50 protein-coding genes and 1 pseudogene (2 of these 51 running past the window's edge) are annotated in these 56,990 nt (G+C 68.1%); 27 read left to right on the top strand and 24 right to left on the bottom strand.

What is annotated here, in order from left to right; all coding sequences use genetic code 11:
- The 8 genes from WS75_RS11500 to WS75_RS11460 form a co-directional block, all read right to left on the bottom strand.
- Nucleotides 1-521, bottom strand: partial view of a DUF4118 domain-containing protein gene (locus tag WS75_RS11500; RefSeq protein ID WP_059680575.1) — the start only. Its footprint begins 2,323 nt before the window's first position; 521 of the gene's 2,844 nt are visible here — the first part of the coding sequence; it begins with the start codon at nt 519-521; its stop codon lies off the left edge, out of view.
- A gap of 147 nt (nt 522-668) precedes the next feature.
- Nucleotides 669-1,250 carry a potassium-transporting ATPase subunit KdpC gene (gene kdpC, locus WS75_RS11495; RefSeq protein ID WP_059680574.1) on the bottom strand — a complete coding sequence of 194 codons (582 nt, stop codon included), beginning with the start codon at nt 1,248-1,250 and terminating at the stop codon, nt 669-671.
- 25 nt (nt 1,251-1,275) lie between these two features.
- Complete coding sequence (kdpB, locus tag WS75_RS11490; protein WP_059680573.1) at nt 1,276-3,360, bottom strand: potassium-transporting ATPase subunit KdpB; 2,085 nt, start codon at nt 3,358-3,360, stop codon at nt 1,276-1,278.
- A 54-nt stretch (nt 3,361-3,414) separates the two neighbouring features.
- Nucleotides 3,415-5,220: a potassium-transporting ATPase subunit KdpA gene (gene kdpA / locus WS75_RS11485; protein ID WP_059680572.1), complete on the bottom strand. Its 1,806-nt coding sequence runs from the start codon at nt 5,218-5,220 to the stop codon at nt 3,415-3,417.
- Nucleotides 5,217-5,309 (bottom strand): K(+)-transporting ATPase subunit F, encoded by a 93-nt coding sequence (gene kdpF, locus WS75_RS11480; protein WP_006752209.1) that lies wholly within the window; start codon nt 5,307-5,309, stop codon nt 5,217-5,219. The genes kdpA and kdpF overlap by 4 nt, the downstream gene beginning before the upstream one ends.
- 308 nt (nt 5,310-5,617) lie before the next feature.
- Entirely contained in the window at nt 5,618-6,592 is a 975-nt protein-coding gene (locus WS75_RS11470; RefSeq protein ID WP_059680571.1) for a quinone oxidoreductase family protein, read from the bottom strand.
- A gap of 172 nt (nt 6,593-6,764) precedes the next feature.
- Entirely contained in the window at nt 6,765-7,157 is a 393-nt protein-coding gene (locus tag WS75_RS11465; RefSeq protein WP_059533273.1) for a methylglyoxal synthase, read from the bottom strand.
- Between the two features lie 55 nt (nt 7,158-7,212).
- A complete protein-coding gene (locus WS75_RS11460) occupies nt 7,213-7,992 on the bottom strand; it encodes an SDR family oxidoreductase (protein ID WP_059680570.1) in 780 nt (259 codons plus the stop codon).
- A gap of 216 nt (nt 7,993-8,208) precedes the next feature.
- Between WS75_RS11460 and upp the strand changes: the two genes are divergently transcribed.
- The 9 genes from upp (at nt 8,209) to rng (ending at nt 16,082) form a co-directional block, all read left to right on the top strand.
- The gene (gene upp, locus WS75_RS11455) at nt 8,209-8,859 is read left to right on the top strand and encodes a uracil phosphoribosyltransferase (RefSeq protein WP_006478229.1); all 651 of its coding nucleotides are present in this window, start codon (nt 8,209-8,211) and stop codon (nt 8,857-8,859) included.
- Nucleotides 8,860-9,076: 217 nt separating this feature from the next.
- Complete coding sequence (locus WS75_RS11450; RefSeq protein ID WP_059680569.1) at nt 9,077-9,802, top strand: YebC/PmpR family DNA-binding transcriptional regulator; 726 nt, start codon at nt 9,077-9,079, stop codon at nt 9,800-9,802.
- 108 nt (nt 9,803-9,910) lie between these two features.
- Nucleotides 9,911-11,191 carry a phosphoribosylamine--glycine ligase gene (purD, locus tag WS75_RS11445; RefSeq protein WP_059680568.1) on the top strand — a complete coding sequence of 427 codons (1,281 nt, stop codon included), beginning with the start codon at nt 9,911-9,913 and terminating at the stop codon, nt 11,189-11,191.
- 118 nt (nt 11,192-11,309) lie between these two features.
- Nucleotides 11,310-12,230: an oxygen-dependent coproporphyrinogen oxidase gene (gene hemF / locus WS75_RS11440; RefSeq protein ID WP_059680567.1), complete on the top strand. Its 921-nt coding sequence runs from the start codon at nt 11,310-11,312 to the stop codon at nt 12,228-12,230.
- Nucleotides 12,227-12,985 (top strand): nicotinate-nucleotide adenylyltransferase, encoded by a 759-nt coding sequence (locus WS75_RS11435; RefSeq protein WP_373558502.1) that lies wholly within the window; start codon nt 12,227-12,229, stop codon nt 12,983-12,985. Before hemF ends, WS75_RS11435 begins: the two co-directional genes overlap by 4 nt.
- A gap of 4 nt (nt 12,986-12,989) precedes the next feature.
- The gene (gene rsfS / locus WS75_RS11430) at nt 12,990-13,430 is read left to right on the top strand and encodes a ribosome silencing factor (RefSeq protein ID WP_006752218.1); all 441 of its coding nucleotides are present in this window, start codon (nt 12,990-12,992) and stop codon (nt 13,428-13,430) included.
- Nucleotides 13,431-13,449: 19 nt separating this feature from the next.
- The gene (gene rlmH / locus WS75_RS11425; protein ID WP_059468149.1) at nt 13,450-13,920 is read left to right on the top strand and encodes a 23S rRNA (pseudouridine(1915)-N(3))-methyltransferase RlmH; all 471 of its coding nucleotides are present in this window, start codon (nt 13,450-13,452) and stop codon (nt 13,918-13,920) included.
- Nucleotides 13,921-13,971: 51 nt separating this feature from the next.
- Entirely contained in the window at nt 13,972-14,604 is a 633-nt protein-coding gene (locus WS75_RS11420) for a Maf family protein (protein WP_059680565.1), read from the top strand.
- Nucleotides 14,605-14,612: 8 nt separating this feature from the next.
- The gene (gene rng / locus WS75_RS11415; RefSeq protein ID WP_059600392.1) at nt 14,613-16,082 is read left to right on the top strand and encodes a ribonuclease G; all 1,470 of its coding nucleotides are present in this window, start codon (nt 14,613-14,615) and stop codon (nt 16,080-16,082) included.
- 50 nt (nt 16,083-16,132) lie between these two features.
- Here the strand turns inward: rng and WS75_RS31945 are convergent, their stop codons facing one another.
- Together WS75_RS31945 and WS75_RS31940 are read right to left on the bottom strand one after the other, a co-directional pair.
- Entirely contained in the window at nt 16,133-17,158 is a 1,026-nt protein-coding gene (locus WS75_RS31945) for a pentapeptide repeat-containing protein (protein ID WP_082729566.1), read from the bottom strand.
- Nucleotides 17,159-17,196: 38 nt separating this feature from the next.
- Nucleotides 17,197-17,471 (bottom strand): annotated as a pseudogene (locus tag WS75_RS31940) (contractile injection system protein, VgrG/Pvc8 family); the annotation flags it as partial.
- 249 nt (nt 17,472-17,720) lie between these two features.
- Here WS75_RS31940 and WS75_RS11405 point away from each other — a divergent pair.
- The 4 genes from WS75_RS11405 to WS75_RS11390 all read left to right on the top strand — a co-directional run bounded on the left by WS75_RS11405 (nt 17,721) and on the right by WS75_RS11390 (nt 21,279).
- The gene (locus tag WS75_RS11405) at nt 17,721-18,056 is read left to right on the top strand and encodes a YggL family protein (protein WP_059680564.1); all 336 of its coding nucleotides are present in this window, start codon (nt 17,721-17,723) and stop codon (nt 18,054-18,056) included.
- A gap of 391 nt (nt 18,057-18,447) precedes the next feature.
- The gene (locus WS75_RS11400; protein ID WP_059680563.1) at nt 18,448-19,413 is read left to right on the top strand and encodes a PRC-barrel domain-containing protein; all 966 of its coding nucleotides are present in this window, start codon (nt 18,448-18,450) and stop codon (nt 19,411-19,413) included.
- On the top strand, nt 19,410-20,669 hold the full coding sequence (locus tag WS75_RS11395) for an MFS transporter (protein ID WP_059680562.1): 1,260 nt from the start codon (nt 19,410-19,412) through the stop codon (nt 20,667-20,669). Before WS75_RS11400 ends, WS75_RS11395 begins: the two co-directional genes overlap by 4 nt.
- 31 nt (nt 20,670-20,700) lie before the next feature.
- On the top strand, nt 20,701-21,279 hold the full coding sequence (locus tag WS75_RS11390; RefSeq protein WP_059680561.1) for an FUSC family protein: 579 nt from the start codon (nt 20,701-20,703) through the stop codon (nt 21,277-21,279).
- Between the two features lie 58 nt (nt 21,280-21,337).
- On the opposite strand, the gene WS75_RS11385 is transcribed toward WS75_RS11390, so the two are convergent.
- Together WS75_RS11385 and msbA are read right to left on the bottom strand one after the other, a co-directional pair.
- A complete protein-coding gene (locus tag WS75_RS11385) occupies nt 21,338-21,739 on the bottom strand; it encodes an RcnB family protein (protein WP_059680560.1) in 402 nt (133 codons plus the stop codon).
- A gap of 88 nt (nt 21,740-21,827) precedes the next feature.
- Entirely contained in the window at nt 21,828-23,579 is a 1,752-nt protein-coding gene (gene msbA / locus WS75_RS11380; protein ID WP_059680559.1) for a lipid A export permease/ATP-binding protein MsbA, read from the bottom strand.
- 223 nt (nt 23,580-23,802) lie between these two features.
- Here msbA and WS75_RS11375 point away from each other — a divergent pair, with 223 nt between their 5' ends.
- The 3 genes from WS75_RS11375 to WS75_RS11365 all read left to right on the top strand — a co-directional run bounded on the left by WS75_RS11375 (nt 23,803) and on the right by WS75_RS11365 (nt 26,956).
- The gene (locus WS75_RS11375; protein ID WP_059680558.1) at nt 23,803-24,555 is read left to right on the top strand and encodes a glycosyltransferase family 2 protein; all 753 of its coding nucleotides are present in this window, start codon (nt 23,803-23,805) and stop codon (nt 24,553-24,555) included.
- Nucleotides 24,556-24,698: 143 nt separating this feature from the next.
- Entirely contained in the window at nt 24,699-25,541 is an 843-nt protein-coding gene (locus WS75_RS11370; RefSeq protein ID WP_059527283.1) for a glycosyltransferase family 2 protein, read from the top strand.
- Between the two features lie 134 nt (nt 25,542-25,675).
- Nucleotides 25,676-26,956, top strand: a complete 1,281-nt coding sequence (locus tag WS75_RS11365; RefSeq protein ID WP_059680557.1) for an O-antigen ligase family protein — start codon at nt 25,676-25,678, stop codon at nt 26,954-26,956.
- A gap of 169 nt (nt 26,957-27,125) precedes the next feature.
- Here WS75_RS11365 and WS75_RS11360 read toward each other — a convergent pair whose 3' ends face one another.
- The 3 genes from WS75_RS11360 to dnaE all read right to left on the bottom strand — a co-directional run bounded on the left by WS75_RS11360 (nt 27,126) and on the right by dnaE (nt 33,477).
- Nucleotides 27,126-28,304: a glycosyltransferase family 9 protein gene (locus WS75_RS11360; protein WP_059680556.1), complete on the bottom strand. Its 1,179-nt coding sequence runs from the start codon at nt 28,302-28,304 to the stop codon at nt 27,126-27,128.
- A gap of 227 nt (nt 28,305-28,531) precedes the next feature.
- On the bottom strand, nt 28,532-29,620 hold the full coding sequence (locus WS75_RS11355; RefSeq protein ID WP_059680555.1) for a glycosyltransferase family 9 protein: 1,089 nt from the start codon (nt 29,618-29,620) through the stop codon (nt 28,532-28,534).
- Between the two features lie 323 nt (nt 29,621-29,943).
- Nucleotides 29,944-33,477, bottom strand: coding sequence for a DNA polymerase III subunit alpha (gene dnaE / locus WS75_RS11350; protein WP_059680554.1), 3,534 nt, complete (start codon nt 33,475-33,477; stop codon nt 29,944-29,946).
- 223 nt (nt 33,478-33,700) lie between these two features.
- Here dnaE and WS75_RS11345 point away from each other — a divergent pair, with 223 nt between their 5' ends.
- Together WS75_RS11345 and gluQRS are read left to right on the top strand one after the other, a co-directional pair.
- A complete protein-coding gene (locus tag WS75_RS11345; RefSeq protein WP_059680553.1) occupies nt 33,701-34,555 on the top strand; it encodes a sulfurtransferase in 855 nt (284 codons plus the stop codon).
- 22 nt (nt 34,556-34,577) lie between these two features.
- The gene (gene gluQRS, locus WS75_RS11340; protein WP_059680552.1) at nt 34,578-35,471 is read left to right on the top strand and encodes a tRNA glutamyl-Q(34) synthetase GluQRS; all 894 of its coding nucleotides are present in this window, start codon (nt 34,578-34,580) and stop codon (nt 35,469-35,471) included.
- Nucleotides 35,472-35,717: 246 nt separating this feature from the next.
- Here gluQRS and WS75_RS11335 read toward each other — a convergent pair whose 3' ends face one another.
- From WS75_RS11335 to purT, 4 genes are all read right to left on the bottom strand, one after another.
- A complete protein-coding gene (locus WS75_RS11335) occupies nt 35,718-37,265 on the bottom strand; it encodes a DEAD/DEAH box helicase (protein WP_059680634.1) in 1,548 nt (515 codons plus the stop codon).
- Nucleotides 37,266-37,696: 431 nt separating this feature from the next.
- Nucleotides 37,697-38,080: an MliC family protein gene (locus tag WS75_RS11330; protein ID WP_059680551.1), complete on the bottom strand. Its 384-nt coding sequence runs from the start codon at nt 38,078-38,080 to the stop codon at nt 37,697-37,699.
- 81 nt (nt 38,081-38,161) lie between these two features.
- A complete protein-coding gene (locus WS75_RS11325; RefSeq protein ID WP_059680550.1) occupies nt 38,162-38,356 on the bottom strand; it encodes a DUF6726 family protein in 195 nt (64 codons plus the stop codon).
- Nucleotides 38,357-38,374: 18 nt separating this feature from the next.
- A complete protein-coding gene (purT, locus tag WS75_RS11320; protein WP_059680549.1) occupies nt 38,375-39,589 on the bottom strand; it encodes a formate-dependent phosphoribosylglycinamide formyltransferase in 1,215 nt (404 codons plus the stop codon).
- Nucleotides 39,590-39,805: 216 nt separating this feature from the next.
- Between purT and WS75_RS11315 the strand changes: the two genes are divergently transcribed.
- Both WS75_RS11315 and WS75_RS11310 read left to right on the top strand, forming a co-directional pair.
- Nucleotides 39,806-40,351: an META domain-containing protein gene (locus WS75_RS11315; RefSeq protein WP_059680548.1), complete on the top strand. Its 546-nt coding sequence runs from the start codon at nt 39,806-39,808 to the stop codon at nt 40,349-40,351.
- Between the two features lie 180 nt (nt 40,352-40,531).
- Complete coding sequence (locus WS75_RS11310; protein WP_059680547.1) at nt 40,532-45,409, top strand: DNA translocase FtsK; 4,878 nt, start codon at nt 40,532-40,534, stop codon at nt 45,407-45,409.
- Nucleotides 45,410-45,509: 100 nt separating this feature from the next.
- Here WS75_RS11310 and WS75_RS11305 read toward each other — a convergent pair whose 3' ends face one another.
- Complete coding sequence (locus WS75_RS11305) at nt 45,510-46,757, bottom strand: lactonase family protein (RefSeq protein WP_156429763.1); 1,248 nt, start codon at nt 46,755-46,757, stop codon at nt 45,510-45,512.
- Nucleotides 46,758-46,922: 165 nt separating this feature from the next.
- Between WS75_RS11305 and WS75_RS11300 the strand changes: the two genes are divergently transcribed.
- Nucleotides 46,923-48,752, top strand: a complete 1,830-nt coding sequence (locus WS75_RS11300) for a glycoside hydrolase family 15 protein (RefSeq protein ID WP_059680545.1) — start codon at nt 46,923-46,925, stop codon at nt 48,750-48,752.
- Nucleotides 48,753-48,963: 211 nt separating this feature from the next.
- Entirely contained in the window at nt 48,964-50,451 is a 1,488-nt protein-coding gene (locus tag WS75_RS11295) for a polyhydroxyalkanoate depolymerase (RefSeq protein WP_059680544.1), read from the top strand.
- 97 nt (nt 50,452-50,548) lie between these two features.
- Here WS75_RS11295 and WS75_RS11290 read toward each other — a convergent pair whose 3' ends face one another.
- Nucleotides 50,549-51,181, bottom strand: a complete 633-nt coding sequence (locus WS75_RS11290; RefSeq protein ID WP_041490613.1) for a TetR family transcriptional regulator — start codon at nt 51,179-51,181, stop codon at nt 50,549-50,551.
- 156 nt (nt 51,182-51,337) lie between these two features.
- Here WS75_RS11290 and rsxB point away from each other — a divergent pair, with 156 nt between their 5' ends.
- Together rsxB and nth are read left to right on the top strand one after the other, a co-directional pair.
- A complete protein-coding gene (gene rsxB, locus WS75_RS11285) occupies nt 51,338-52,342 on the top strand; it encodes an electron transport complex subunit RsxB (protein ID WP_059680543.1) in 1,005 nt (334 codons plus the stop codon).
- Complete coding sequence (nth, locus tag WS75_RS11280) at nt 52,339-52,983, top strand: endonuclease III (RefSeq protein WP_059680542.1); 645 nt, start codon at nt 52,339-52,341, stop codon at nt 52,981-52,983. The genes rsxB and nth overlap by 4 nt, the downstream gene beginning before the upstream one ends.
- 82 nt (nt 52,984-53,065) lie before the next feature.
- Here the strand turns inward: nth and WS75_RS11275 are convergent, their stop codons facing one another.
- Nucleotides 53,066-53,995, bottom strand: a complete 930-nt coding sequence (locus tag WS75_RS11275; protein ID WP_059680541.1) for a DMT family transporter — start codon at nt 53,993-53,995, stop codon at nt 53,066-53,068.
- A gap of 209 nt (nt 53,996-54,204) precedes the next feature.
- On the opposite strand from WS75_RS11275, the gene WS75_RS11270 reads away from it, so the two are divergent.
- Nucleotides 54,205-54,672, top strand: a complete 468-nt coding sequence (locus tag WS75_RS11270; RefSeq protein WP_373558501.1) for a DUF1841 family protein — start codon at nt 54,205-54,207, stop codon at nt 54,670-54,672.
- A gap of 72 nt (nt 54,673-54,744) precedes the next feature.
- On the opposite strand, the gene WS75_RS11265 is transcribed toward WS75_RS11270, so the two are convergent.
- Together WS75_RS11265 and WS75_RS11260 are read right to left on the bottom strand one after the other, a co-directional pair.
- A complete protein-coding gene (locus tag WS75_RS11265) occupies nt 54,745-55,104 on the bottom strand; it encodes a c-type cytochrome (protein WP_011885615.1) in 360 nt (119 codons plus the stop codon).
- A gap of 40 nt (nt 55,105-55,144) precedes the next feature.
- Nucleotides 55,145-55,504 (bottom strand): c-type cytochrome, encoded by a 360-nt coding sequence (locus tag WS75_RS11260; protein WP_011885616.1) that lies wholly within the window; start codon nt 55,502-55,504, stop codon nt 55,145-55,147.
- 246 nt (nt 55,505-55,750) lie between these two features.
- Here WS75_RS11260 and WS75_RS11255 point away from each other — a divergent pair, with 246 nt between their 5' ends.
- Together WS75_RS11255 and WS75_RS11250 are read left to right on the top strand one after the other, a co-directional pair.
- A complete protein-coding gene (locus WS75_RS11255; protein WP_059680540.1) occupies nt 55,751-56,593 on the top strand; it encodes an AAA family ATPase in 843 nt (280 codons plus the stop codon).
- Between the two features lie 21 nt (nt 56,594-56,614).
- A protein-coding gene (locus WS75_RS11250) for a vWA domain-containing protein (protein WP_059680539.1) crosses the window boundary here: on the top strand, nt 56,615-56,990 show its beginning. 800 nt of this gene lie beyond the right edge of the window; the window shows 376 of its 1,176 coding nt (coding positions 1-376); its start codon is at nt 56,615-56,617; its stop codon lies beyond the right edge, outside the window.

The raw sequence follows: 56,990 nt of genomic DNA, 5'->3' as shown, positions 1-56,990 counted from the left end.
GCCGCGTCGAACACGCGGTCTGGCACGGTTTCCCACACGCGGATGCCGGTGATCGCGCCGACCACGTCGTTCAGGCTTTCGAGATGCTGGACGTTGACGGTGGTGTACACGTCGATGCCCGCGTCGAGCAGTTCGTAGACGTCCTGCCAGCGCTTCAGGTGACGCGCGCCCTGCACGTTCGAATGCGCGAGTTCGTCGACGAGGATCAGTTGCGGCGCACGCGCGAGCGCGCCGTCGAGATCGAATTCGGCGAGCGTGCGGCCGCGATATTCGATGCGCGCGAGCGGCAGCACGTCGAGGCCGTCGAGCAGCGCGGCGGTCTCGCTGCGGCCGTGGGTCTCGACGATGCCGACGACGACGTCGACACCATCCTGCAGCCGCTGGCGCGCGGCCTGCAGCATCGCGTAGGTCTTGCCGACGCCGGCGGACGCACCGAAGAAGATCTTGAGCTGGCCGCGCCGCTGCTTTTCTTCGTCTCGCTGCAGCTTGTCGAGGAGTTGGTCGGGATCGGGGCGGTTCATGCGTCAGGGAGGCGGAGCGCGGAATAGCGAACGAGTACCGTCATTGTTGTTCCAAATCGCCGCAAAAGGCAAAGACGGCGCATGCGCCGTCGGAAAAGCGCGTCCGGCGCGGATCGGGCCGCACCGGACGCAGGCCGTCGCATACGCTCAGTGCGCGGCCTGGGCCGCGTCGAGCGCGAGATTCAGCTTCAGCACGTTCACGCGCGGCTCGCCGAGCACGCCGAACTGGCGGCCCGTCGTGTTCGCGGCGACGAGTTGCGCAACCGCATCGGCCGTCAGGTTGCGCGCCTTCGCGACGCGCTCGACCTGGTACGCGGCGGCGGCCGGCGTGATCTCCGGATCGAGGCCGCTCGCCGACGCCGTCACGAGGTCGACGGGCACGGGCTTCGACATGTCGGTGCCCGCGTCGCGCAGCGCGGCGATGCGCGCCTTCACCTGATCGGCGAGCGACGGGTTCAGCGGGCCGAGGTTCGAGCCGCCGGAGCCGGTCGCGTTGTACGGCATCGGCGACGTGGCCGACAGCCGGCCCCAGAAGTACTTCGGTGCATCGAACTGCTGGCCGATCAGCGCGGAGCCGACTGCCTTGCCGTCCTTCTCGATCAGGCTGCCGTTCGCCTGCGACGGGAACACGGCCTGGCCGAACACGGTCATCACGGCCGGATAGGCGAGACCCGTCACCGCAGCCAGCACGACAAAGATCACGACGAGCGGACGAATCAACGTTTTCATGATGTTTCCTTCAAATATGGCCGGCTCAGGCCCAGCCCAGTGCCGCGAGCGTCATGTCGATCAGCTTGATGAACGGGAACGGCAGCAGCACGCCGCCGAGGCCGTACACCAGCAGGTTGCGGCGCAGGAGCGATGCCGCACCGAGCGGACGGTACGTCACGCCCTTCAGCGCCAGCGGGATCAGCGCGACGATGATCAGCGCGTTGAAGATCACCGCCGACAGGATCGCCGACGCCGGCGACGTCAGGTGCATGATGTCGAGCACGCGCAGTTGCGGGTACGTCGTCACGAACGCGGCCGGGATGATCGCGAAATACTTCGCGATGTCGTTCGCGATCGAGAACGTGGTCAGCGAGCCGCGCGTCATCAGCATCTGCTTGCCGATCTCGACGATCTCGATCAGCTTCGTCGGGTTCGAGTCGAGGTCGACCATGTTGCCGGCTTCCTTCGCCGCCTGCGTGCCGGTGTTCATCGCGACCGCCACGTCGGCCTGCGCGAGCGCCGGTGCGTCGTTGGTGCCGTCGCCCGTCATCGCGACGAGGCGCCCCGCCGCCTGGTGCTCGCGGATCGTCGCGAGCTTGGTTTCCGGCGTCGCTTCCGCGAGGAAGTCGTCGACGCCCGCTTCCGCCGCGATCGCCGCGGCGGTGAGCCGGTTGTCGCCCGTCACCATCACGGTCTTGATGCCCATCTTGCGCAGTTCCGCGAAGCGCTCCTTGATGCCGCCCTTCACGATGTCCTTCAGCTCGATCACGCCGAGCACACGCGCCACGCCGTCGTGCAGGTCGGCCACGACGAGCGGCGTGCTGCCGCGGCGCGCGACGTCGTCGACCGCGCGGCGCACTTCTTCCGGAAAGCGGCTGCCGTGCGTTTCGACGTAGCGGCGAATCGCATCGGCCGCGCCCTTGCGGATCTCACGACCGGGCAGATCGACGCCGCTCATCCGCGTCTGCGCGGAGAAGCCGAGGAACGTCGCATGCAGTTGCACCATGTCGCGCTGGCGGATGTTGAAGCGTTCCTTCGCGAGCACGACGATGCTGCGGCCCTCCGGCGTTTCGTCGGCGAGCGACGACAGCTGCGCGGCGTCGGCCAGCGCTTCCTCGGTCACGCCCGGCGCGGGCACGAACATCGACGCCTGGCGGTTGCCGAGCGTGATCGTGCCGGTCTTGTCGAGCAGCAGCACGTCGACGTCGCCGGCCGCTTCGACCGCGCGGCCCGACGTCGCGATCACGTTCGCCTGCATCATCCGGCTCATCCCGGCCACGCCGATCGCCGACAGCAGCCCGCCGATCGTCGTCGGGATCAGACACACGAGCAGCGCGACGAGCGCGGTGATCGTCACGACGTGGCCGGCCTTCATCGCGTCGACCGAGAACATCGAGAACGGCAGCAGCGTCGCGGTCGCGAGCAGCATCACGATCGTCAGCGCGACGAGCAGGATCGTCAGCGCGACCTCGTTCGGCGTCTTCTTGCGCTTCGCGCCTTCGACCATCGCGATCATCCGGTCGAGGAACGCCTCGCCGGGGTTCGCGGTGACCTTCACGACGATCCAGTCGGACAGCACGCGCGTGCCGCCCGTCACCGACGAGAAGTCGCCGCCCGATTCGCGGATCACCGGCGCGGATTCGCCGGTGATCGCCGATTCGTCGACCGATGCGACGCCCTCGACGACTTCGCCGTCGGCCGGGATCACGTCGCCGGCCTCGACCAGCACGACGTCGCCACGACGCAGGTCGGACGCGGTCGTGATGCGGATCGGCGACTTCGGATGCGGCTCGTTGAGCTTCTTCGCCATCACGTCCTTCTTCGCGCTGCGCAGCGATGCGGCCTGCGCCTTCGAGCGCCCTTCTGCGAGCGCTTCGGCGAAGTTTGCGAACAGCACCGTGAACCACAGCCACAGCGCGATCGCGAGGATGAAGCCCGCCGGCGCCTCGGCCTGGCCGGCGAGCGCCGCGATCCACAGGATCGTGGTCAGGATGCTGCCGACGTACACGCAGAACATCACCGGGTTGCGGAACTGCGTGCGCGGCGTGAGTTTCTTGAACGAATCCACGATCGCCGGGCGCAGCAGCGCCGGATCGAACATGGACCGTGTTGCGGAATGTTGAGTCATTGCGATCTCTTCAATCTCTTCAGTCTTTGCAAGGTGTCGCCATGCGCGCGCGCATCACGCGCCCAGCCACATCATCAGATGCTCGACGCCCGGGCCGAGCGCGAGCGCCGGCACGTAGGTCAGCGCGCCCACCAGCATCACGGTGCCGAGCAGCAGCACGACGAACAGCGGGCCGTGCGTCGGCAGCGTGCCGCTCGTCACCGCGATGCGCTTCTTCGCGGCCAGCGAGCCGGCGATCGCCAGCACCGGCACGATCGTGCCGAAGCGGCCGAACCACATCGCGATCGCGGTCGTCCAGTTGTAGAAGGGCGTGCCGACCGTCAGGCCCGCGAACGCGCTGCCGTTGTTGTTCGCGGCCGAGCTGAACGCGTACAGGATTTCCGAGAAGCCGTGCGGGCCCGGGTTCGCGATGCCGGCCTTGCCCGCATCGGCGAGCACGGCGATCGACGTGCCGACCAGCACCAGCAGCGGTGTGAGCAACACGACGATCGACACCATCTTCATCTCGTACGACTCGATCTTCTTGCCGACGTATTCCGGCGTGCGGCCGATCATCAGGCCGGCGACGAACACCGCGAGCAGCGCGAACACGAGCATCCCGTAGAGGCCGGAACCGACACCGCCGTAGATCACCTCGCCGAGCTGCATCAGCAGCATCGGCACGAGACCGCCGAGCGGCGTCAGCGAATCGTGCATCGTGTCGACCGCGCCGCACGACGCGGCCGTCGTCGCGACCGTGAAAATGCCGGTCTGCGCGATGCCGAAGCGCGTTTCCTTGCCTTCCATGTTGCCGCCCGGCTGGAGCGCGCTCGTCGACTGGTCGACGTGCAGCGCGGCGAGCGTCGGGTTGCCGGCCTGCTCGGCGCTCACCTCGACGCCGATCGCGATCGCGAACGCGACCGTCATCGCCGCGAGCACCGCGATGCCCTGCCGGCGGTCGCCGATCATCCGGCCGAACACCAGGGCCAGCGCGGCCGGGATGATCAGGATCGAGAAGATCTGCAGGAAGTTCGCGAACGGCGTCGGGTTCTCGTACGGGTGCGCGGAGTTCGCGTTGAAGAAGCCGCCACCATTGGTGCCGAGCATCTTGATCGCTTCCTGCGACGCGACCGGGCCCATCGCGAGCGTCTGTTTCGTGAGCGGGGTCGGCACCGTCACCGGGTTGCCCTTGTCGTCCTTCACCGGGTTGCCCTGCGCGTCGAGCTTCGGCGCCGCGTAGGTGCTCGCCTGCAGCACCGGCACGTCCTGGTAAGCCTTCATGTTCTGGATCACGCCCTGACTCATCAGCAGCGCGGCGACGATCATCGACATCGGCACGAGCACGTACATCGTCACGCGCGTGAGGTCGACCCAGAAGTTGCCGATCGTCTGTGCGGTATGACGTGCGAAGCCGCGGATCAGCGCGATCACGACGACGATGCCCGTTGCCGCCGACAGGAAGTTCTGCACGGTGAAGCCGAGCATCTGCGCCAGATAGCTGACGGTCTGCTCGGGCGTGTAGTCCTGCCAGTTGGTGTTGGTGACGAAGCTGATGGCCGTGTTGAACGCGCCGTCGACCGTCATCGCGCCGAATTGCTGCGGGTTGCCGGGCAGGAAGCCCTGCAGGCGCAGCAGGCCGTACAGGAACAGCGCGCCGAGCGCGTTGAATGCGATCGTGGCGACCGCGTACTGCTTCCAGTTCATTTCGGTGCCGGCGTCGACGCCGGCGATGCGGTACAGCACGCGTTCGAGCGGCCCGAACACGCGCACGACGCGCGAACTGCCATCCATCACCGCCGTCAGGTAGCGGGAGACCGGAACGGCCGCCGCCAGCAGCACGACGATGTACAGCAGCGATTGCAACAGGTTGTTCGCGTTCATTCGATGTCCTCCGCGCGCAGCAGCGCAAAGACGAGATACGCGAACAGCAGGGCCGTCGAGGCGCCCGCCAGCCAAAGCATCCAGGTCATGCTCGCCCCCCGCGACCGTATTGCACGAGCTTCTCGCAACCGGCAATCAAACCGAGGATCAGCGCAGTGAAAAGCACCAGGGCGCCGATAAATACCCCATCCATTTTTGTGTTCTCCGTCGTCGAAGTCAGACGACTAGAACCTTATGGGAACGCACGTAAAGGGCGGGTCAAAGGTCATCGGGCCGGTATAAAAAACGCGTAAACGCGTGCGGTGGGAAACCGCGGCCGGGATGAGGACGGGACGGGCGGCGGCCAGCGCCGCCCGTCAGGATGCGTGCCGGCGTGGTGTCGGCACGAAGGGATGCGTCAGGGAACGAGGATCGTCGAGCCGGTGGTCTTGCGCGCTTCGAGATCTTCATGCGCGCGGCCGACTTCCGCGAGCGGATAGCGCTGGTTGATGCTCGTCTTCACCTTGCCCGACAGGATCACGTCAAACAGCTCGGCGGCCGCGGATTCGAGATCCGCACGCTTCGCGATGTACGAGAACAGCGTCGGCCGCGTGAAGAACAGCGAGCCGCGCGACGCGAACTCCTTCGAGTCGATCGGCGGCAGCGGGCCCGACGCATTGCCGAAGCTGACGAACAGCCCGAGCGGCGCGAGGCAGTCGAGCGAGCCGATGTAGGTGTCCTTGCCGATCGAGTCGTAGACGACCGGCACGCCCGCGCCGTTCGTGATCTCCTTCACGCGTTGCGTGAAGTTCTCGCGCGTATAGACGATCGGATGATCGCAACCGTGCGCCTTCGCGAGCGCGGCCTTCTCGTCGGAGCCGACCGTTCCGATCACGGTCGCGCCGAGCGCCTTCGCCCACTGGCACGCAAGCAGGCCGACACCGCCGGCCGCCGCGTGGATCAGGATCGTGTCACCGGCCTTCACCGGGTACGTGCGGCGCAGCAGGTAGTGCGCGGTCAGCCCCTGCAGCATCACCGATGCCGCGTCGTCATAGCTGATCCCGTCGGGCAGCTTCACGAGCCGCTCGGCCGGCATCACGCGCTCCTGCGCATACGCGCCCGGCGGCTGCCCGACGTAGGCGACGCGGTCGCCCGCCTTGAGCGCGGTCACGCCGTCGCCGACGGCCGTCACCTCGCCCGCCGCCTCCATCCCGAGGCCGCCGGGCAGCGGCTGCGGGTAAAGGCCGGTGCGGAAATACACGTCGATGTAGTTGAGCCCGACCGCATGCTGGCGGATGCGGACTTCGCCCGCCTTCGGTTCGCCGACCTCGACATCGACCCACTTCATCACGTCCGGGCCGCCCGGCTGGTCGTATCGGATTGCTTTCGGCATCGTTTCGCTCCTCGTTTCTGAATCGGTCAGGGGATATTCGGGCCGCCGACGCCAGCCGGTGCCGATCGGTACAGGACCGGCGGCGGTGCGCGTCGCGACGCCCGATTCTCGCGCGTCACCGCCGGGCGTGCATGGCCCTGCCGCCAGCAAGGGCAATCAGGCCGGCGGGCGCCTAGCAGACGTCCTGCATGTTCCGCGCCAGGTCGTCGAGCAGCATCCGCGCGGTCGCCACGTTCGTCGCGACCGGCACGTCGTGCACGTCGCACGCACGCACCAGCGCGGTGATGTCCGGATCGTGCGGCTGCGCGGTCATCGGGTCACGCAGGAACACGACGATGTCGACGCGGCCTTCGGCCAGTTCCGCACCGATCTGCAGGTCGCCGCCGAGCGGCCCCGACAGCTTGCGCTCGACCTCGAGCCCGTGCGCGGCGGCGATGCGGCCGCCCGTCGTGCCCGTTCCGACCAGCCTGCATTGCGCGAGCGTCTCGCGGTACTGGCCCGCGAGCGCGACGATCTCGTCCTTCTTCGCGTCGTGTGCGATCAATGCGATGCGGGGTTTGCTCATCTCCGTTTCCTTCGTGGGTCGATTGTTGTCGTATGCGTGAATGGCGGTGCGCGCGTCAGAACGTACCCGGATACGCGCCGCCGTCGAGCAGCCAGTTCTGCCCGGTGATGTAGCCGGCGTGGACGCTGCAGAGGAACGCGCACGCCGCGCCGAATTCGGCACGCGTGCCGAGGCGCCCGGCCGGGATTTCCTTCGCGCGCCGCGCGCGCATCTCGTCGACCGTCACGCCCTGCGCCTTCGCCGACGCGGCGAGCGTCGTCGCGATCCGGTCGGTGTCGAACAGCCCGGGCAGCAGATTGTTGATCGTCACGCCCTGCCCCGCGACCTTGCGCGACAGCCCCGCGACGAAGCCGGTCAGCCCCGAGCGCGCGCCGTTCGACAGCGCGAGCACGTCGATCGGCGCCTTCACGGCCGAACTCGTGATGTTGACGATCCGGCCGAAACCGCGCCCGATCATCCCGTCCACGGTCGCGCGGATCAGCTCGATCGGCGTCAGCATGTTCGACTCCAGCGCGCGGATCCAGTCGTCGTGCGAGAAATCACGGAAGTCACCGGGCGGCGGGCCGCCGGCATTCGTCACAAGAATGTCCGGCTGCGGGCAGGCGGCGAGCGCGGCCGCGCGGCCGTCGGGCGTCGTGATGTCGCAGGCGACGGCGGTGACCGACACGTTCGACTCGGCGCGGATCTCCTCCGCGGTTTCCTCCAGCGTGTCGCGCGTGCGCGCGACGATCACGAGATTCACGCCCTCGGCGGCCAGCGCTTCCGCGCAGCCGCGCCCGAGCCCCTTGCTCGCCGCGCACACGAGCGCGGTCTTTCCTGCGATGCCGAGATCCATCGTCGATTCCCTTATGGCGACGCGCGCCGGCTCAGCCGCCCGCATCGCCGGACGGGCGAGCGGTCGGAAACGGGCGAACACGGCGCGCGGATTGTCGTGAGACGTCGATAATATCCGGATCACGTGGCGCGCCTTGGTAAAATTGCGGCCATAAGCGGCGGCCGGCCTCGCGCCATCGCCGCCCCCGATCCCCTTTTGCCGCCAAGGCGCCCCGTCATGAAACAGGACAGCCGTTTCCCGAATCTCTTCATCACTGATCACCCGCTGATCCAGCACAAGCTGACCCACATGCGCGACAAGGACACGTCGACGCGCACGTTCCGCGAACTGCTGCGCGAGATCACGCTGCTGATGGGCTACGAGATCACCCGTAACCTCCCGATCACGACCAAGCGGGTCGAAACCCCGCTCGTGGCGGTCGACGCGCCGGTGATCGCGGGCAAGAAGCTCGCGATCGTGCCCGTGCTGCGCGCCGGCATCGGGATGTCGGACGGCCTGCTCGACCTGGTACCGTCCGCGCGCGTCGGCCACATCGGCGTCTACCGCGCCGAGGATCACCGCCCGGTCGAATACCTGGTGCGCCTGCCCGACCTCGAGGATCGCATCTTCATCCTGTGCGACCCGATGGTCGCGACCGGCTATTCGGCCGTGCACGCGGTCGACGTGCTCAAGCGCCGCAACGTGCCGGCCGCGAACATCATGTTCGTCGCACTGGTCGCCGCGCCCGAGGGCGTGCAGGTGTTCCAGGACGCGCACCCGGACGTGAAGCTGTTCGTCGCGTCGCTCGACTCGCACCTGAACGAGCACGCATACATCGTGCCGGGCCTGGGCGACGCGGGCGACCGCCTGTTCGGCACCAAGAACTGACGCACGGCGGCGCCGGGGCGCGCGGCACGGCGCGCCGAGCGGTCCTCCCGGCCGTTCGGCCATGCACGGCGGCCCCGAAGCGACGGTCGCCGCGTGATAAAATCACGTTCCACTCGACACGCGCGGCCCCGCGGCACCATGCCCGCCCAGACGGCCGCCGATTCAACGACACATTGGCACAATCGCCCGCGCAGCGCGCCCGGGCACGGAGAAAGGTATGGCTGGTCATTCGAAATGGGCCAACATCAAGCATAAGAAGGCAGCGGCCGACGCGAAGCGCGGCAAGATCTGGACCCGCCTGATCAAGGAAATCCAGGTCGCGGCCCGCCTCGGCGGCGGCGACGCCAGCTCGAACCCGCGTCTGCGTCTCGCCGTCGACAAGGCAGCCGACGCGAACATGCCGAAAGACAACGTCAAGCGCGCGATCGACCGCGGCGTCGGCGGCGCGGACGGCGCGAACTACGAAGAAATCCGTTACGAAGGCTACGGCATCAGCGGCGCGGCGATCATCGTCGACACGCTGACCGACAACCGCACCCGCACGGTCGCGGAAGTCCGTCACGCATTCTCGAAATTCGGCGGCAACATGGGCACCGACGGTTCGGTCGCGTTCATGTTCGATCACGTCGGCCAGTTCCTGTTCGCGCCCGGCACGTCGGAAGACGCGCTGATGGAAGCGGCGCTCGAAGCCGGCGCGGACGACGTCAGCACGAACGACGACGGCTCGATCGAAGTGCTGTGCGACTGGCAGGCCTTCTCGGCGGTGAAGGACGCGCTCGAAGCCGCGGGCTTCAAGGCCGAACTCGCCGAAGTGACGATGAAGCCGCAGAACGAAGTCGAATTCACCGGCGACGATGCGGCGAAGATGCAGAAGCTCCTGGACGCGCTCGAGAACCTCGACGACGTGCAGGAGGTGTATACGAACGCCGTCATCGTCGAGTAATGAGATGCCGGCCGCCGTGCGCATCGTTGCGGCGGCGGCCCGACCGATTTCGCGGCCGGCGCGCCTGAGCGTGCCGGCCGCCCTGTTTTCTAGTCTGCGGGGAATCCCATGAAACTACTCGTCGTCGGTTCCGGCGGCCGCGAACATGCGCTGGCGTGGAAGCTCGCGCAGTCGCCGCGTGTCCAGATGGTCTACGTCGCGCCCGGCAATGGCGGCACGGCGCAGGACGAGCGTCTGAAGAACGTCGACATCACGGCGCTCGACGAACTCGCCGATTTCGCGGAACGCGAAGGCGTCGCGTTCACGCTCGTCGGGCCGGAAGCGCCGCTCGCGGCCGGCATCGTCAACCTGTTCCGCGCGCGCGGCCTGAAGGTGTTCGGCCCGACCCGCGAAGCCGCGCAGCTCGAAAGCTCGAAGGATTTCGCGAAGGCGTTCATGAAGCGCCACGGCATCCCGACCGCCGACTACGAAACCTTCTCCGACGCCGCCGCCGCGCACGCGTACATCGACGCGAAGGGTGCGCCGATCGTCGTGAAGGCCGACGGCCTGGCGGCCGGCAAGGGTGTCGTCGTCGCGATGTCGCTGGAAGAAGCACACGAAGCCGTCGACATGATGCTGTCGGGCAACAAGCTCGGCGACGCCGGCGCGCGCGTCGTGATCGAGGAATTCCTCGACGGCGAGGAAGCAAGCTTCATCGTGATGGTCGACGGCAAGCACGCGCTGGCGCTGGCCTCGAGCCAGGACCACAAGCGCCTGCTCGACGAGGACCGCGGCCCGAACACGGGCGGCATGGGCGCCTACTCGCCCGCGCCGATCGTCACGCCCCAGATGCACGCACGCGTGATGCGCGAAATCATCATGCCGACGGTGCGCGGGATGGAGAAGGACGGCATCCGCTTCACGGGCTTCCTGTATGCGGGCCTGATGATCGACAAGGAAGGTAATCCGCGCACGCTCGAGTTCAACTGCCGGATGGGCGACCCCGAGACGCAGCCGATCATGGCGCGCCTGAAGAGCGATTTCTCGAAGGTCGTCGAACAGGCGATCGCAGGCACGCTCGACACGGTCGAGCTCGACTGGGACCGCCGCACCGCGCTCGGCGTCGTGCTGGCCGCGCACGGTTATCCGGACGCGCCGCGCAAGGGCGACCGCATCAACGGGATCCCGGCCGAGACCGAACAGGCCGTGACGTTCCATGCGGGCACGACGCTCGCCGAAGGCGACAAGCTCGTCACGTCGGGCGGCCGCGTGCTGTGCGTGGTCGGTCTCGCCGATTCGGTGCGCGAAGCCCAGCAGCATGCGTACGACACGATCAATCAGATCAATTTCGAAGGCATGCAGTACCGCCGCGACATCGGCTTCCGCGCGCTGAACCGCAAGAACGCGTGACGCCCTGACCGCCGCCTTGCCGTCACAAGCGGCGGCCTCCTCTGCCGGGGTTCGATAGAATGCCCGGCAGATGCCTTTTTTACGGCCCCCGCTTCGCGCGGAGGCACCCAGTTCAGACATGACCGATTCGACCTACGACGTGACGCGCGTGCGCACGTACCTCCAGGGCCTGCAGACACGCATCGCCGACGCGCTCGGCGCGCTCGACGGCACGCCGCTCGCGACCGATGCGTGGCAGCGCGGGCCGGAAGAGCGCCTGCGCGGCGGCGGCTGCACGCGGATTCTCGAGGGCGGCCGCGTGTTCGAGCGCGCGGGGATCGGTTTTTCCGACGTCGCGGGCGACGCGCTGCCGCCGTCGGCGAGCGCCGCGCGCCCGCAGCTGGCCGGCCGCGGCTTCGAGGCGCTCGGCGTGTCGCTCGTGCTGCACCCGCGCAACCCGTACTGCCCGACGGTGCACATGAACGTGCGGATGCTGATCGCGACGAAGCCCGGCGAGGCGCCGATCTTCTGGTTCGGCGGCGGGATGGATCTGACACCGGTTTATCCGTTCGAGGACGACGCGCGGCATTTCCACCAGACCTGCAAGGACGCGCTCGACCCGTTCGGTGCCGAGCTCTATCCGCGTTTCAAGGCGTGGTGCGACGAGTATTTCTTCCTGAAGCACCGCAACGAGACGCGCGGCATCGGCGGGATCTTCTTCGACGACTTCTCCGAACCCGGATTCGAACGCTCGTTCGAGATGATGCAGCGCGTCGGCGACGCGTTTCTGAACGCGTACCTGCCGATCGTCGAACGCCGGGTCGCGCTGCCGTACGGCGAGCGTGAACGCGACTTCCAGGCTTACCGGCGCGGCCGCTACGTGGAATTCAACCTGGTGTTCGACCGCGGCACGCTGTTCGGCCTGCAAAGCGGCGGCCGGACCGAATCGATCCTGATGTCGATGCCGCCGGTCGCGAACTGGCGCTACAACTGGCAGCCCGAGCCGGGCTCGCCTGAAGCACGCCTGAGCGAGTTCCTCGTGCCGCGCGACTGGGTCTGAGCCCGCCGCGCCCCGCCGCCCCAAGAACAGGACACGTTTTTCTGGACACCACCACCCGCCCCGCCCCGCAGCCGCGCCCGCCGTTACGTCGCATCGGCCTGCTGGGCGGCACGTTCGATCCGATCCACGACGGCCACCTCGCGCTCGCGCGCCGGTTCGCCGACGTGCTCGGCCTGACCGACCTCGTGCTGCTGCCCGCCGGGCAGCCTTACCAGAAGCGCGACGTGTCGGCCGCCGAGCATCGGCTCGCGATGACGCGCGCCGCTGCCGGCTCGCTGTCCCTGCCCGGCGTGACGATCACCGTCGCGACCGACGAGATCGAGCACGCGGGGCCGACCTATACGGTCGAGACGCTCGCGCGCTGGCGCGAGCGGATCGGCCCCGACGCTTCGCTGTCGCTGCTGATCGGCGCCGACCAGCTGGTGCGGCTCGACACGTGGCGCGACTGGCGCAAACTGTTCGACTACGCGCACGTGTGCGCGTCGACGCGCCCGGGCTTCGACCTCGGCACGGCGCCACCGGCCGTCGCACGGGAAATCGCGCGGCGGCAGGCCGGCGCCGATGTGCTGAAAGCGACACCGGCCGGCCACCTGCTGATCGACACGGCACTGGCGTTCGATATCGCCGCAACCGACATCCGTGCGCACCTGCGCGAATGCATCGCGCGTCATGCGCAGATGCCCGACGCGTCGGCCGAGCATGTACCGGCCGCCGTCTGGGCCTATATTCTTCAACATCGTCTCTACCATTCCTGATTCCATGGATATCCGCAAACTGCAGCGCGTGATCGTCGACGCTCTCGAAGACATCAAGGCGCAAGACATCAAGGTGTTCAACACCAGCCATCTGACCGAACTGTTCGACCGCGTGATCGTCGCGTCGGGCACGTCGAACCGCCAGACCAAGGCGCTCGCGTCGAGCGTGCGCGACAAGGTCAAGGAAGCCGGCGGCGACATCGTCAGCTCCGAGGGCGAAGACACGGGCGAATGGGTGCTGGTCGACTGCGGCGACGCCGTCGTGCACATCCTGCAACCGGCGCTGCGCCAGTACTACAACCTCGAGGAAATCTGGGGCGACAAGCCCGTGCGGATGAAGCTCGGCGGCGGCAAGGACGGTTTCGCGACGGCCAGCGAAGGCGAGGACGACGAGGAAGAAGCGCCCGCACGCCCGGCGCGCAAGACGGCGGCCCGCCGCCGCTGAGCCGCAGCGAGTCGTCCCGATGAAGCTTTTCATCCTCGCGGTCGGCCACAAGATGCCCGGCTGGATCGCGTCCGGCTTCGACGAGTACACGAAGCGCATGCCGCCCGAGCTGCGCATCGAGCTGCGCGAGATCAAGCCCGAACTGCGTTCGGGCGGCCGCAGCGCGGAAAGCGTGATGGCGGCCGAGCGGCAGAAGATCGAGGCCGCGCTGCCGAAGGGCGCGCGCATCGTCGCGCTCGACGAGCGCGGCCGCGACTGGACCACCATGCAGCTCGCGCAGGCGCTGCCCGGCTGGCAGCAGGACGGCCGTGACGTCGCGTTCGTGATCGGCGGCGCCGACGGGCTCGATCCGGAACTCAAGGCGCGCGCCGACGTGCTGCTGCGCATTTCGAGCATGACGCTGCCGCACGGTATGGTGCGCGTGCTGCTTGCCGAACAGCTTTACCGGGCGTGGAGCATCACGCAGAATCACCCCTATCACCGCGCATGACGCGTCGTCTTCTGGACGCGCGACGCGCGCGCACAACGAGATAACGACACCATGCCGTCCAGCACGTCCCCCGCCCTTTTCCCGACGCTCTACCTCGCTTCGCAAAGCCCGCGCCGCCAGGAGCTGCTGCTGCAGATCGGCGTGCGCTTCGAATTGCTGCTGCCGCGCCCCGACGAGGACGCCGAGGCGCTCGAAGCCGAACTGCCCGGCGAAGCCGCCGACGTGTACGTCCGGCGCGTGACCGTCGCGAAGGCCGAGGCCGCACGTGCGCGCCTCGTCGCGAGCGGCAAGCCGGCCGCGCCGGTGCTGGTTGCGGACACCACCGTGACGATCGACGGCGCGATCCTCGGCAAGCCGGCCGATGCCGCCGACGCGCTCGCGATGCTGACCCGCCTGGCGGGCCGCGAACACGAGGTGCTGACCGCGGTCGCGGTGATCGGCGCCGACGGCGAACTGCTGCCGCCCGCGCTGTCGCGCTCGTCGGTGCGCTTCGCGGCCACGTCGCGCGACGCGTTCGAACGTTACGTCGACAGCCGTGAACCGTTCGGCAAGGCCGGCGCCTACGCGATCCAGGGGCGTGCGGCCGAATTCATCGAGCGAATCGAGGGCTCCCATTCGGGTATCATGGGTCTGCCCCTCTTTGAGACTGCGGCACTGCTGCGCGCCGCGCGCGTCGACTTCTGAATCCCACCATGAACGAAGAAATCCTGATCAACCTCACGCCGCAGGAAACGCGGGTCGCACTCGTGCAGCAAGGCGCGGTGCAGGAGCTTCACGTCGAGCGCACGCTGTCGCGCGGGCGGGTCGGCAACATCTACCTCGGCAAGGTCGTGCGCGTGCTGCCCGGCATGCAGTCGGCGTTCATCGACATCGGCCTCGAGCGCGCGGCGTTCCTGCACGTCGCCGACATCTGGCATCCGCGCCTCGCGGGCGAGCCGCAGTCGGGCGCACCGCACCAGCCGATCGAGAAAACCGTCTTCGAGGGCCAGACGCTGATGGTCCAGGTGATCAAGGATCCGATCGGCACGAAGGGCGCGCGACTGTCGACGCAGGTCAGCATCGCGGGCCGCACGCTCGTGTACCTGCCGCAGGAGCCGCACATCGGCATCTCGCAGAAGATCGAGAGCGAGGCCGAACGCGAGGCCGTGCGCGCACGGCTGACCGCCGTGATCCCGCCGGACGAGAAAGGCGGCTACATCGTGCGCACGATCGCCGAGGACGCGACTTCCGACGAACTGGCGGGCGACGTCACGTATCTGCGCAAGACCTGGGCGACGATCGTCGCGCAAGCGCAGCGGCTGCCGGCGACGAGCCTGCTGTACCAGGATCTCGATCTCGCGCAGCGCGTGTTGCGCGATTTCGCGAACGACGACACGACGCGCATCCAGGTCGATTCGCGCGAGACCTACCAGCGCCTCGCGGAATTCGCGGGCGAGTTCACGCCGGCGGTGAGCCCGAAGCTGCATCACTACACCGGCGAGCGGCCGCTGTTCGACCTGTACAACATCGAGACGGAGATCCAGCGCGCACTGTCGCGCCGCGTCGACCTCAAGTCGGGCGGCTACCTGATGATCGACCAGACCGAGGCGATGACGACGATCGACGTGAACACCGGCGGCTACGTCGGTGCGCGCAACTTCGACGACACGATCTTCAAGACCAACCTCGAGGCCGCGCATACGATCGCGCGGCAGCTGCGTCTGCGCAACCTCGGCGGGATCATCATCATCGACTTCATCGACATGGAGAACGCCGAGCATCGCGACGCGGTGCTGTCCGAGCTGAAGAAGGCGCTGTCGCGCGATCGCACGCGCGTGACGGTCAACAGCTTCTCGCAGCTCGGGCTCGTCGAGATGACGCGCAAGCGCACGCGCGAATCGCTCGCGCACGTGCTGTGCGAGCCATGCCCGACCTGCCAGGGCAAGGGCCAGGTGAAGACGTCGCGCACCGTTTGCTACGACATCCTGCGCGAGATCCTGCGCGAGTCACGCCAGTTCAACCCGCGCGAATTCCGCGTGATCGCCGCGCAGCAGGTGATCGACCTGTTCCTCGACGAGGAGTCGCAGCATCTCGCGATGCTGATCGACTTCATCGGCAAGCCGGTATCGCTTCAGGTCGAGTCGAACCTGAGCCAGGAGCAGTACGATATCGTGCTGATGTGACGGCTGTCGGGCGCGTGAATATCGAATATCGGTTGCGGCTGGCGCGCATTTCAACCTTGATCGTCGGCGTGATAACTCCAGATCACAAGCCCCCAGTTCGTCGACTTGATGTCCGGAAATCGCTCTCCCGCGTTGAAGTAGCGCCGGCCCTGCTCGCTGCCGAGGGCCGGGCTCACCCACCAGCCGCTCTGCGGTACGACGTCACCGGGCCTGCCCTTCAGTCTCAGTGATGCGGTTGGCCGAATCGGTTCGCTCGAATCGGGCGTGACAGGACACCATTCGATTGCGTGCCGATTCTCCGTACCGCCTGCGGCAACCGCTCGGCGCGCTTCCTGCGTATCGTCGAACCGCGTACGGTATGTCGTCTCGCCCTGCTGCACGTCGCCGAATGTGCCACCGAGAAAGCGCACGCTCGTCAAATCGGCACCACGAAAGTCCACCCCGCTCAGATCGCAATTCTCGAACGCTGCGTCGATCAGCCTGGCGCCGTCGAATCGGGTCGCCGTCAGTCGGCACTCGACGAAACGTGCTGCCACAAAATCGCAGCACGTCATCGTATTCCATCGCCAGTCGTTTCGTTCGGTCAGCAGGCCGGAAAAATTGCACGTCGTCGTCTGCGACGAATTCAGGCTTCCGTCGCACAATGTCGCACCGGAAAAGTCGGCATTGGTGAACTTGGCAGATTCAATGAACGATTTCCGGAATCGTGCATGACGAAAATCGGTGCCATCGCCGTAGACGGGAAGCATCTGTGCGAGGCGGAATTCGCATCCCCTGAAGGATGCGCCATCGAGAATGGCGTACTGAAACCCGACCTCGTCGAACTGCGTGGCATCGAACTCCGCAAAGCCTAGATGGCTGCCACCGAGTTCCAGGTTTTTCAGCTTGCCGTCCAGTAGCGCGGCGCCGCGCAGGTCGAGCGCCGGCGAGCCGTCCGCAAAATTCGGCACGGTATCGCACAAAGGCACCCATGCGTCGTCCGGCAACGCGTTCTTGATTGCGTCGAGCAAATCCTTGTACTTCCCTGATTTCCATCGATCGCGCAATTCCCGCACGTCGGCGTCGTTCATCTGCATGCAATTTCTCCGGGCATATACGTATTCACTTTGGCAGGGCGGCGCGCGGTGTGGACGTATCCGTTAATCGGCCGGTAGCTGCGATCGCCCTGCTGGATCCACAACGTGACGGGCTGCGCGATCAGCCTTTTAAGTTCCAGATCGCTACCGGTCGACAGCACGTCGAGCGTGAACTCGTACGCACGCCCGATGCGGGAACGACCGCCCACTGCACGGTCAGCACATTCGGGCCCAGCGGCGTATCGAGCTTCAGCAACCGGTCCTGCTGAAGCAACCCGCCGCGTAAAGCGGTAATCAAATTCCGCTCGCCCATCGTTATTCCCTTCTTTTTGTTACAGCGCCTCGGATAGCGTCTGACCAATCTCGTCGCGCGATTGCGCTCCGCCCGCCGCATCGAACCTTCATCCGATACATTGTGTGCATACATTGCGCAACCGACCACTCAAAGCGAAATCTGGTCGCGCATCTGCTTCGTGCGCTCGACTCGAAACCGAGACCGCCGGTCGGCCATGCGCTACACTGCCCGACCATTCTCCCTGCAACCATTCACGTACCACACACCATGAGCCAACGCCACAACCGCCGCCAGCGCAAGAAACTCCACATCGCCGAGTTCCAGGAACTCGCGTTCAACGCGACCGCGCAATACCGCAACGAATTGTCCGACCTCGAACGCGGCCAGCTGATCGATTCGTTCATCGATTTCGTCGAAGCAAACGGGCTGCTGACCGTCGCGTCCGCCGACGAAGGGATCGGCGCGTACGTGATCTCCGGCGCGCCGCGCGGCACGACGACCGATGCCGACCGCGAAAACGTCCGTGCATGGCTGGCCGCACGTCCGGAGCTGACCGACGTCAAGGTCAGCGAATTCACCGACGCGTGGTATCCGGACGCCTGACCTTGCGGTTTCTCCCTGCATCGGGCAGCGCCCGCGCCGGCCCGCCATGACGGCGGGCCAGGCCAGCGCCTCGATGTCCCGCCTTCTCCTCCGCCTCCGTTACCCGTCTCCCGACACCCGCGCAACCGGCACCGGCCCGCACGTTTCACGCCGTGTCGACCGCCCCCCCTGATCAGGCGCCGCGGCCGCATCCTCGACCATCATTCGGCATCCCTCGCCCCACCGCCGATCCCTTCCTTTTCCCGACAGTCCGCCCCCAATCGGCCATCGAAATCGGTCCTGAAAGCAAGACACGTTAAACTCTCACCTCGCGTGGTGCGCCGCCCGCACCCGCCATCCATCGCCAGCCGCGAGCCTCCGGGCCCGCCCCCGACCCTTGGAGTGAGTGTCAATGAGCGGCGGACTCCCGTTTCCCGCATCCCGCATGTCGTTCCCGTCCTCGACGGTCTTCCTCGTTCTCGCGGCCGCCGCGCTGCTGTCCGGCTGCGGGCTGCTGCCGACCCAGAATCCGCCCGCGCCGATCAGCGAGGCGCTCGTCGAGCCCGTCGAGGAAACTGCCGGCGAACCGCTGACGATGCCGCCCGTGCCGCCGCTCGTCCAGCCGGAGGAACCGGAAGCGCCGAAGAAGCCGCACCGTGAAGTGACGAAGCCGAAGCCGGTGCAGCACCCCGAATCGCCGACGCCGCCTCCGCCGCCCCCGCCGCCACTCGTCGCGACACGCCCGCTCGACCGCACCCAGATCCATGCGCTGCTCGACAGCGAGGTCGCGCGCCGCAACGGCAAGGTGATCGGCCGCGCGGTCGACATGGTGACCGACGCAAGCGGCAAACCGCGCGAGATGATCGTCAACCTGCAGGGGTTCATGGGTGTCGGCGACCGCAAGGTCGTCTTCCCGTGGAACGTGTTCCGCTTCACGCCGGGCGGCAAACAGGAGCCGATCGTGCTCGACGTGCCGTCGGGCGACCTGCCGCCGGCCGCCCGCCCCAAGGCCGTGCCGCTGTCGGGCTCGGCGGCGGCGTCGCCCGCGACGCGTCTGCCGCTGCTCGACAGCGACGTCGAACGCCCGAACGGCACGAAGATCGGCCGGGTCGTCGACGTGCTGATCGACCGCGGCGCGCAACCGCAGGCCGTCGTGCTCGACCTTGGCGGGATCGTCAATACCGACCGCCGCTCGATCGCCGCGAGCTGGGGCGCGTTGCGCTTCGTCGTGCGCGACAAGGCGCTGCGTCCGCAACTCGACCTGAACGACGCGCAGATCAAGGCGTCGCCGCCCTACGCGGCCGACAAGCCGATCGTCGTGGTCTCGCCGCCGGTTACTGCCGCCGCGCCGGCTTCGCCTGCGAGTGCCGCCCGATGACGATCAAGCATTCCGTCAGCGTTCGCAGTCTCCGGGCCCTCGACTGGCTCAACTTTTTCGTTGCAAACGTTCAAACCGGGTTCGGTCCGTTCATCGCGTCCTACCTCGCGTCGCACAAGTGGACGCAGGGCGAGATCGGCATGGTGCTGTCGATCGGCACGATCAGCGCGATGGTCAGCCAGGTGCCGGGCGGTGCCGCCGTCGACGCGCTGAAGAACAAGAAGGGCGCGGCGGCGTGGGCGATCGCGGCCATCATCCTGTCAGCGGTGCTGCTCGCGTCGAGCCCGACGATCGTGCCGGTGATCGCGGCCGAAGTGTTCCACGGCTTCGCAAGCTGCATGCTCGTGCCCGCGATGGCCGCGATCTCGTTCTCGTTGGTCGGCCGCGCCGACCTCGGCGACCGGCTCGGCCGCAACGCGCGCTGGGCATCGATCGGCAGCGCGGTCGCCGCGGGCCTGATGGGGCTCACCGGCGAGTATTTCTCCGCGCGCGCGGTGTTCTGGCTGACCGCCGTGCTGGCGTTGCCCGCGCTGTTCGCGCTCGCGATGATCCAGCCGACACACGAAGTGATTCCGCATGCGCCGAAACCCGACGACCACGACGAAGGCGAGGCACGCGAGACGCTGACCGAGCTGCTGCGCGATCGCCGGATGCTGACCTTCGCGGCATGCGTCGTGCTGTTCCACCTGTCGAACGCGGCGATGCTCAACCTCGCGGCCGGCGAAGTGACGGCCGGCATGGGCGAGAACGTGCAGCTCGTGATCGCCGCGTGCATCATCGTGCCGCAGGCGATCGTCGCGATGCTGTCTCCGTGGGTCGGCCGCTCCGCGCAACGCTGGGGACGCCGGCCGATCCTGCTGCTCGGCTTCTCGGCGCTGCCGGTGCGCGCGCTGCTATTCGCCGGCGTGAGCAGCCCCTATCTGCTGGTGCCGGTGCAGATGCTCGATGGCATCAGCGCGGCCGTGTTCGGTGTGATGCTGCCGCTGATCGCGGCCGATGTCGCAGGCGGCAAGGGCCGCTACAATCTGTGCATCGGGCTGTTCGGGCTTGCGGCCGGAATCGGCGCGACGCTCAGCACGGCCGTGGCCGGCTTTGTCGCCGATCACTTCGGCAATGCGGTCAGCTTCTTCGGGCTCGCCGCCGCCGGCGCGCTCGCCGTGCTGCTAGTCTGGCTCGCGATGCCGGAAACGCGCGTCGACAACGGCGATGCGGCCGCCGGAGAGCCGGCCGCCGCGCCGTCGGAACAGGCGCACTGACGCGCCCGCACCCGCTTCCCGGCCCGACACGATGGATACGATCAGGACACTCAACGAAGCCCGCCAGCAGATCCAGCAGTCGATCTTCGATCTGTTCAAGGGGCTGACTTTCGGCGAGCGGCTCACGCAAGGCGCGCTGATGGCGTTGCAAGCGGTCTGCGGCGCGTGCCTCGCGTACACGATCGGTCGCGCGCTGCACACCGAGCAGGCCGTGTGGGCGGCGGTCACCGCGATCGCCGTCACGCAGCACAACTATTCGGACACGATGTCGCTGTCGCGCGACCAGTTCATCGGCGCGATGATCGGCGGCCTGGTCGGCTTCGCGGGTGCCGCGCTCGGCGGCGACCGCCTCGTCGCCTATGCGATCGCGGTCGCGGTCACGATCATCAGCTGCTGGTGCCTGAACGTCGGCAGCGCGGCTCGGCTCGGCGGCGTGACCGCGACGATCGTGCTGCTGTTTCCGGGCAACGGCCCGCTATGGGACATTCCGCTGATGCGGCTCGGGGAAGTGGCGCTCGGCACCGTCTGCGCGCTGACCGTGTGCTGGGCGATGTCGCGGATCGAGCGGCGCTGGCTCCGCCGGGCGGCGGACAAGGATAACAACAAGTGACGCGGCTGCCGGAACGCACGCTCCGGCATCCTGATGCATCGATGATCGGCGACAGGTGTTACGGACCGACCCGCAGCACGATGCCCGAGCCGATCTGCACGAGCAGGTAGTCGCCGCCGACGCCCACCCAGTGATAGCCGCGCGGCGGCGGGCTCAGGCGGTAGCCGCGCCAGTCGTCGACCACGTACTGGCGGTCACGGAATTCGGGCGGCAGGCGATCGCCCTTGTGCCAGTCGCGGCGCGGCTGGTCGGCCCAGCGCGGCGGCACGTCGTCTTCGCGATGCATCGCCTGCCCCGGCGGCATGTGCTTCGGGCCGTGGCCGTGCCGCATACCCGGGCCGCCGTGGTCTCCGTGATCGCCGTGGTTGTCGTAGTTGCCGTGATCCTGCGCCATCGCGACCGGCGCGGCGAAACCCGCCGCGACGAGCGCGGCCAGCATCATCCCGTGCATCTTCTTCATTGCCCTTCCCTCCGTGTTGTAACGTCGAACCGGAAACAACGAACCCGGACCTGCCGGATCAAGACTAGCACACGGGTGCGATGCGACGTCACGCCGCCTGCTGCTGGTACTGGATCCGGTGGAGGTGCGCGTACAGCCCGCCATGGCGCAGCAGCTCGTCGTGGCTGCCCGTTTCGACGATCTTGCCGGCTTCGAGAACGAGGATCCGGTCCGCACGCTCGATCGTGGACAGCCGGTGCGCGATCACGAGCGTCGTACGCCCTTCCATCAGCCGCTCGAGCGCGGCCTGCACGTGGCGCTCGGATTCCGAATCGAGCGCCGAGGTCGCCTCGTCGAGGATCAGGATCGGCGCGTCCTTGTAGATCGCGCGCGCGATCGCGAGCCGCTGCCGTTGGCCGCCCGACAGACGCATCCCGTTGCCGCCGACCAGCGTGTCGAGCCCGTCGGGCATCGCGGCGACCGCGTCGGCGAGGTTCGCGGCCTCGAGCGCCGCCTGCACGCGTGCGCGGTCGGGCGTCTGCCCGTACGCGACGTTCGCGGCGATCGTGTCGTTGAACAGCACGACGTCCTGGCTGACCATCGCCATCTGGCTGCGCAGCGCGTGGATGTCGTAGTCGGCCACCGGTACGCCGTCAACCAGGATCGCGCCGCCCGTCGGATCGAAGAAGCGAGGCAACAGGTTGACGAGGGTCGTCTTGCCGCTGCCCGACGGCCCCGCGAGCGCGATCATCTCGCCCGGCGCGACCTTGAACGAAATGCGGTCGAGCGTCGGCCGCTCGGAGGCGCCGTAGTCGAACGACACGTCGCGGAATTCGATCTCGCCACGAGCGTTCGGCAGCGCACGGCCGCCGCCCTGCGGCTCGGCCGGCTCGTCGATCAGCCCGAAGATCAGCTCTGCGGCCGTCATCCCGCGCTGCAGCGGCTGGTTGACGTCGATCAGGTGCTTGAGCGGCGAGATCACGAGCAGCATCGACGTGACGAACGCGACGAAGCCGCCGACCGTCGTCTGGTCGTTGGTCGACTGCACGACCGCGATCGTGATCACGACCGCGAGCGCGATCGACGCGAGGAACTGCGTCAGCGGCTGCGCGAGCCCGCCCGAGATCGTCATGCGCATCGCGTAGCCGCGCAGGCGCTTGCTCATCGTCGTGAAGCGGTCCGTCTCGTACGCTTCGCCGTTGTGCACCTTCACGACCTTATAGCCGCCGACCGTCTCCTCGACGATGTAGGACAGCTCGTTGGTCAGCGTCTGGTGCTCGCGGTTCAGGCGGCGCAGGCGACGGTTGATCTTGCTGACGAGCCAGCCGATGCCCGGCAGGATCACCGCGACGATCAGCGTGAGCCGCCAGTTCAGGTAGAACAGGTAGCCGAGCAGGAACACCACGGTCAGCGAGTCGCGCACGAGCGTGACCATCACGCCGGTCAGCACCGACAGGATCTGGTTGACCTCGAACACGATCGCGTTGATCACGGTGCTCGCGGTCTCGCGCTGGAAGAACGATGCGCCCGTGTGGATCATCCGCTGGAACATCTCGAGCCGCAGTTGCAGCAGGATGCGGTTCGACACGTAGTTGAGCAGGTAGTTGGACGCGTACTGCGACACGCCGCGCACGAGCGCGAGGCCGATCACCGCGATCGGCACGTACCATTTCGCGCGGTCGCTCCCGTGCGAGCCGAAGCCGTGATCGAGCAGCGGCTTGAGCAGTGCCGGGATACCGGCTTCCGTGGCCGCGACGACGCCCATCGTCATCACGGCGAGAAACACGATGCCGATGAGCGGCCGGATGTACGGCCACAGGCGCTTGAGGACCGTGACCGGCGACGTACCGGTGCCGTCCATCGGTTTGCGAAGAGTGTTCTGGGTTTCCAAGGCAATCCTTCTTGAGCCGCGACGCGGCGCCCGGGGCGTGACTGCCCGGAATTCACCCTGTCCGGCGGGTGCCGAAAAAGGCCCAACATTATAGCTGCACCGCCCTCGCCAGCATGGCCGTCGCCGAAGCGGCCGCCGGCCGGCGCGCGGGTATACTGCCGCTCACCGTTTTCTCCGCCTTTTCGACGATTTCATGGCAGAACCCACCCTCGGCGTCGCCCTCATCGCCCTCAACGCGGCCGCGCGGCTCGCGCAGTGCCTCGACGCGCTGACCTTCGCCGACGACGTCGTCGTGATCGACGGCGGCAGCACCGACGATACCGTGGCGATCGCCCGCGCGCATGGCGCCCGCGTGATCGTCGAGCGCGACTGGCCGGGTTTCGGCCCGCAGAAGAACCGCGCGCTCGACGCCCTCGACACCGACTGGATCCTGTCGCTCGACACCGACGAGGTGGTCAGCCCGGAACTCGCGCAGTCGATCCGCGCGGCCATTCGCGCGCCGGCCGCGCAGGTCTATGCGCTCGACCGGCTGTCGAGCTTCTGCGGCCAATGGATCCGCCACAGCGGCTGGTATCCGGACTGGGTGCCGCGCCTGTTCCGGCGCGGCACCGCGCGTTTCTCCGACGACCTGGTGCACGAACGGCTCGTGTTCGACACGCCCGCGCAGCGGCTGACGGGCAAGCTGATGCACTATTCTTACGAGGATTTCGAAACCGTCGTGCGCAAGCTCGATGCGTATTCGACGGCCGGCGCGCGCCAGCGCCGCGCGGCCGGCCAGCGCGGCGGCTTCGGCAAGGCGCTCGCGCGCGGCGCATGGGCGTTCGTGCGGACCTACGTGCTGCGGCGCGGGTTTCTCGACGGCCGCGCGGGCTTCATGATCGCCGTGTTCAACGCGGAAACGGTGTACTACCGGTTCCTGAAGCTCGGCCACGAGCCGACCCGCTGAGCGCGCCGCCCTGCCCCGATCCTGACGCCGCCGGCATGCGGCCAGCCCGGCGTTACAATGCCGGGCTGCCCGCGCGCCATGCGCGCCCGAGCGCGGCGCCGCGCCACGCGCCGCCGACACGACGACCACCGAATCCGACCGCCATGTTCTCCATCATCATCCCGACCTGGAACAACCTGCCGTACCTCAAGCTCGTCGTCGACAGCCTGCGCCGCCATTCGGCGTATGACCACCAGATCATCGTGCACGTGAACGACGGCTCGGACGGCACGCTCGACTGGGTGCGCAGCGAAGGCATCGAGCACACCGCGTCGCCGGCCAACATCGGCATCTGCCACGCGGTGAACCTGGCCGCCGCGCGCGCCACGCGCGACTACGTCGTCTACATGAACGACGACATGTACTGCTGCCCCGGCTGGGACGCGGCGCTCGTGCGGCGCATCGAGCAGATGCCGACCGACCTGTTCATGCTGTCCGGCACGATGGTCGAGCCGGTCGACACGCGCAACCCGTGCGTTGTCGTCAGCAATTTCGGCCGCGACGCCGAACAGTTCGACGCGGCCGGCCTCGTCGCGGCCACGCCGCGCCTCGCGCGCGCGGACTGGCTCGGCTCGACCTGGCCGCCGACGCTCGTGCACCGCGACTGGTGGAACCGCATCGGCGGCTACAGCAGCGAGCTGTCGCCGGGGATGAGCAGCGACAACGACTTCTCGATGAAATTCTGGGACGCCGGCTGCCGGATCTTCCTCGGCGTCGGCGACAGCCTCGTCTATCACTTCCAGCAGAAGAGCACAGGCAAGATCGTCAAGAACGATGGCCGCCGCCAGTTCCTCAACAAATGGGGCATGACGCAGGCCACGTTCGACCGCTATTACCTGCATCGCGGCGAGCCGGCCGGCTCGCGACTCGCGCTCGATACGCCGGCCGTCGAGGGGCGCCTGAAGCGCGCACTGCTGCGCTCGCGGATCAAGCGCGCATTCAGCTGATCAGACCCCGGAAACGGTAAAGAAACGCCCGCCGCTTCGCGTATACTGCGCGCTTCGTCCCGCGCGGTGCCGCCGGGACGCGCGGCGCGCAGCACGGTGCCCGCATGCCGCATTCGCCCATTCGACAGGTTCCGATGCTTTCGTTTTCCGCTCCCGCCACGCGGCGCCTGACCGCCGCCCGCGCCTTCGCCGTCATCGCGCTGTGCATGGTGCCCGTCTCGACCGCGCTGACCAACGTCTTCTGCGGGCTGTTCGCGGCCGCGCTCGTCATCTCCCCCGAATTCTGGCGCGACCTGCGCACGTTCATCACCGAACCGGCGTCGCTCGCGGCGCTCCTGATCCTCGCGGCGCTGACCGTGAGCGTCACCTATACGGTCGCGCCGCACCCGAAGGCGTGGAGCTGGGTCGCCAAGTACGACAAGCTGCTGCTGCTGCCGTTTGCCGTGCTCGCCTTCCGCCACTCGAACTGGGCGCCGATCGTGCGACGCGCGTGGTTCGGGACGCTGTGCGTGATCCTGCTGCTGTCGACCACCAACTATCTCGGGGTGACCGCGATCGGGCCCGCGCATGCGACCGAACTGCCGCTCTCGCGTGCCTGGGTGTTCAAGAACCACATTGCGGCCGGCATGTTCGGCGCGCTGCTGTTCTACCAGGCCGCCGACCTCGCGCTATCGGCCCGCACCGCGCTGTCGCGAGCCGCGTATGCCGCCGTCGCCGCATGGTCGCTGATCAATGTGTTCGTGATGCTGCAGGGGCGCACCGGGCAGGTCATCGCGCTGCTGCTGATCCTCGTCGTCGCGGTGCGTTTCGTGCTGTTGATGCGCCGCCAGTCGGCGCTGCGCGCGGGCCTCGCCGCCGGTGCGCTGGTCCTGGCGGGCGTCGCACTGGTCGTCGCTGCGTGCACGGTGCACAACGGCCGGCTTGTGAAGGTGGTGTCGGAAGTGCAGCAGTATCGGCAGACCGATGCGGTCACATCGACCGGGCTGCGTCTCGAGTGGTACAAGAAGGGGCTCGAGCTGTATCGCATGCGTCCCGTGATCGGCTACGGTGCGGGTGGCCTCGAGTTCGAGTTCGAGAAGCTCACGGCCGGCAAGACGGCCGCCGAAGGGCAGCTCACGTCGAATCCGCATAACGAATACCTGCTGATGGCCGTGCAGCTCGGCACGCTCGGCGTATTGCTGTTCGTGAACCTGATCGTGCAGATCGCGCGCGGCAGCCGCGCGCTCGATCCGGGCTCGCGGCAGCTGCTGCTCGCGTGGCTCGCGATCTTCGCGATCGGCAGCCTCGCGAATTCGCTGCTGCTCGATTTCGCCGAAGGCCACCTGTTGGTGCTGCTCGCCGGGATCCTGCTCGGCTGCGGCGCGCGCAGCGAAGCCCTGCCCCGCGAGACCTCGGCGATCCGGCGCAGCGCGTAACGCATCATGCGGCGCGCGGCGCTCGATCCGCGTTGCCGCCTGCCGCAGGTTCGGCCTCTCGGGATTCAATGGCGGCGCACGCGCGCCGCTGCCGGAAGCACGGCCGCGCGCCGTCGACGCGTCACCACTCCCCCGCTTTTCAAATCAGGAAACGTAAAGCCTTCACGCGTCAGTCGGAACGCGCGCGATGCAATCGCGACGTGTCGATGACCGCGTCGGCGGCGCCCGGCGGATTCAGCCCGAGCATCTCGGCCGCCGCCGCCTTCACGCGCTGCGTGCCGAGATTGACGAGGCAGTCGCTGCGGCTGTCGACATGGCGCTCGCAGCCTTCGTGCCGGCACGGCACGCAATCGCCCTCGCCCTGCAACAGCCAAACGTTGCCGTGCCGTGCGGAGCCGCGCAGCGCCCAAGGGTTCTCGGTCGCGGGCCAGTGCTGCGGCCACGGCCCCCAGCGCACCGGATCGGACGGACCGAACAGCGCGATCGTGTCGGTGCCCGTCGCAGCGGCAACGTGCGTCGCGCCCGTATCGGGCCCGATGAAGAGCCGCGCACGCCGCACCAGTTCCGCGCTTTCGCCGAACGTCAGGCGACCGACCAGATTCAGCACGTCGCCGCCCGCCTCGGCCGCGACCTGCTCCGCATACTCGCGCTCGCGATCGGCCGGACCGCCCGACAGCGCGATCGCGAACCCCTGCGCGCGCAGCCATTCGATCATCTCGACCCAACCTTCGAGCCGCCATTGCTTGTAGCGGAACATCGGATACGGATGCAGCACCACGAGCGGCTTGCCGTCGCGGATCGCCGGCGATTCCGCGAGCCACGCGTCGAATCGCGCGCGCCGCTCGGGATCGTCGCCGATGCCCGGCGCGACGACTTCGGATACCGGCTCGATGCCGATCACCGGTGCGAGCGCGAGCGTGCTGACGACCGTATGCGCGGATTCGTGATGATTGATCGCGATGCCGTTCAGCATCATTCGCGTCAGCCAGGTGACGCGGTTCGGATCGACGAGGCCGACGCGCTTGCGGCCGGCGAACCAGCTGTAGAAACGCGGCCGGTCTGAGCTCAGCGCCGCGCATGCGAGATCGTAGCGGCGCCACATCGACAGCGCGTCGCGCAGACGCTCCCGGAACCCCGCACGCTGCGCGACGACGATCACGCGCCGCACGTCGGGGTTGTGCTCCAGCACACCCTCGGTGCCACGAAATACCAGCATGTCGATCTGCGCGTCGGGCCAGCGCGCCTTCAGCGAACGCACGAGCGGCGTCGTCAGCAGCACGTCGCCGATACGGCGCGGGGCTGCGACGAGGATGGTTCTGGGCGGGCGGGCGGAAGAAAACAGGGCCACGGCGATCGTTCCGTCTAGCTGGCTGGACAAGGCTCGCAATGTACAGGATTTTGCGGCCGGCGGCGCGGCGGCGGGTGCAGGCGTCGGTAACGCGCCGCGGTCGGCCGTTGGGGGCACCCGCCCGGCATCGCGGCAGGCAACGACGCGCCGCGCACGGCGGGGCCGGGTGCCCATTTGCCCGTTCAACGGCAGCGCCGGCAATGCCGTCGCCGCCTGGCTTCCCGGGGCTACGAAACGAATGCGTCGACTGCGGGTACCGCGAACATGGCGGCCGGGAGCGGCACCGCTGCCCCCATTGCGTCGTCGGGCTGTCCGGCCGGCATCAACAGATGAAGCACCGCGCGCTCGAGCGCGTCGACGCCGATCGCGTCGACCGTCGCGCCGGCCCGCAGGATCACATGCGGCACGCCGAGCGGATGCCAGCGCCGGTATTTCTCGGGGCGGTCCTCGAACAGCGCGGCGACCGGCACGCCGAGCGCCGACGCGAGATGAACGGGCGCGCTGTCGGCCGACACGATCGCGTCGAGCAGGCTCGCGGCGGCCACCAGTTCGGCGACCGACGACGGCGCGACATGGCGGGCGCTTACGTCCCGCCACGTGTCGTGATCGGCCGCCGCCGACACGGCGGGATCGCGGAACACGATCACGTCGGAGAGCGGTGCGAGCCGCCGGCCGAGATCGCGCCATCGATCGGCCGGCCAGCGCCGCTCGGCCGCCTTGTTCGACACGAAGAGCCCGACGCGCGGCTTCGTGCGCGGCCCGAGCAGCCGAGACCACGTTTCCTGCAGCGCGCGATCCGGGTGGACGGACAGCTTGAGACCCTCGAGCTCGGTGCGGCCGAGCTCGGGCACGAGCCGGAATCCCGACAGCGCCTCATGGCACATCGGCCGCGACGCGACGTGTTCGGGCTTGCGATCGTCGAATTCCGAATCGGCATCGTGCCAGCGGCAATCCTTCACGCCGAGCTGCCGCGCGAACTGGATGCTGCTGCGATGCATGCCGCCGTTCGGCACGACCACCAGGTCGAACCGCAAGCGGCGCAGCCTGCGCACGAGGCGCAGCCGGTCGAAGAACGCGCGCATCCGTCCCGGGCGGTCGTTGCGCTCGCACTGACGGCTGTACACGTACGTATGGACCGTGTGCACGTCCGGGTTGCCGGCCAGCGCGGCCGCGTTGTAGCGGTTCGCGACCACGTGCAGTTCCGCATCGGGCCAGCGCTGTTTCAGCGCGCCGAGAAAAGCGGTCGTGCACAGCATGTCGCCCAGAAAATCAATCCGGATCACGAGGATCCGCCCCGTCGGTTTCCCGTTGGCCATTGTTGTGGTCGTGCAGTCGTTTTTTTATCGTCGCGTACCGAACGGCATCCTGGTGTACTTCCCCGTGCCGGCCTCGTCGCGCGGTCGCTCGCGGCATCGCGCCACATCACGTGCCGCGCTGAACCGCCTCCGTTTTCAAGCGCGCGATATCGCCTCCGGCCGGCGGACGTGCCGCAGCCGGCGCCGCCTCTGCGTCGCGCGCGAGGGATTGTATAGCGTCCGGATGACGGCCCCAAGCACCCGCCGAAATGAAAACGGCCCGCCGCACCGCACGATGGCGATGCGACGGGCCATGCAGGCGACGGTCGTCCGGGGTGGAGCGCTCAGTACGTGATTTCGACGCTGCTGCCGTCGAACGTCGCACGCAACTCCGCGAGCAGCGTGTCGCTGGGTTTGACGCGCCACGAGTCGCCGAGGCGCATTTCACCCTGCGCGCGCGCGTTGCTGTAGTGAATCTGGACCGCGAGCCCGTTCGGCAGCGGCGCCTGCGGGCGACGGCCGCCATCGCGTCCGCCGCCGCGTGGCGCGGGCGCCTCGACCGCCTGCGCGGCCGCCGGATCGTCCTTCGACACGTGCGGCTCGAGCACGCGGCGCAGCGCCGCCGCATCCGCATTGCCGTTCATCGTGAGACGCACCGCCTGCGCGTAGCGGCTGCGCGCGCGCTCGAGATCCATCACCGTGTCGGCCGTGAAACGGATGCCGCCGGTGAACGCATCGTTGCGCGCCTGCCCCTGCACGATCAGCAGTTCGTCCTCCTTGAACAGCGCCTTGTTCGCCTCGAACTGCTCGTTGAAGATCGTGATCTCGCACTGGCCCGAACCATCGTCGAGCAACGCGATCAGCATCTTGCCGCGCTGGGTCATCTGCGTGCGCAGCGATGCGATGATGCCCGCGACGAGCTTGTCGCGCCCTTCCTTCAGGTCGCCGACCTTCTGCCGCACGAACCGGCGCACTTCGTCGCGATACGCATCGAACAGGTGCCCGGACAGGTAGAAGCCGAGCGCGCCCTTCTCTTCCTGCAGACGGCGCTTGTCGTCCCACGCGGGTTCGTCGACGAGCGCATGCGCGTGCGGCGACTCGGCCCCCATGTCGAACAGGCCGGCCTGCATCGCGTTCGCCGCGGCCTGGTCGGCCGCTTCCATCGCGAGCGGCACCGACGCGAGCATCTGCGCGCGATTCGCGTTCAGCGAATCGAACGCGCCGGCACGGATCAGCGCCTCGATCGTGCGGCGGTTGACGACCCGCCGGTCGATCCGCTCGCAGAAATCGAACAGGTCGGTGAACGGCTTTTCCTCGCGCGCGCGCAGGATCTCCTCGATCGCGTTCTGGCCGCTGCCCTTCACCGCGCCGAGACCGTAGCGGATCGTGCGCGAGCGCTTGCCGTCGGCTTCCGCGACGGGTTCGAACCGGTAATGCGACTGGTTGATGTCCGGCGGCAGCACGGTGAGGTTGTTCACGACGCAGTCGTCGAACAGGATCTTCACCTTGTCGGTGTCGTCCATCGCGAGCGTCATGTTGGCCGCCATGAATTCGGCCGGATGGTGCGCCTTCAGCCACGCGGTGTAATACGCGAGCAGCGCGTAGGCCGCCGCGTGCGACTTGTTGAAGCCGTAGCCCGCGAACTTCTCCATCAGGTCGAAGATCTCGTCGGACTTCTCGCGCGTGAGGCCGTTCTTCGCCGCACCCTCGGCGAAGATCTCGCGGTGCTTGACCATCTCCTCGGGCTTCTTCTTGCCCATCGCGCGGCGCAGCAAGTCGGCGCCACCGAGCGAGTAGCCGCCGATGATCTGCGCCATCTGCATCACCTGCTCCTGATAGACCATGATGCCGTAGGTCTCTTTCAGGACGGGTTCGACGCGCGGATCCGGATAGTCGACCTTCTCGCGGCCGTGCTTCCGTGCGCAGAAGCTCGGGATCAGGTCCATCGGGCCCGGACGGTACAACGACACGAGCGCGATGATGTCCTCGAAGCGGTCGGGCTGCGCGTCCTTCAGCATGCCCTGCATCCCGCGGCTTTCCAGCTGGAACACGGCGACCGTGTTGGCCTTCTTCAGGATCTGGAATGATGCAGGATCGTCGAGCGGCACCTGAGCGAGCGACCAGTCGGCCTTCGACGCATCGAGACGGCGGATGTAGCGCTCGGCCCAGTCGAGGATCGTCAGCGTCGTGAGGCCCAGAAAGTCGAACTTCACGAGGCCGACGGCTTCGACGTCGTCCTTGTCGTACTGGCTGACGACACCGCCGTCGTCGCCCTGCGTGTACAGCGGGCAGAAGTCGGTCAGCTTGCCCGGCGCGATCAGCACGCCGCCCGCGTGCATCCCGACGTTACGCGTCAGGCCCTCGACGCGCTGCGCGAGGTCGAGCAGCTGGTGCACTTCGTCCTCGTGGTCGTAGCGCTCCTGCAGTTGCGGCTCTTCCTTCATCGCGTCGGCGATGGTCACGTGCTTGCCCGGCTTGAACGGGATCAGCTTCGCGACGCCGTCGGTGAACATGTAGCCGAGGTCGAGCACGCGGCCGATGTCGCGCACGGCAGCCTTCGCGGCCATCGTGCCGAAGGTGGCGATCTGCGACACGGCGTCCGCGCCGTATTTTTCCTTCACGTACTGGATCACGCGATCGCGGCCGTGCTGGCAGAAGTCGATGTCGAAGTCGGGCATCGACACGCGCTCCGGATTCAGGAAGCGCTCGAACAGCAGGTTGTAACGCAGCGGGTCCAGATCGGTAATGCCGAGCGCGTACGCGACCAGCGAACCGGCGCCCGAGCCGCGGCCCGGGCCGACCGGCACACCGTTGTTCTTCGCCCAGTTGATGAAGTCCGCAACGATCAGGAAGTAGCCCGGGAAGCCCATCTTCGTGATGGTCCCGCACTCGAACTCGAGCCGCTTGTAGTACGTCTCGCGCTGCGCTTCGCGCTCCGCCGCATCCGGATACAGCTGTTCGAGGCGCTTCTCGAGCCCTTCCTTCGACAGCTGGACCAGGTAGTCGTCGAGCGACATGCCGTCCGGCGTCGGAAACAGCGGCAGCTTCGGTTTGCCGAGCTCGAGCTTCAGGTTGCAGCGCTTCGCGATCTCGACCGTGTTGGCGACCGCCGACGGCAAGTCGGCGAACAACGCGACCATCTCGTCCTGCGTGCGGAAATACTGATCGGTCGTGAAGCGCTTCTGGCGTCGCGGATTCGCGAGCATGTCGCCTTCCGAGATGCACACGCGCGCTTCGTGCGCGGTGAAGTCGTCACTGGTCATGAACTGCGTCGGATGCGTCGCGACGACCGGCAGCTTCAGCGACGCGGCGAGCGTCGCAGCCTGCTGGATGTACGCCTCGGCGCCCGGCTGGCCGTAACGCTGCAGTTCGATGTAGAAGCCGCCCGGGAACACCTTCGCCCAGCGCTCGGCATGCCGGCGCGCGGCTTCCTCGTTACCGGCCGCGAACGCGAGCCCGATATCGCCCTGCTGCGCACCCGACAGCGCGAGCAGCCCTTGCGAGAGCTCGCCGTCGAGCCAGCTCGCATCGAGCTCCGCGCGGCCGCGATACTGGTTCGTGAGCCACGCCTTCGACAGCAGCTCGCACAGGTTCAGGTAGCCGACCTTGTCCTTCACCAGCAGCAACAGGCGCGACGGTTTGTCGCGATCGTCCGGATTGGTGATCCAGACGTCGCAGCCGGCGATCGGCTTGATGCCCTTGCCGCGGGCTTCCTGGTAGAAACGGACGAGGCCGAATGCGTTGCCGAGATCGGTGAGGGCGAGCGCGCCCTGACCGTCCGCGGCTGCCGCCTTGACGATGTCGTCGAGACGCACGATGCCGTCGGCAATCGAGAATTCGGAGTGAACGCGAAGATGGACGAAGCGGGGATCTGACATGGGCGTTATTGTAGCCGCGTCGTCGCACCGGCTGCCCAAAAAATCCCCACGCCCGGCCGTTCGGCCGATGCGCGCGACGTCGGCCGAATGGTCAGGTGCCGGCGCATGCGCAGTTTGCGGGATAATACGGGTTTTCGAATCATCGCCCCGGCTTCGCACCCTTTTTTTGCGGGGCCGCCGTGCGCCCGCCGCACGGCCGCGGCCGTTTTCCCGTCGGACCATCATGACCATCGTCAACCTTGCCGCCTACCACTTCGTGTCGCTCGACGCGACCGAGCAATGGCGCCCGCTCGTCACCGCCCGCTGCAACGAACTCGGCCTGCGCGGTACGATCCTGCTCGCGCCGGAAGGCATCAACCTGTTCATCGCCGGCCCGCACGAAGCGACCGACGCGTTCATCGACTACATCCGCCACGATCCGCTGTTCGAAGGCAAGTTTGCGACGCTGCAGTTCAAGGAGAGCCTGTCCGACTCGCAGCCGTTCCGCCGGATGCTCGTGCGCCTGAAGCGCGAGATCATCACGATGAAGAAGCCCGCGATCAAGCCGGAGCTCGGCCGCGCGCCGTCGGTCGACGCGCGCACGCTGAAAGCGTGGCTCGACCGCGGCCACGACGATGCCGGCCGCCCGGTCGTGATGCTCGACACGCGCAACGCGTTTGAGGTCGACGTCGGCACGTTCGACGACGCGCTCGACTACCGGATCGACAAGTTCAGCGAGTTCCCGGAAGTGATCGACGCGAACCGCGCCGATCTCGAGGGCAAGACGGTCGTGTCGTTCTGCACGGGCGGCATCCGCTGCGAGAAGGCGGCGATCCACATGAAGGAAATCGGCATCGAGAACGTGTACCAGCTCGAGGGCGGGATCCTGAAGTATTTCGAGGAAGTCGGCGGCGCGCACTATCACGGCGACTGCTTCGTGTTCGACTACCGCACCGCGCTGAACCCGCAACTGCAGCCGACCGAAAACGTCACGTGCTTCGCGTGCCGCGCGGTCGTCACGCCGGAAGCCCAGCAATCGCCGAGCTACGTGGCAGGCCAGTCGTGCCCGGCCTGCGCGCAGGCAGCCAGCGCCGCGTAAGCGCGCGTCGCTCCGCGCCCCGATGAACGGCTACCGCGGCCGCTTCGCGCCGTCGCCCACCGGCCCGCTGCATTTCGGCTCGCTGGTCGGTGCGCTCGCGAGCTGGCTCGACGCGCGCGCACACGGCGGCGCGTGGCTCGTGCGCATCGAGGACATCGACGGCCCGCGCACGGTGCCCGGCGCCGCGGACGACATCCTCGCAACGCTCGCGCATTTCGGCATGACCCCCGACGAGCCGCCCGTGTGGCAAAGCACGCGCGATGCCGATTATGCGGCCGCGCTCGAACGGCTCGTCGCGGCGGGTCTCGTCTATCCGTGCGGCTGCACACGCAAGGAAATCGCCGATTCGCTGCGTGCCGCGCACGAGCGCCACACGACCCTCGCGTATCCAGGCACCTGCCGCACCGGCCTGCACGGCAAGCCCGCGCGTGCATGGCGGCTGCGCGTGCCGGACGGCGACGATGCGATCGTCACGTTCGACGACCGCTGGCAGCACACGCAAGCGCAGAACCTCGCGACCGAAGTCGGCGATTTCGTGCTGAAGCGCGCGGACGGCCAATGGGCGTATCAGCTCGCGGTCGTGGTCGACGATGCCGACGCGGGCATCACCCACGTCGTGCGCGGCGCCGACCTGCTCGATTCGACCGCGCGCCAGATCTACCTGCAGCGCTGTCTCGGCGTGCCGACGCCGGCCTACCTGCACGTCCCCGTCGTCGTCGATGCGAACGGCGAAAAGCTCAGCAAGCAGACGGGCGCGATCGCGCTCGAGCGCGACGATCCGCTGCCGGCGCTGCGGGCCGCCGCTGCGCATCTCGGCCTTGCCGCCGATGGCGATCCGTTGGGCGATACGCTCGATGCGTTCTACGCGGCCGCGACCGATGCGTGGGCGCGTCGCTTCGGGCCACGCGCCGGCTGAGCCGCTCGCGGGATTCCGGTTCGCATCGACCAGGTTCCGGAATTGGTCGGCGCTGAATCGACCGGAGACGGCACGCGCGCTGACGACACTGCACCGAAGCCCCGCTGCCCGCGCGGCAAGTCATCCCTCCTCGCGACGGCCTCGTCACGAATCGTCTCGCCCAATGAAAAACGGGCACATGCTCATCGCATGCACCCGTTTCCGCGGCAGCGCTCGCGCGCCGCACCGACCGCCTGAACCGCCCGCTTACGCCGACGGCTTGCGCGGCATTCCGAAGCCGCCGAGCAGCGCGGCGACCTGACGCTTCGGCCCCTTCTTCTCGGGCTGCTGCGCGGAATTCGCCTCTTCCGGCTGTTTCGCCGGCGCCGACGGTTCGTACGGCTTCAGGAAGAAATCGTCGACCGGCGCCTCGTGACGACGGTGATGGCCGCCACGCTCGGAACCGGCCGAACGACGCCCCGACGCACCGCGATGCTCGTCGCGCTCGCGGCGGCCGCCGCGTTCACCGCCGCGCTCCCCCCCGCGATCGCCGACACGCTCGTCGTGACGATGGCGCGCCGGCTTGTCGATCACGAGCGTCTGCACGTCGAGCGGACGCTTGATCAGCTTCTCGATATCGGCGAGCTGCTTGCGCTCGTTCGGGCTGCACAGCGACAGCGCATCGCCCGTCGCGCCCGCGCGGCCCGTGCGGCCGATCCGGTGCACGTAGTCTTCCGCGTTGAACGGCAGGTCGAAGTTGATCACGGCCGGCAGTTCGGCGATGTCGAGACCGCGCGCGGCCACGTCGGTCGCGACCAGCGCCTCGATTTCGCCGCGCTTGAACGCGTCGAGGGCCTGCATCCGCTCGATCTGTGTCTTGTCGCCGTGGATCGCCGACGCAACCACGCCGTCGCGCTCGAGGTTGCGGGCCAGCCGGCTTGCGCCAATCTTGCTGTTGCAGAACACGATCACCTGCTTGAGCCCGCGATCGCGCAGCAGTTGCACGACGGCGGCCTGCTTGTCGCCTTCGGCGACGTCGTAGACGATCTGCGTGACGTTCGCGTTGGTCGAGTTGCTGCGCGCGACCTCGATCGTCTGCGGGTTGCGCAGGTAGGTCGATGCGAGCTTCTTGATTTCCGGCGAGAACGTGGCCGAGAACAGCAGCGTCTGACGCTCCTTCGGCAGCAGGTTCAGGATGCGCTGCAAGTCCGGCAGGAAGCCCATGTCGAGCATCCGGTCGGCCTCGTCGAGCACGAGCATCTGCACCTGCCCGAGGTTCGCCGTCTTCTGCTGCACGTGGTCGAGCAGGCGGCCGGGCGTCGCGATCAGGATCTCGACGCCGCGGCGCAGCTCGGCCATCTGCGGGTTCATGTCGACGCCGCCGAACACGACCGCGCTGCGCAGCGCCGTGTGTTTCCCGTACGCATGCACGTTCGCGGCGACCTGGTCGGCGAGCTCGCGGGTCGGCGTGAGGATCAGCGCGCGCACCGGGTGGCGCGCGGGCGATGCGCTCGTGTTGGCCTGCGGCAGCAGCCGCTGGAGGATCGGCAGCGAGAAGCTCGCGGTCTTGCCGGTGCCCGTTTGCGCGGCGCCCATGACGTCGCGGCCGGCGAGCACGACCGGAATGGCCTGCGCCTGGATCGGCGTCGGCGTCGTATAGCCCTGCTCCGCAATGGCTTTCAGGATATCGGCGGCAAGGCCGAATTGATCGAAGGTTGCGTCGGCTGGCTTAGCGACAGAATCGGACATGGTGGCGTTTCGCTCAAAAGGCGCGGCGGGGGCATCGTGCGTCAGGCCGGCCGGGCCTGCGCTCATCACATTTCGGAAGTAGACGGAGCCGCGGCGCGCCGCGCGGCGCCGCTCTGGCGCTTGGGACCGGTTCATTTCGAACATCGGGCGCCACAGGCCGTGCGGACTCCGTTCGGCGCGAATGCCGGCGGAAAGGGCCGTATTGTAGCACTGCGCGGGAATCTGTCCGTGACAACGCCGCGAACGTCCACGGTGGCGGTTCGCGGCGAGCTCCGGCAGGCCGGGCGCGGGCGGATGCGTCGAGCGACCGGGCTATCCCGATCGGCCGATGGGGCAAAAATAAGGGTCGAATTCAGGGCGTGTGGTTCGGGAAATTGGCAAGCGGTCGACGAACCCGCGCGCCGCCAGCCCCGCGGTCCGGCTCGAGGCCGAACCCGGCTGCCCGCATCGATCGCGGCAATCGGCACGCCCGCACGGCGTATCCGATCGCGCGGCGCTCAGCCCTTCTTCTTTTTCTTCTTCTCGATCTGCACGCAATCGCCCAGCAGCGGTGCCGCATTCTGGTCCGCGATCTCGTCGCGCAGCGTCCCTTCCTTGCCCTTCGTCCACCACGTATAGCGGCCGGCCTGGTAGCGCACGCCAGACGCCGAAACGGTATCGACGAACAGCAGCTGCTGCCCGTTGACCGGCACCAGCGCGAAGCTCTGGCCGTTGCCCGCGCGCCAGTACGACACGCGCACCGGCTGCTTCTCGTTCGCGCACTGATAGAGAGCTTGCTGGCGCGAATCGGCGTCGATCTCCTCGACGGTCAGTTGCGCGGCATGCGCGACGGAAACGGCGGTGCAGGCGAGCGCGAGCGCGGCGAAGGTTTGGCGAATCATGCAGGTCCTCTCACGAGACGGGTGGGAGCGCGCCCTCACGGGCGCGCGGTTATCGTTGGTTATGGGTTGAGGGTCAGTCGGTCAGGGATCGATGACGTCGGCGCACGCGTCGGTCGGCGCGGCCGCGACATGGCCGACGACCGGCACGATCTTCAGCCCGGCCGATACGACCCGGCACGGCGCGGCCGCGAGGCCGCACCCCGCGAGGCTCGCGACCAGCGCCAGCGCAACGCCCACCTTCCCGATACGTCCGATCCGCTGCCATGTCGACGCCATCGCGCGCTCCTCGTCCGGTCAGCGCGCGGACACGGGCCGCACGGCCGCCGCGGCGCGCTTCGCGCGTTCACGGGCTTCGTCGACGGTCGCGCCGGTCGCGAGGGCGACGCCCATGCGCCGCTTCGCGAAGCTCTCCGGTTTGCCGAACAGGCGCAGGTCGGCGCCCGGCACGGCCAGCGCGTCGCGCACGCCCTCGAACGCGATGCCGCGCTCGTCGAGCCCGCCGTAGATCACCGCCGACGCGGCCGGCGAGCCGAGCGTCGGATCGACCGGCAGCCCGAGAATCGCGCGCGCGTGCAGTTCGAACTCCGACTGGCGCTGCGACGCGAGCGTCACGAGGCCGGTGTCATGCGGCCGCGGGCTCACCTCGGAGAACCAGACTTCGTCGCCGCGCACGAACAGCTCGACGCCGAACAGCCCTCGCCCGCCGAGCGCCTCGGTCACCTTGTGCGCGATCTCGCGCGACTTTTCCAGCGCGACGGCGCTCATCGGCTGCGGCTGCCACGATTCGACGTAATCGCCCGCGACCTGCACGTGCCCGACCGGCTCGCAAAAGTAGGTGCGCGTCTCGAGCGTCGCCGGATCGATCACGCGCACGGTCAGCTGCGTGATCTCGTACTCGAAATCGATGAAGCCCTCGACGATCACGCGGCCGTGGTTCACGCGGCCGCCCGCCATCGCGTAATCCCAGGCCGGCTTCACGTCGGCCTCGGTCCGCACGACCGACTGCCCCTTGCCCGACGACGACATCACCGGCTTCACGACGCACGGCATGCCGATCTTCGCGACGGCCGCGCTGAACGCGTCGAACGACTCGGCGAACGCATACGGCGAAGTCGCCAGCCCAAGCTCCTCGGCCGCGAGGCGGCGGATGCCTTCGCGGTTCATCGTGAGCTGCGTCGCGCGCGCGGTCGGGATCACCTCGGCCAGGCCGGCCGCCTCGATCGCCGCGAGCGCATCGGTCGCGATCGCCTCGATCTCCGGCACGATCAGGTGCGGGCGCTCGGCCTCGACGACCGCGCGCAGCGCGGCGGCGTCGGTCATGTCGATCACGTGCGCGCGATGCGCGACCTGGTGGCCAGGCGCGTCCGGATAACGGTCGACCGCGATAACTTCGACGCCGAGACGCTGCAACGCGATGATGACTTCCTTGCCGAGTTCGCCCGCGCCGAGCAGCATGACGCGCGTGGCCGAGGGTGAAAGCGGCGTACCGAGCCGCTGACCGATCTGCATGTGATTTCCCGCTGGTTCTGTTGGAGGACGAAAACGGCTCCGATGTTAACACGCGCACCCGCGCCGGTCCGGCCGGTTTCGTCGTGTCGCCGCTCCGCCGCGCGAGGCCCGCGGGCGGGACGCGAACGTTTTCGCGCGCGAAGTGTCGGCTCGCCTCGCGCGGGGCGGGTGCGTTACTCTTACGGCTTGATCAGAATCCGATGAGGAACGAGGCTCATGTCCCACCTGTCCGCCGCCGCACGCGCACGCACCGGCCTGCTTCGCCCGTTGCGCGCGCCGCTCTGCGCGTTGACGCTTGCCACGCTTCTCGCCGCCTGCGCGATGCCGACCCACCCCGATTCCGCCGCCCCCGCACCCGATCCGTACAACCCCGCCGCCGTCCAGTTGCTCGACGACACGAGCTGGGAGCTCACGAGCTGGGTGAACGCCGACGGCACGCCGCGCACGATTCCGCACGGCGACAACGGCGAGCCGATCAAGCTCGCGCTGTCCACCGGATCGGGCGTCCGGAGCGCCAGCGGCTTTTCCGGCTGCAACCGCTACATGGGCACCTACGCGCTGAAGAACGGTCTGCTGAGCTTCGGGCCGCTGGCCGGCACGCGCATGGCGTGCCCGAACACACTCGGCGGCCAGCTCGAACACGCGTACCTCGATGCGCTCGCGCACATCGAGAAGACCGGCGTGCAGATGCGCGAGCCGCAGCAGCTGCAGCTCGTGACCGAAGCCGGCGCAACGCTGACCTTCACGCGCCGGAGCCCCTGATGCCGCGCGCGGGCGAAGGCCGACCGGCCGCCTTCGCCGCGCGCGAATCCCGGACGCACGCGTCCCGCGGCCTGGAAGCGCATCGGCGCCTTCATGCTGCCTTAGAGTCCTGTTCGCCGGCCGGTTAAACTCGGCGGGTCGCGCACCGCGCTCCCCGCCCTCTTCCTGTTTCATCAAAGCATGCACACGGTTGTCTTCGGCTGGTTCGGCATCTCCGCCGTCTGGTTCCTCCTTCTCATCTGGCGTCTCGTTCAGGCGATGCTGCCCGGCGGCGGCGGACTCGCCGGCCGCGGCTCGATTCGTCTGTGGCTCGGCTTCGCGGCCGTGTTCATCGCGAGCTGCGCGCTGACGAGCCCGCTGTCGGGCCCCGACACGAACGCGCTCGGCCACGCGTTCTCGAACGGCTTCGCGCACGTGCTCGGCCCGATCGGCACGCCGGTTGCGATGGTCGTGCTGTTCTTCGCGGGCCTGCCGTGGCTGACCGGCATCGGCTGGCGGCAGTTCGCCGCGTGGGTCGACACGTCGTTCGGCGTCAAGCTCGCGCGCGACGCCGACGACGATGTGCGCAGCGTCGCCGACCTGCCGCGCAGCGCGCTGCATCGCGACGACGACATCGTGCAGCCAACCACCGCACACACCGTCAACTCGATGGCGCCGCGCCAGAACGGCCGCTATTCGCGCCCAACGTTGTGGAAACCCGATCCGCAAGCCCGGCCGAAGCCGCGCGGCAACGCAGCGCCGCGTCCGCTCACGGAGCCGGTCGCGCCGTCGGGCTGGCTGAAGCCGACGTCGGCCCATCGCATGCCCCCGCCGCCCGCACCGGGCACGACGAACGCCATGCCGCCCCCGACGACCGGCAGCACCGCCAGCCTCGCGCGGGCTGCCGCGAACGCACAGGTGCCGCGCCCGAATCCGGCCCCGCTTCCGGCCGGGTTCGAGCCCGTTCGGCCGCAACCGACCACCGCGCGACCAGCCGCGGCCGCATTGAAGCAGCCTGCCGCGCCGCGCACCGTGGTCACGCCGCGCCCGGCTGCCGCGACGCCGCCGCGCCCCCCCGCACGCCCAGTGGCGGGCGCCGGCGCCGCCGGCCAGTCGCCCGACGCGACACGGCGCCGCCCCGCGTCACCGGTCCCCGCGCGCGCGCCGCTCTACGCATGGGTGCAGCAGCCCGCGGAGCCGATCACGCCGGCGCCGAGCGTTCACGACACGCTGCGCTCGATCGAGGCCAGCACCGCGCAATGGGCGAAGCTGGACGATGTGCGTGCGCCCGATACGGCGCCGGCGACGGCCGCCGCGACGACCTTGGCCGGCGCGGTTGCGGCGGCAGGGAGCGTCACAGCGTCGGCATCGACGGTCGCACCCGCCGGGACCGTTGCGGGCGCGCATCAGGCCGCGCCCCGCGACGCAGGCCTTTCGCACGAAGCCGCGCCCGCATACGACGACGCACCGATCGTGCTGGATGCATTCATGCCGGCCGAGCCGAGCGTGCGCATGCCCGTTGTCGATGTTGGTTCGAGCATTCCGGCCTTCGGTGAAACTGCGTCGCCTGCCGCACCGGCCCCCGGCGTCGAGACCAATGCACCGACGCGTCAGGCGGACGCCGATGCGCCCGCCGCGCCGGTACTCGATTCCCCGATCGACTTTGCACCGTGGGAAGACATCGTCAGCCCGCCGGTTTCCGGACTCGGCGCATCGCATGAAAGCCGGATTGCCGCGCCGCTGTCCGGCGCGGACGAGTCCGCGGCGACGAGCGAATCCGTCAATACGCATCCGGCCGCCGTCGCGTCGACGGCAGGCGACATGGGCCGCACCGCCGAGGCGAAGGATGCGGCAACGGCCGCAGGGACGGTCGGTCAGGTCCAGTCGCGATCCACGCCGCCGGCCGATACCGCCGTATCGGTCGATACGAAACAGGACACGCAAGCTGCTCCGGACGTCGTGAAGCCTGTCCAGCAGGTCGCGCCGACCGCTCCCCTCCCCGCTTCGTCGATCGCGGCAACGCCCACGTGGCCGCTTGCCGATGCAATGCCCGTCGCGGCAGCGACGCCGGCAGCCTCGGACACGTCGAACATCGCACCGTTCGGCGGCGTGACGGGAACGGCCTGGCATGCAGCAGAAAAGCACGCTGGAGAAACCGCACCATCGCCAGCAGGCACGCAACGCGCCATGCCCCCGGCACCGGCGGCGTCGACATCCGCGATCGCGGAACCTGCGTCCGCATCGTGGTCGAAGCCGTTGTCCGCTGAATCCCCCTCTGCTGCGCAGACGATTCCGTCAACGGCCGCGTCGCCGCGCGTCGGCACCGCGCCGAGCTCTGCTGTACCGGCACTCGCGAACACGTCGAACAGCACACCGGCCGCCGCTACGCCTTCGTCGTCCGGCATGACGAGCACGGCCGCCTGGTCGCCGTCGCAACCGCCCGCATCGGCAGCGCCCGTTGCATCGGCTGAGCCGTCCGCGCCGGCGGGCGCCACGGGGATCGCATACGGTTCCAGCGGTCACGTGCCGGCTGCGGCAGCATCGGCGCTCGGTACCACCGGCGCGGCATCGGCCTCGGTCACGCCGGCACCCGCACCGACGACACCCGCTCAAACGCCTTCGACCGGCGGCGCCGTCGTTCCCAACGCGCAGCCGTCCGCACCTGCGGCGACGTCTGCCCCGGCGGTTGCGAGCGGAGCCCACGGCATGACCGTGGCACAAACTTCTGCGGCCGTGCCAGGCGTGGCGGCGGCGTCTGCCCTGACGCCCGCGATGAATGCTGCCGGTCCGGCCACGTCGCAGCCGTTCGCGACCGCGCCGATCGTGGCAGCCGCGACGGCACCCGCATCGACCGGCACGTCCTTCAGCGCAACCGGATCGCAACCGGCGCAAAGCACGCCGGTGTCGCCTGCGATCGCCTCTACCGCCCCGTCAGGCAGCGCAGCAACCGCAACGTCGACCGCATCGGCGACGCCTTCGGCAGCACCCACGAACCGCACGCCTGACGCTTGGTCGACCGGTACGCAGGCCGCGCCGGCCGGCGCAGCGCACGCAGCACCCGGCATCGCGCCTGCCGCTGCGGTCGTCCCGGCGCCGTCTTCCGGCGCACTCGTCCAGACGAGCACGATCGGCGCCGCTGCGCCCGCCGCGTTCGGCGGCGTGCCTGCAACTTCGGGTAGCGCGCCGGCCTCCTTCGCCACGACCACCGCCGCGACGGCATCGGCCGCGTCCCCGAGTTCCGCGACCGCGTCTGTGTCGGCCATGCCAACCTTCTCCGCACCGCGCGAATCCATCGACACGGCGACACCGGTGCACGCCATCGCGTCCGCACCGGCGCCACAGGCCCCGTCGTTCACCACCCCGCTGGCGCCCGCGGCTGCATCGGCGAGCTGGTCCATGCCCGGCACCGGCGCGACGCCTGCGGCAACCGGCACCGCGATCCCGGCCGTCACGACCGCAACGTCTCCGGACGCAACGTTTTCCGAGCCCCCCGTGCCGCCGGCTCCGGCGGAATCGAGCGCCGCGGCCCCGGACGCATCGGCCGCACCCGCGCGCCAGCCGCGCCCGAACGCGTTCGAATTCCACGCACCCGCATCGTTCAACGTCGAACTGCCGACGCTCGACCTGCTTGAGCCTGCCTCCGACGACGTCGAAACGATCACCGAGGAACACCTCGCGCAGACCGCCCAGGTCATCGAGCAGCGCCTGCAGGAGTTCAAAGTGCCGGTGACCGTGGTCGGCGCATCGGCGGGCCCGGTGATCACGCGCTTCGAGATCGAACCCGCACTCGGCGTGCGCGGCAGCCAGATCGTCGGCCTGATGAAGGACCTGTCGCGCGGCCTCGGCCTCACGTCGATCCGCGTCGTCGAGACGATTCCCGGCAAGACCTGCATGGGCCTCGAGCTGCCGAACGCGAAACGCCAGATGATCCGCCTGTCGGAAATCCTCGAATCGCGCCAGTACCAGCATTCGACGTCGCAGTTGACGATCGCGATGGGTAAGGACATCACCGGCCATCCGGTCGTCACCGATCTCGCGAAGGCGCCGCACATGCTGGTCGCCGGCACGACGGGTTCGGGCAAGTCGGTCGCGATCAACGCGATGATCCTGTCGCTGCTGTACAAGGCGACGCCCGAGGACGTGCGGCTCATCATGATCGACCCGAAGATGCTCGAGCTGTCGGTCTACGAAGGTATCCCGCACCTGCTGGCGCCGGTCGTCACCGACATGAAGCTCGCGGCGAACGCGCTGAACTGGTGCGTCGGTGAAATGGAGAAGCGCTACCGCCTGATGTCGGCCGTCGGCGTGCGCAACCTCGCGGGCTTCAACCAGAAGATCCGCGACGCGGAGGCGAAGGAAAAGAAGATCGGCAACCCGTTCTCGCTGACGCCCGAGGATCCCGAACCGCTGTCGAAGCTGCCGCTGATCGTCGTCGTGATCGACGAGCTGGCCGACCTGATGATGGTCGCCGGCAAGAAGATCGAGGAGTTGATCGCCCGTCTCGCGCAGAAGGCGCGCGCGGCCGGCATCCACCTGATCCTCGCGACGCAGCGTCCGTCCGTCGACGTGATCACCGGCCTCATCAAGGCGAACATCCCGACGCGCGTCGCGTTCCAGGTGTCGTCGAAGATCGACTCGCGCACGATCCTCGACCAGATGGGCGCCGAATCGCTGCTCGGCCAGGGCGACATGCTGTTCCTGCCGCCGGGCACGGGCTACCCGCAGCGCGTGCACGGCGCGTTCGTCGCAGACGAGGAAGTGCACCGGATCGTCGAATACCTGAAGCAGTTCGGCGAGCCGCAGTACGAGGAAGGGATTCTCGACGGCCCGGCGGCCGACGGCGCGACGCAGGACCTGTTCGGCGACGCGCCGGATGCGGAAGCCGATCCGCTGTACGACGAAGCGGTCGCGTTCGTCGTGCGCACGCGGCGCGCGTCGATCTCGTCGGTGCAGCGCCAGTTGCGTATCGGCTACAACCGCGCCGCGCGACTCGTCGAGCAGATGGAAGCGGCCGGACTCGTGTCACCGATGGGCATCAACGGCAGCCGCGAGGTGCTCGTGCCAGCCGCGGCCGACTGAGCACGGCGGCCGCGCGGCCGACGACGACCGATCCGGGCACCCCGCGCAAGCGGCCGCCCGAACGAAAAAGGGCGCTGCCGAGGCAGCGCCCTTTCTGCATTTATTGCGCCACCGGCACCAGCTTGAAGTCGACCGGGCTGCCGACCGCTACCTTCTGCGGATTCGGGCCGAGCTGCCCCGTTTCGACGTCGCGATTGAATACGTAGAACGTGTCGCTGTCCTGGTTGCCGACGATCAGCCACTTGCCGGTCGGATCGATCAGGAATTCGCGCGGCGTCTTGCCGAGGCTCGACTGGCGGCCGACGGTCTTCAGCCGGCCGTCGGCCTTGTTCACCGCGTAGATCACGATGTCGTTCACGTCGCCCCGGTTGCTCGCGTACAGGAAGCGGCCGTCCGGCGACAGGTGGATCGCACCGCCGCCGACCTTGCCCTTGAAGCCCGGCACCGTCATCGGCAGCGTCTCGACCGGCGTCAGCTTGCCGTCGTGGTAGCCGAACACCTCGACCGCCGCGTTGAGCTCGCTCGTCACGTACGCGAACCGGCCGTCGTCACTGAACACCATGTGACGCGGGCCGGAGCCGGCCTTCACCGGCGTGTAGCGCGTGTCGGTCGGGCTGATCAGCCCGCGGCTGCCGTCCACCGTGTAGCGGTAGCCGTAGATCTTGTCCGTGCCGAGATCCTGCACGAACAGGTAACGGCCGTCGGGCGAGAACACCGTCGAGTGCACGTGCGCGCCGTCCTGGCGCCCCTTCACGGGCCCCGTGCCTTCATGATGCACCGTCAGCACGGCCGGGCCGACCGCACCGCCGTCGCGGACCGGGAACACGGCGAAACTGCCGCCCGGATCGGCCGCAACCGAGTAGTTGGCCGTGACGAGGTACTTGCCGTCCGGCGACAGCGCCAGATAGCAGGGATCGTTCCCTTCCGACGACACGCGGTCGACGAACGTGAGGGCGCCGGTCTTCGGATCGAAGCTGAACGCGCTGATGCCGCCGCGCTGCGTGGCCGGTCCGTTGTCGCCGGGCAGTTCATTGACCGCGTAGACGGTGCGACCGTCGCGGCTCGGCAACAGGTACGACGGGTTCACGGTCTTCGCCGACGACACGGGCGCGATGCTGCCCGTTTTCGTATCGAAGCGGTATACGTAGATCCCGTCGCTGCCGTGCCCCGTATAGGTGCCGACGAGCAGGTTGTAGACGCCGTCGGCCGGCGCCGGCGATTGTTGAGCGAAGGCCTGGGTCGCGGACAAGGACAGCACGATCGCGAAACCTTTCATCCAGTGAGCCAGCCTAAGCGGGAACCCTCGTGTCGACGCGCGTGCGTCACGCTCGCGTAAACGGCTGGGCATTGAATCCTCCTTGCATCGAGTCGCTTCAAGTGTTGAGATAGGACGAAACGCCGGCCGTACATGCGCTCCGCCGCCGAGCCGAGTATACGGGGCGCGACGCCGGCGCGTGAAGCCCGGGCGCCGCAGCCTGCATAGTGAACTCGAATACCCAAGGACCGCTTGCCCATGCCCGCCCTGATCGAAGACTACGCCCTCGTCGGCGACGGCCACACCGCCGCGCTGATCTCCAAAGACGGCTCCGTCGACTGGCTGTGCTGGCCCCGCTTCGATTCGGGCGCCTGTTTCGCGGCGCTGGTCGGCACGCCCGAGCACGGCCGCTGGCTGCTCGCGCCGGCCGCCGACGCCGCGATCACGCACACGACGCGCCGCTATCGCGGCGATACGCTGATCCTCGAAACCGACTACGAAAGCGCCGACGGCGCCGTCACCGTGATCGACTTCATGCCGCCCGGCAACGGCTGGTCCGAACTGGTGCGGATCGTCGTCGGCCGCCACGGCACGATGAAGATGCGCATGGAACTGGTGTTGCGCTTCGACTACGGTTTCTCCATCCCGTGGGTCACGCAGCTGACGCGCGAGGACGGCATGAAGGCGATCGCCGGCCCCGATACCGTCGTGCTGCGCACGCCCGTGCCGCTCCTGGGCAAGAACCTTCATACGCTCGCGGAATTCACGGTGAGCGCCGACGAACGCGTGCCGTTTTCGCTCAGCTACGCGGCGTCGCACCTGCGGTTGCCGCCCGCGCGCGATCCGCTGTCGATGCTCGCCCGCACCGAAAACTACTGGCTCGAATGGTCGGGCCGCTGCCAGGTGCAGGGTCGCTACGCGGCCGCCGTGCGCCGCTCGCTGATCACGCTGAAGGCGCTCGCGTACGAGCCGACCGGCGGGATCGTCGCGGCACCCACGACGTCGCTGCCCGAGAAGATCGGCGGCAACCGCAACTGGGACTACCGCTACTGCTGGCTGCGCGACGCGACGATCACGCTGCTCGCGCTGATGCGCGGCGGCTACTACGACGAGGCGCGCGCCTGGCGCACGTGGCTCGGCCGCGTGATGGCCGGCTCGCCCGAGCAAATCCAGATCATGTACGGGATCGCGGGTGAGCGCCGGCTGCCGGAAATCGAGCTCGACTGGCTGCCCGGCTACCAGGATTCGAAGCCGGTGCGCGTCGGCAACGGCGCGGCGAACCAGCTCCAGCTCGACGTGTTCGGCGAAGTGATGGCCGCGCTGCACCTCGCGCGCGTGGGCGGCCTGCAGGCCGACGACACGGTGTGGTCCGTCCAGTGTTCGCTGCTCGATCATCTCGAGAAGATCTGGCAGGAGCCCGACGAGGGCATCTGGGAAACGCGCGGCGGCCGCCGCCATTTCACGTTCTCGAAGGTGATGGCGTGGGTCGCGTTCGACCGCGCGATCAAGTCGGCGGAAATGTTCCGGCTGCCCGCGTCGCTCGACCGCTGGCGCGCGCTGCGCGACCGGATCCACGCCGACGTCTGCGACAACGCATGGCACGCAGGCAAACGGGCGTTTGCGCAGAGCTACGGCAGCGACGAGCTCGACGCGAGCGTGCTGCTGATGCCGCTGCTCGGCTTCCTGCCGCCGGAGGACCCGCGCATCGTCGGCACGGTCGACGCGATCGAGCGGGAATTGCTGCACGACGGCCTCGTGATGCGCTACCGCACGACGGAGTACGACGACGGCCTGCCGCCCGGCGAAGGCACGTTTCTCGCGTGCAGTTTCTGGCTGGTCGACAACTACGCGCTGCTCGGCCGGATCGACGACGCGCACCGGCTCTTCAGCCGGCTGCTCGCGCTGTCCAACGACCTCGGGCTGCTCGCCGAGGAATACGACCCGGTCGAGGGCCGGCTCGTCGGCAACTTCCCGCAGGCGTTCTCGCACGTTGCGCTGGTGCATACCGCAATGAACCTGATGCACCACGAAGACGCCATGGCGCGCGCGGCCGGCCAGCCCGCGCCGGCCGTGGCGACGGGGCGCTGAGCGGGGGCGGAACGGCTTCTTCAGAGATCGTCAATTCGCAACAGTTTGATGAAAAATCGGGGAAATGTTGCATTGCAACACCGATCGTTGTCCGATATGATCGACTCGATTGTCCGGCCGCACTGCAACATGGCCGGTCGCCGACCCACACGGCACGCCGCGACGCCCCACGCCGCCCTTGCGCACCGTCCCCCACGCGGGAGTAGTCTGCATGCTTTACCAACTGCACGAATTCCAGCGGGCGATGTTGAGCCCGCTCACGGCCTGGGCCCAGGCCGCATCCAAGTCGTTCGCCAATCCGTCGAGCCCGTTCTCGCTGATGCCCGGCGCGACGCGGATGGCCGCCGCGTACGAACTCATGTACCGGCTCGGCAAGGATTACGAGAAGCCCGAATTCAACATTCATCAGATCGTCAAGGACGGCCACAACATCCCGATCGTCGAGCAGACGATCGTCGAGAAGCCGTTCTGCCGGCTGCTGCGCTTCAAACGCTATTCGGACGACGCCGATGCCGTCACGCAGCTGAAGGACGAGCCGGTCGTGCTGGTCTGCGCGCCGCTGTCGGGCCACCACTCGACGCTGCTGCGCGACACCGTGCGCACGCTGCTGCAGGATCACAAGGTGTACATCACCGACTGGATCGACGCGCGGATGGTGCCCGTCGAGGTCGGCCCGTTCCACCTGCACGACTACATCGCGTACATCCAGGAATTCATCCGCCACATCGGCGCGCGCAACCTGCACGTGATTTCCGTGTGCCAGCCGACCGTGCCGGTGCTCGCGGCAATCTCGCTGATGGCGAGCCGCGGAGAGGACACGCCGCTCACGATGACGATGATGGGCGGCCCGATCGACGCGCGCCGCAGCCCGACGTCGGTGAATTCGCTCGCGACGCAGCACTCGACTGCGTGGTTCGAGAACAACGTGATCCACACGGTGCCCGCGAACTATCCGGGCGAAGGCCGCCAGGTGTACCCGGGCTTCCTGCAGCACACGGGCTTCGTCGCGATGAATCCGGAACGTCACGCGCAGTCGCACTGGGACTTCTACCAGAGCCTGCTGCGCGGCGACGAAGATGACGCCGAGGCACATCGCCGCTTCTACGACGAGTACAACGCGGTGCTCGACATGGCGGCCGAGTATTACCTCGAGACGATCCGCGTCGTGTTCCAGGAATTCCGTCTCGCGGAAGGCACGTGGGATGTCGAAGGCGAGCGTGTGCGTCCGCAGGACATCAAGCACACCGCGCTGATGACGATCGAAGGCGAACTCGACGACATCTCGGGCAGCGGCCAGACGCACGTCGCGCACGAGCTGTGCACGGGCATCCCGCAGGACGATCGCCGCAGCCTGACCGCCGAGAAGTGCGGTCACTACGGGATCTTCTCGGGCCGCCGCTGGCGCACGATCATTTACCCGCAGCTGCGCGATTTCATCCGCGAACATGCGCCGGAACCGAAGACCGGCGCGACCAAGGTGCCCGCCGAAGCACCGGCCGCGACGACGCTCACGGCCGTGCCGGCCGGCAAGCCGCAACCCGAGGTGACGGTGCGCGCGACCGCCCCGAAGCGGGCGCGCGCGAAGTCACCGGCCGTGACGGTTGCGCCCGCCAAGACGGCAACCGCGAAGGCCGCACCGGCCGCGAAACGCGCGGGCGGCACACGCGCCAAAACCGTTCGCGCGCGCAAGGCCGCCTGACGCGCCGCGCTCTGACGCAAAAACGCCGCCGTTGCTTGCGCACGGCGGCGTTTTTTTATCCGGCGGACAACGGTGAGCCGTTCATTGGCACGCGGGCTCAGCGTCGCAACAGGTACGCGAGCAGCACCTCGGTGTTCATCCTGACCATCTCCGCGCGTTCGTCGGCTTCGCTGAAGTCGCGGCCGAGTGTCGCCGCCAGCGTGAAACGGTTCGACACGATGTAGTAGCCGAGCCCCGACAGCGTCACGTAGAAGCGCAGCGGATCGACGTCGCTGCGGAACAGCCCGGCCTTCTGGCCGCGCATCAGCACGTTGCCGAGCTTCGCGACGATCGGCGACATCATCTCGCGGATGCGCGTCGACTTGTGCAGGTAGCGCGCTTCGTGCAGGTTCTCATTGTTGATGAGCCGCAGCAGCTCCGGATGATCGCGGTAGTAATCCCACACGAAATGCGCGAGCCGCGTGACGGCCTCGACGGGCGCGACGCCGTCGAGATCGAGCACGCGCTCGGCCTCGGTCAGCGCTGAGAACGCGTGTTCGAGCACGGCCGTAAACAACTGCTCCTTGCTGCCGAAATAGTAATAGAGCATGCGCTCGTTGGTTTCGGCCCGGCGCGCGATCTGGTCGACGCGCGCGCCGAACAGCCCTCCACTCGCGAACTCTTCGGCTGCCGCCATCAGGATGCGGCGGCGGGTACCTTCAGGATCTCTTTTGATTTTTGGCTGATTCATGGTGGCGTTTTGCTATGTGAGCCGCGTGATCCGGACCGGCACCCCCACCGCCTCGGCGCCGGCTCCCCTGGAACGAGCGCACTGCGTGCGGCCGCCCTCCTGCTGAGCCCCTGCAAAAAAGCGGTTCGATTATGCGCACAGACAGCGTCCAGCGCAATGCGGGAAATCGGCGATAATCAAGGTTTGGCAAACCTTTCCGGCCGCGCCAGACGCGGCCGAGAGCCATTCGGCGCTGCTGCGCCCGTTGTCACCGTGACCGATTCCAAGACCCTCGCAGATCGCATCGAAGATCTGCTTCCCCAAACGCAATGCACGAAGTGCGGCTATGACGGCTGCCGTCCGTACGCCGACGCGATCGCCGCCGGCAACGCGAACTACAACCAGTGCCCGCCCGGCGGCGCCGAAGGCATCGCACGCCTCGCGAGCCTGCTCGGCAAGCCCGTGATCCCGCTGAACCCCGTCAACGGCACCGAGCATCCGCGCGCCGTCGCGTTCATCGACGAAAGCCTGTGCATCGGCTGCACGCTATGCATGCAGGCATGCCCGGTCGACGCGATCATCGGCGCACCGAAACAGATGCATACGATCGTCGAATCGCTGTGCACCGGCTGCGACCTGTGCGTGCCGCCCTGCCCGGTCGACTGCATCGCGATGGTCCCCGTGACCGACGAGCGCACCGGCTGGGACGCTTGGTCGCAGGAACAGGCGGACGCCGCGCGCGAACGCCACGACCGCCGGCTTGCCCGCCAGCGCCGCGAACGGGAGGCCGCCGAAGCGCGTGCCGCCGCCCGCCGCGCGGCCAGTGCCGGTGCGGCCAAGGCTGCGCCGGCCGCGGCACCGCCTGGCGCACCGGGCGCCGCCCCGGCCGACGACGCCGACGCCAAGAAACGCGCGATCATCGCCGCCGCGCTCGAACGCGCACGCAAGAAGAAGGAAGAACTGTCCGAGCGAGGTGCCGGACCGAAGAACACCGAAGGCGTGAGCGCGGCCGTGCAGGCCCAGATCGACGCGGCCGAAGCACGCCGCAAGCGGCTCGCCGAACAGCAGGCGCTGCACGACACCGAGGCCGCGGCTGCCCGCGACGAACACGACGACAGCGACGATCCGAACAACGACGACCGGAACGGCCCGACCGCGCCGCCCGACAACAACCGTCCATGAACGCCTCCAAACGACGCGCGATCTACGAAACGCTGCAGAGCCTCAATCCGCATCCGACGACCGAGCTCGAATACACGACGCCGTTCGAGTTGCTGATCGCGGTGATGCTGTCCGCGCAGGCGACCGACGTGTCGGTCAACAAGGCGATGCGCAAGATGTTCCCGGTCGCGAACACCCCGCGACAAATCGTCGCGCTCGGTGAAGAAGGCGTCGCCGACTTCATCAAGACGATCGGCCTGTACCGCACCAAGGCGAAGAACGTGATCGCGACGTGCAACATCCTGCTCGAGCGCTACGACGGCGAAGTGCCGGCCGATCGCGAAGCGCTCGAGAGCCTGCCGGGCGTCGGCCGCAAGACCGCGAACGTCGTGCTGAACACCGCGTTCGGCCAGCCGACGATCGCGGTCGACACGCATATCTTCCGCGTCGCGAACCGCACGGGGCTCGCGCCGGGCAAGGACGTGCGGGCCGTCGAGGCCGCACTCGAGAAGTTCACGCCGAAGGAATTCCTGCAGGACGCACATCACTGGCTGATTCTGCACGGTCGCTACGTGTGCAAGGCCCGCAAGCCCGAATGCTGGCACTGCGCGATCGAGCCGCTGTGCGAATTCCGGCCGAAGACACCACCGCCGAACGAGTGACCGCCGGCCGCGGCTGACGCGCGGCGCGCGGCACGACCCGCGAGCGCCGTTGCGGCCCCCACGACTTTCCCCGTTTCCCTGCTTATGCGTTGGACGTCGCCGTCGCGTCGTCTGCCGCCGCGCCGCCCGCGCGCACGAGCGCCAGCACGGCAGCGAGGATCGCGACGCCGCCGACCCACTGCAACGGCGACAGCGCCTCGCCGAACAGCAGCGCCGCGAGCGCGACCGTCACGACCGGTTCGAGCGTCGACAGCATCGACGTGCGCGCGGCCCCCAGCCGCTCGAGCCCGGCGAAGAACGCGAGCATCGCTGCGACCGTCGACACCAGCGCGATCGCGAGCATCGACGCCCAGCCGGCGGCCGTCACCGGCCAGCGCGGCGGCACGCCGAACGCCGCGGTCCGCACGATCGCGATCACGACGAGCATCGCGGTCGCCGACAGGCAGATGATCGCGGTGGTCGCGAGCGGATCGACGCCGCGCGTCGCCTTCGTGCCGCCGACGATGTACAGCGAATAGATCACCGCGGCGGCCAGTGCGAGTGCGATGCCGAGCGGCTCGCCGTGGCCGCCGCCGACCATCAGCGCGGAGCCCGCGACACAGAGCACGAGCGCGACCGCCTTCGCGCGCGTGAGACGCTCGCCGAGCCACCACGCGGCCAACAGTGTGACGAAGGCCGGATACAGGTACAGCAGCAGCGCGACGAGGCTCGCCTGCGCATGCTGGAGCGCGCTGAAATAGCAAAACGACTGCCCGACGTAGCCGAGCGCGCCCATCGCCACGAGCGGCATGAGCGCGCGGCCGCGCGGCCATGCGACGCGGCGGTGGCGGGCGATCGCGGCAAGGACCGCACCGCCGATCGCGAAGCGCACGATGAGCAGCCCGAGCACGTCGACGCCGGCCGCATACGCATAACGACCGAAGATCGCCATCGCGCCGAATGCGGCGGCGGACAGCGCGACATAGAGCGCGCCCTGCAGCGCGGCGGACGATGAGCGGACGGTGGCGGACATGATGGAACGGTGTGAGCGCGACGACGGGAATCGTCGGAGTTTAGCGGCCCGATGGCCGGCAGCCTAGCCCGCGCTTACCCGTTGCGCCGCGGCCTTCGCCGGCCGACTCCAGTTGACGTCGCCCGCGCTAAGCCACGGCGTGCGCCCCGCCCGCGCCCCGCCCGCCGCCAGCGCCGTGCGCCGACCCGGCGTACAATGCGCGACGCGGCATGACGCCGCCCGAATCACGACGCGTCCCCACCATGTTCAATCCGAGTCGCGACGAAGTCCGTCGCTTTTTCACCGAGACCTGGCGCAAGCAGCGCGCCGGCGAGATCCTGACGCCGCTGGAAGCGATGGCAGCCGACTGGATCGTCGAGCATCCCGAATATCACGACGACCTCGCGGACGCCGACGGCGCCGCCGCGCGCAACTACACGCCCGAGGAAGGTCGCACGAACCCGTTTCTGCACCTGTCGATGCACCTCGCGATCAGCGAGCAGTTGTCGATCGACCAGCCGCCCGGCATCCGCGCCGCGCACGACAAGCTGGCCGCGAAGCTCGATTCGACCCACGAGGCGCAGCACATGATCATGGAATGCCTCGGCGAGACGATCTGGGAAGCGCAGCGCACCGGCACGCCGCCCGATACGGACGCGTACCTGCAACGCATCCTGCGCCGCGCGTCGCGCGACTGAGCGCCGCGGACAAAAAAATACCCCGCCGCGGCGGGGTACTCTGGCTGCACGGACCGGCAAGGTCCGGCGCGCTTACTTCTTGAAGACGAGATCGGTCTCTTTCAGCGACTCGATGTAGGCCGCGATGTCCTTCATGTCGCTGACCGACAGGTTCTGGACCTGTGCCTGCATGATCGCGTTATTGCGACCGAGCAGCGGGTTCGTCAGCCCCATCTGGTACTGGCGCATAGCCCACACGAGGTAGTCGGCGTGCTGGCCGGCGAGACGCGGGTACTCTGCGTTGATCGGCTTGTTCAGCTGCGCGCCGTGGCAGGCCGCGCAATTGTGCGACTCGACCAGCTCCTTGCCCTTCGTGGTGTCCGCCGCATGCGCGGTACCGATCGCGAGGCCGGCAGCCAGTGCAACCGCCGCCGTCTTGAATGCGTTGTTCATGAATGCTCCTGTCCCGCCGGTCAGATCGGCGGCGCGCGCTTTACTTGTAGGGATTGTCCTTCGTGTCGGCCTTCTGGGCGGCGTAGTAGGCCGCCAGATCCGCGATGTCCTGGTCCGTCAGCGAACCGGCGATCGCGTTCATCGACGGGAAGTGGCGATCCTTCTTGCGGTAGGCCTTCAGCGCGTTCTCGAGGTATTGCTGGTTCTGGCCGCCGAGGACCGGCACCCGGTAGACCTCCGGGTATGCCGCGCGGTAATCCTGGATGCCGTGGCAACCGATGCACATGGCGGCCTTGCTCGCCCCGTCCTTCGGGTTGCCGACCACACCGGCCGCCTGCGCGCTGCCCGCGAGCGCCACGAGCGCTGCGACAACGACGTGTTTGCCGACGAATTTGTTCATAGCTCTTGTAACCTAGCTTGAGGGGAAACTGGCGCCGAAGCGGCAACGGCCCGCGCCGTTTTGCTTATCGGATCGCCACGCAGGCCAAAAAAAACGGCCAGATTGTACCGCGTCGGCGGGGAACGCGTCCATATGGCGCCCCGGTCCGGCCCCGCCGCAGTCCCGCAACGATACGCGGCCCCGGGCCAACCGGACAGCCCTTCTGACTTATACTGGGTTTTTTTGCGACCAGGAAAGAGCGCCGCCATGCGTTTCGAAGGATCCTCGCACTACGTCGCCACCGACGACCTCAAGCTCGCGGTCAACGCCGCGCTGACGCTGCAACGCCCGTTGCTGATCAAGGGCGAGCCCGGCACCGGCAAGACCATGCTCGCCGAGGAAGTGGCGGCCGCGCTCGACATGCCGCTGTTGCAGTGGCACATCAAGTCGACGACGAAGGCGCAGCAGGGCCTGTACGAATACGACGCGGTATCGCGGCTGCGCGACTCGCAGCTCGGCGACGAGCGCGTGAAGGACATCTCGAACTACATCGTCAAGGGCGTGCTGTGGCAGGCGTTCGACGCCGAGCACCCGAGCGTGCTGCTGATCGACGAGATCGACAAGGCCGACATCGAATTCCCGAACGACCTGCTCCGCGAGCTCGACCGGATGGAATTCCACGTGTACGAGACGCGCGAGACGATCCGCGCGAAGCACCGCCCGCTCGTGATCATCACGTCGAACAACGAGAAGGAGCTGCCCGACGCGTTCCTGCGCCGCTGCTTCTTCCACTACATCCAGTTTCCCGATCCGTCGACGATGCAGAAGATCGTCGCGGTCCACTTCCCCAACATCCGCGAGGAGTTGCTGCGCGCGGCGCTCGAGAGCTTCTTCGAATTGCGCGGCGTGTCGGGGCTGAAAAAGAAGCCGTCGACGTCCGAGCTGCTCGACTGGCTGAAGCTGCTGCTCGCCGAGAACATCCCGGCCGACGCGCTGCGCGGCGCGGATGCGAAGCAGATCGTGCCGCCGCTCGCGGGCGCGCTGCTGAAGAACGAGCAGGATCTGAGCCTGCTCGAGCGGCTCGTCTACATGAACCGGCACAACCGGTAACCCACCCGCGAAGGCCCGGCCATGCTGCTCAATTTCTTCTACGCGCTGCGCGCAGCCAAGCTGCCCGTCTCGGTGAAGGAATACCTGACGCTGCTCGAATCGCTGAAGGCCGGGCTGATCTCCCCATCGATCGACGCGTTCTACTTCCTCGCACGGATGACGCTCGTCAAGGACGAGCAGTACTTCGACAAGTTCGACCAGGCGTTCGGCGCGTATTTCCACGGCGTGTCCGTGCTGCCGTCCGAAGCGTTCGACATTCCGCTCGACTGGCTCGAGAAGCGTCTCGAGCGCGAGCTGTCGCCGGAGGAAAAGGCGCAGATCGAAGCGATGGGCGGCCTCGACAAGCTAATGGAGCGCCTGAAGGAGCTGCTCGACGAGCAGAAGGAACGCCACGAAG

The organism is Burkholderia sp. FL-7-2-10-S1-D7 (assembly GCF_001524185.1).
GTDB classification, from domain to species: Bacteria; Pseudomonadota; Gammaproteobacteria; order Burkholderiales; family Burkholderiaceae; genus Burkholderia; species Burkholderia diffusa.
This window is presented reverse-complemented; position numbering and strand designations above follow the sequence as displayed.

Excerpts from the sequence above, each read along its gene's own strand:
- kdpA (WP_059680572.1), bottom strand. The coding sequence starts at position 5,220 with ATGAACGCGAACAACCTGTTGCAATCGCTGCTGTACATCGTCGTGCTG.
- WS75_RS11275 (WP_059680541.1), bottom strand. The coding sequence starts at position 53,995 with ATGTCCGCCACCGTCCGCTCATCGTCCGCCGCGCTGCAGGGCGCGCTC.
- WS75_RS11405 (WP_059680564.1), top strand. The coding sequence starts at position 17,721 with ATGAGCCAACGCCACAACCGCCGCCAGCGCAAGAAACTCCACATCGCC.
- WS75_RS11400 (WP_059680563.1), top strand. The coding sequence starts at position 18,448 with ATGAGCGGCGGACTCCCGTTTCCCGCATCCCGCATGTCGTTCCCGTCC.
- WS75_RS11335 (WP_059680634.1), bottom strand. The coding sequence starts at position 37,265 with ATGAGCGCAGGCCCGGCCGGCCTGACGCACGATGCCCCCGCCGCGCCT.
- WS75_RS11295 (WP_059680544.1), top strand. The coding sequence starts at position 48,964 with ATGCTTTACCAACTGCACGAATTCCAGCGGGCGATGTTGAGCCCGCTC.
- WS75_RS11255 (WP_059680540.1), top strand. The coding sequence starts at position 55,751 with ATGCGTTTCGAAGGATCCTCGCACTACGTCGCCACCGACGACCTCAAG.
- msbA (WP_059680559.1), bottom strand. The coding sequence starts at position 23,579 with ATGGACGGCACCGGTACGTCGCCGGTCACGGTCCTCAAGCGCCTGTGG.
- kdpC (WP_059680574.1), bottom strand. The coding sequence starts at position 1,250 with ATGAAAACGTTGATTCGTCCGCTCGTCGTGATCTTTGTCGTGCTGGCT.
- WS75_RS11390 (WP_059680561.1), top strand. The coding sequence starts at position 20,701 with ATGGATACGATCAGGACACTCAACGAAGCCCGCCAGCAGATCCAGCAG.
- WS75_RS31945 (WP_082729566.1), bottom strand. The coding sequence starts at position 17,158 with ATGCAGATGAACGACGCCGACGTGCGGGAATTGCGCGATCGATGGAAA.
- WS75_RS11365 (WP_059680557.1), top strand. The coding sequence starts at position 25,676 with ATGCTTTCGTTTTCCGCTCCCGCCACGCGGCGCCTGACCGCCGCCCGC.
- upp (WP_006478229.1), top strand. The coding sequence starts at position 8,209 with ATGAAACAGGACAGCCGTTTCCCGAATCTCTTCATCACTGATCACCCG.
- nth (WP_059680542.1), top strand. The coding sequence starts at position 52,339 with ATGAACGCCTCCAAACGACGCGCGATCTACGAAACGCTGCAGAGCCTC.
- hemF (WP_059680567.1), top strand. The coding sequence starts at position 11,310 with ATGACCGATTCGACCTACGACGTGACGCGCGTGCGCACGTACCTCCAG.
- WS75_RS11355 (WP_059680555.1), bottom strand. The coding sequence starts at position 29,620 with ATGGCCAACGGGAAACCGACGGGGCGGATCCTCGTGATCCGGATTGAT.
- WS75_RS11315 (WP_059680548.1), top strand. The coding sequence starts at position 39,806 with ATGTCCCACCTGTCCGCCGCCGCACGCGCACGCACCGGCCTGCTTCGC.
- WS75_RS11395 (WP_059680562.1), top strand. The coding sequence starts at position 19,410 with ATGACGATCAAGCATTCCGTCAGCGTTCGCAGTCTCCGGGCCCTCGAC.
- WS75_RS11345 (WP_059680553.1), top strand. The coding sequence starts at position 33,701 with ATGACCATCGTCAACCTTGCCGCCTACCACTTCGTGTCGCTCGACGCG.
- rlmH (WP_059468149.1), top strand. The coding sequence starts at position 13,450 with ATGAAGCTTTTCATCCTCGCGGTCGGCCACAAGATGCCCGGCTGGATC.
- WS75_RS11375 (WP_059680558.1), top strand. The coding sequence starts at position 23,803 with ATGGCAGAACCCACCCTCGGCGTCGCCCTCATCGCCCTCAACGCGGCC.
- WS75_RS11305 (WP_156429763.1), bottom strand. The coding sequence starts at position 46,757 with ATGCCCAGCCGTTTACGCGAGCGTGACGCACGCGCGTCGACACGAGGG.
- kdpB (WP_059680573.1), bottom strand. The coding sequence starts at position 3,360 with ATGACTCAACATTCCGCAACACGGTCCATGTTCGATCCGGCGCTGCTG.
- WS75_RS11290 (WP_041490613.1), bottom strand. The coding sequence starts at position 51,181 with ATGAATCAGCCAAAAATCAAAAGAGATCCTGAAGGTACCCGCCGCCGC.
- WS75_RS11265 (WP_011885615.1), bottom strand. The coding sequence starts at position 55,104 with ATGAACAACGCATTCAAGACGGCGGCGGTTGCACTGGCTGCCGGCCTC.
- WS75_RS11460 (WP_059680570.1), bottom strand. The coding sequence starts at position 7,992 with ATGGATCTCGGCATCGCAGGAAAGACCGCGCTCGTGTGCGCGGCGAGC.
- WS75_RS11385 (WP_059680560.1), bottom strand. The coding sequence starts at position 21,739 with ATGAAGAAGATGCACGGGATGATGCTGGCCGCGCTCGTCGCGGCGGGT.
- WS75_RS11325 (WP_059680550.1), bottom strand. The coding sequence starts at position 38,356 with ATGGCGTCGACATGGCAGCGGATCGGACGTATCGGGAAGGTGGGCGTT.
- WS75_RS11330 (WP_059680551.1), bottom strand. The coding sequence starts at position 38,080 with ATGATTCGCCAAACCTTCGCCGCGCTCGCGCTCGCCTGCACCGCCGTT.
- purD (WP_059680568.1), top strand. The coding sequence starts at position 9,911 with ATGAAACTACTCGTCGTCGGTTCCGGCGGCCGCGAACATGCGCTGGCG.
- WS75_RS11260 (WP_011885616.1), bottom strand. The coding sequence starts at position 55,504 with ATGAACAAATTCGTCGGCAAACACGTCGTTGTCGCAGCGCTCGTGGCG.
- WS75_RS11370 (WP_059527283.1), top strand. The coding sequence starts at position 24,699 with ATGTTCTCCATCATCATCCCGACCTGGAACAACCTGCCGTACCTCAAG.
- WS75_RS11300 (WP_059680545.1), top strand. The coding sequence starts at position 46,923 with ATGCCCGCCCTGATCGAAGACTACGCCCTCGTCGGCGACGGCCACACC.
- rsxB (WP_059680543.1), top strand. The coding sequence starts at position 51,338 with ATGCGGGAAATCGGCGATAATCAAGGTTTGGCAAACCTTTCCGGCCGC.
- rng (WP_059600392.1), top strand. The coding sequence starts at position 14,613 with ATGAACGAAGAAATCCTGATCAACCTCACGCCGCAGGAAACGCGGGTC.
- WS75_RS11420 (WP_059680565.1), top strand. The coding sequence starts at position 13,972 with ATGCCGTCCAGCACGTCCCCCGCCCTTTTCCCGACGCTCTACCTCGCT.
- WS75_RS11310 (WP_059680547.1), top strand. The coding sequence starts at position 40,532 with ATGCACACGGTTGTCTTCGGCTGGTTCGGCATCTCCGCCGTCTGGTTC.
- WS75_RS11470 (WP_059680571.1), bottom strand. The coding sequence starts at position 6,592 with ATGCCGAAAGCAATCCGATACGACCAGCCGGGCGGCCCGGACGTGATG.
- purT (WP_059680549.1), bottom strand. The coding sequence starts at position 39,589 with ATGCAGATCGGTCAGCGGCTCGGTACGCCGCTTTCACCCTCGGCCACG.
- rsfS (WP_006752218.1), top strand. The coding sequence starts at position 12,990 with ATGGATATCCGCAAACTGCAGCGCGTGATCGTCGACGCTCTCGAAGAC.
- WS75_RS11270 (WP_373558501.1), top strand. The coding sequence starts at position 54,205 with ATGACGCCGCCCGAATCACGACGCGTCCCCACCATGTTCAATCCGAGT.
- WS75_RS11465 (WP_059533273.1), bottom strand. The coding sequence starts at position 7,157 with ATGAGCAAACCCCGCATCGCATTGATCGCACACGACGCGAAGAAGGAC.
- WS75_RS11450 (WP_059680569.1), top strand. The coding sequence starts at position 9,077 with ATGGCTGGTCATTCGAAATGGGCCAACATCAAGCATAAGAAGGCAGCG.
- kdpF (WP_006752209.1), bottom strand. The coding sequence starts at position 5,309 with ATGACCTGGATGCTTTGGCTGGCGGGCGCCTCGACGGCCCTGCTGTTC.
- dnaE (WP_059680554.1), bottom strand. The coding sequence starts at position 33,477 with ATGTCAGATCCCCGCTTCGTCCATCTTCGCGTTCACTCCGAATTCTCG.
- gluQRS (WP_059680552.1), top strand. The coding sequence starts at position 34,578 with ATGAACGGCTACCGCGGCCGCTTCGCGCCGTCGCCCACCGGCCCGCTG.